45 protein-coding genes (1 of these 45 running past the window's edge) are annotated in these 45,963 nt (G+C 71.7%); 16 read left to right on the top strand and 29 right to left on the bottom strand.

Annotation, left to right across the window (positions count from 1 at the left end):
* Positions 1–177: 177 nt before the first annotated feature.
* The 12 genes from tyrS to AB0K15_RS35550 all read right to left on the bottom strand — a co-directional run bounded on the left by tyrS (position 178) and on the right by AB0K15_RS35550 (position 12,850).
* A complete protein-coding gene (gene tyrS, locus AB0K15_RS35605; RefSeq protein ID WP_364060754.1) occupies positions 178–1,446 on the bottom strand; it encodes a tyrosine--tRNA ligase in 1,269 nt (422 codons plus the stop codon).
* A 32-nt stretch (positions 1,447–1,478) separates the two neighbouring features.
* Complete coding sequence (locus tag AB0K15_RS35600) at positions 1,479–2,108, bottom strand: DNA-3-methyladenine glycosylase (protein WP_364060751.1); 630 nt, start codon at positions 2,106–2,108, stop codon at positions 1,479–1,481.
* A 91-nt stretch (positions 2,109–2,199) separates the two neighbouring features.
* Positions 2,200–3,615 (bottom strand): argininosuccinate lyase, encoded by a 1,416-nt coding sequence (argH, locus tag AB0K15_RS35595; RefSeq protein WP_364060748.1) that lies wholly within the window; start codon positions 3,613–3,615, stop codon positions 2,200–2,202.
* Positions 3,616–3,640: 25 nt separating this feature from the next.
* Positions 3,641–4,573 (bottom strand): argininosuccinate synthase domain-containing protein, encoded by a 933-nt coding sequence (locus tag AB0K15_RS35590; protein WP_364060745.1) that lies wholly within the window; start codon positions 4,571–4,573, stop codon positions 3,641–3,643.
* Positions 4,570–5,067, bottom strand: coding sequence for an arginine repressor (locus AB0K15_RS35585; RefSeq protein WP_364060742.1), 498 nt, complete (start codon positions 5,065–5,067; stop codon positions 4,570–4,572). Before AB0K15_RS35585 ends, AB0K15_RS35590 begins: the two co-directional genes overlap by 4 nt.
* Entirely contained in the window at positions 5,064–5,990 is a 927-nt protein-coding gene (argF, locus tag AB0K15_RS35580; protein ID WP_364060739.1) for an ornithine carbamoyltransferase, read from the bottom strand. Before argF ends, AB0K15_RS35585 begins: the two co-directional genes overlap by 4 nt.
* On the bottom strand, positions 5,990–7,195 hold the full coding sequence (locus AB0K15_RS35575) for an acetylornithine transaminase (RefSeq protein WP_364060736.1): 1,206 nt from the start codon (positions 7,193–7,195) through the stop codon (positions 5,990–5,992). The genes argF and AB0K15_RS35575 overlap by 1 nt, the downstream gene beginning before the upstream one ends.
* The gene (gene argB / locus AB0K15_RS35570) at positions 7,192–8,169 is read right to left on the bottom strand and encodes an acetylglutamate kinase (RefSeq protein ID WP_364060733.1); all 978 of its coding nucleotides are present in this window, start codon (positions 8,167–8,169) and stop codon (positions 7,192–7,194) included. Before argB ends, AB0K15_RS35575 begins: the two co-directional genes overlap by 4 nt.
* Positions 8,166–9,326, bottom strand: a complete 1,161-nt coding sequence (argJ, locus tag AB0K15_RS35565; protein WP_364060730.1) for a bifunctional glutamate N-acetyltransferase/amino-acid acetyltransferase ArgJ — start codon at positions 9,324–9,326, stop codon at positions 8,166–8,168. Before argJ ends, argB begins: the two co-directional genes overlap by 4 nt.
* Positions 9,323–10,351 carry an N-acetyl-gamma-glutamyl-phosphate reductase gene (argC, locus tag AB0K15_RS35560; protein ID WP_364060727.1) on the bottom strand — a complete coding sequence of 343 codons (1,029 nt, stop codon included), beginning with the start codon at positions 10,349–10,351 and terminating at the stop codon, positions 9,323–9,325. Before argC ends, argJ begins: the two co-directional genes overlap by 4 nt.
* Positions 10,352–10,572: 221 nt before the next feature.
* Positions 10,573–11,049, bottom strand: coding sequence for a helix-turn-helix domain containing protein (locus tag AB0K15_RS35555; protein ID WP_364060724.1), 477 nt, complete (start codon positions 11,047–11,049; stop codon positions 10,573–10,575).
* Positions 11,050–11,263: 214 nt separating this feature from the next.
* Complete coding sequence (locus AB0K15_RS35550) at positions 11,264–12,850, bottom strand: alpha/beta hydrolase (protein WP_364060721.1); 1,587 nt, start codon at positions 12,848–12,850, stop codon at positions 11,264–11,266.
* A gap of 130 nt (positions 12,851–12,980) precedes the next feature.
* Here AB0K15_RS35550 and AB0K15_RS35545 point away from each other — a divergent pair, with 130 nt between their 5' ends.
* Entirely contained in the window at positions 12,981–13,670 is a 690-nt protein-coding gene (locus tag AB0K15_RS35545; RefSeq protein ID WP_364060718.1) for a DNA alkylation repair protein, read from the top strand.
* 995 nt (positions 13,671–14,665) lie between these two features.
* Here AB0K15_RS35545 and pheT read toward each other — a convergent pair.
* From pheT to infC, 6 genes are all read right to left on the bottom strand, one after another.
* Positions 14,666–17,236 carry a phenylalanine--tRNA ligase subunit beta gene (pheT, locus tag AB0K15_RS35540; RefSeq protein ID WP_364060715.1) on the bottom strand — a complete coding sequence of 857 codons (2,571 nt, stop codon included), beginning with the start codon at positions 17,234–17,236 and terminating at the stop codon, positions 14,666–14,668.
* A complete protein-coding gene (gene pheS, locus AB0K15_RS35535) occupies positions 17,236–18,291 on the bottom strand; it encodes a phenylalanine--tRNA ligase subunit alpha (protein ID WP_364060712.1) in 1,056 nt (351 codons plus the stop codon). Before pheS ends, pheT begins: the two co-directional genes overlap by 1 nt.
* Positions 18,292–18,462: 171 nt before the next feature.
* Positions 18,463–19,275 carry an RNA methyltransferase gene (locus AB0K15_RS35530; protein WP_364060768.1) on the bottom strand — a complete coding sequence of 271 codons (813 nt, stop codon included), beginning with the start codon at positions 19,273–19,275 and terminating at the stop codon, positions 18,463–18,465.
* Positions 19,272–19,649, bottom strand: coding sequence for a 50S ribosomal protein L20 (rplT, locus tag AB0K15_RS35525; RefSeq protein WP_360606056.1), 378 nt, complete (start codon positions 19,647–19,649; stop codon positions 19,272–19,274). The genes AB0K15_RS35530 and rplT overlap by 4 nt, the downstream gene beginning before the upstream one ends.
* A 74-nt stretch (positions 19,650–19,723) precedes the next feature.
* Positions 19,724–19,918 (bottom strand): 50S ribosomal protein L35, encoded by a 195-nt coding sequence (gene rpmI / locus AB0K15_RS35520; protein WP_086672342.1) that lies wholly within the window; start codon positions 19,916–19,918, stop codon positions 19,724–19,726.
* Positions 19,919–19,997: 79 nt separating this feature from the next.
* Positions 19,998–20,627, bottom strand: coding sequence for a translation initiation factor IF-3 (gene infC, locus AB0K15_RS35515; RefSeq protein ID WP_360606058.1), 630 nt, complete (start codon positions 20,625–20,627; stop codon positions 19,998–20,000).
* A gap of 205 nt (positions 20,628–20,832) precedes the next feature.
* Between infC and AB0K15_RS35510 the strand changes: the two genes are divergently transcribed.
* From AB0K15_RS35510 to AB0K15_RS35500, 3 genes are all read left to right on the top strand, one after another.
* Entirely contained in the window at positions 20,833–21,192 is a 360-nt protein-coding gene (locus AB0K15_RS35510; protein WP_364060707.1) for a DUF1844 domain-containing protein, read from the top strand.
* A gap of 119 nt (positions 21,193–21,311) precedes the next feature.
* Positions 21,312–21,977, top strand: coding sequence for a GntR family transcriptional regulator (locus tag AB0K15_RS35505; protein ID WP_364060704.1), 666 nt, complete (start codon positions 21,312–21,314; stop codon positions 21,975–21,977).
* A complete protein-coding gene (locus tag AB0K15_RS35500) occupies positions 21,974–22,972 on the top strand; it encodes a 1-aminocyclopropane-1-carboxylate deaminase (protein WP_364060701.1) in 999 nt (332 codons plus the stop codon). The genes AB0K15_RS35505 and AB0K15_RS35500 overlap by 4 nt, the downstream gene beginning before the upstream one ends.
* A gap of 46 nt (positions 22,973–23,018) precedes the next feature.
* Here the strand turns inward: AB0K15_RS35500 and AB0K15_RS35495 are convergent, their stop codons facing one another.
* Genes AB0K15_RS35495 through AB0K15_RS35485 form a run of 3 tightly spaced genes read right to left on the bottom strand, consistent with a single transcriptional unit; the run spans position 23,019 to position 25,131 of the window.
* On the bottom strand, positions 23,019–23,402 hold the full coding sequence (locus AB0K15_RS35495) for a RidA family protein (protein ID WP_364060698.1): 384 nt from the start codon (positions 23,400–23,402) through the stop codon (positions 23,019–23,021).
* Between the two features lie 2 nt (positions 23,403–23,404).
* On the bottom strand, positions 23,405–24,160 hold the full coding sequence (locus AB0K15_RS35490; protein ID WP_364060695.1) for an IclR family transcriptional regulator: 756 nt from the start codon (positions 24,158–24,160) through the stop codon (positions 23,405–23,407).
* Positions 24,157–25,131 (bottom strand): sugar kinase, encoded by a 975-nt coding sequence (locus tag AB0K15_RS35485; protein ID WP_364060692.1) that lies wholly within the window; start codon positions 25,129–25,131, stop codon positions 24,157–24,159. Before AB0K15_RS35485 ends, AB0K15_RS35490 begins: the two co-directional genes overlap by 4 nt.
* Before the next feature lie 126 nt (positions 25,132–25,257).
* Between AB0K15_RS35485 and AB0K15_RS35480 the strand changes: the two genes are divergently transcribed.
* From AB0K15_RS35480 to AB0K15_RS35445, 8 genes are all read left to right on the top strand, one after another.
* Positions 25,258–26,562, top strand: coding sequence for an amino acid deaminase (locus AB0K15_RS35480; RefSeq protein WP_364060689.1), 1,305 nt, complete (start codon positions 25,258–25,260; stop codon positions 26,560–26,562).
* A 13-nt stretch (positions 26,563–26,575) separates the two neighbouring features.
* On the top strand, positions 26,576–28,171 hold the full coding sequence (locus tag AB0K15_RS35475; RefSeq protein ID WP_364060686.1) for a D-aminoacylase: 1,596 nt from the start codon (positions 26,576–26,578) through the stop codon (positions 28,169–28,171).
* Positions 28,168–29,559 (top strand): gluconate:H+ symporter, encoded by a 1,392-nt coding sequence (locus AB0K15_RS35470; protein WP_364060683.1) that lies wholly within the window; start codon positions 28,168–28,170, stop codon positions 29,557–29,559. The genes AB0K15_RS35475 and AB0K15_RS35470 overlap by 4 nt, the downstream gene beginning before the upstream one ends.
* A gap of 38 nt (positions 29,560–29,597) precedes the next feature.
* A complete protein-coding gene (locus AB0K15_RS35465) occupies positions 29,598–30,740 on the top strand; it encodes a lactonase family protein (protein WP_364060680.1) in 1,143 nt (380 codons plus the stop codon).
* Between the two features lie 73 nt (positions 30,741–30,813).
* A complete protein-coding gene (locus AB0K15_RS35460) occupies positions 30,814–32,106 on the top strand; it encodes an extracellular solute-binding protein (protein ID WP_364060677.1) in 1,293 nt (430 codons plus the stop codon).
* Positions 32,106–33,062 (top strand): sugar ABC transporter permease, encoded by a 957-nt coding sequence (locus AB0K15_RS35455; RefSeq protein ID WP_364060674.1) that lies wholly within the window; start codon positions 32,106–32,108, stop codon positions 33,060–33,062. Before AB0K15_RS35460 ends, AB0K15_RS35455 begins: the two co-directional genes overlap by 1 nt.
* Positions 33,053–33,946 carry a carbohydrate ABC transporter permease gene (locus AB0K15_RS35450; protein ID WP_364060671.1) on the top strand — a complete coding sequence of 298 codons (894 nt, stop codon included), beginning with the start codon at positions 33,053–33,055 and terminating at the stop codon, positions 33,944–33,946. Before AB0K15_RS35455 ends, AB0K15_RS35450 begins: the two co-directional genes overlap by 10 nt.
* Positions 33,947–33,948: 2 nt before the next feature.
* Positions 33,949–35,337, top strand: a complete 1,389-nt coding sequence (locus AB0K15_RS35445; RefSeq protein ID WP_364060668.1) for a beta-N-acetylhexosaminidase — start codon at positions 33,949–33,951, stop codon at positions 35,335–35,337.
* Between the two features lie 3 nt (positions 35,338–35,340).
* Here the strand turns inward: AB0K15_RS35445 and AB0K15_RS35440 are convergent, their stop codons facing one another.
* On the bottom strand, positions 35,341–35,769 hold the full coding sequence (locus AB0K15_RS35440; protein WP_364060665.1) for a hypothetical protein: 429 nt from the start codon (positions 35,767–35,769) through the stop codon (positions 35,341–35,343).
* A gap of 128 nt (positions 35,770–35,897) precedes the next feature.
* Between AB0K15_RS35440 and AB0K15_RS35435 the strand changes: the two genes are divergently transcribed.
* Positions 35,898–36,140, top strand: a complete 243-nt coding sequence (locus AB0K15_RS35435; protein ID WP_364060662.1) for a hypothetical protein — start codon at positions 35,898–35,900, stop codon at positions 36,138–36,140.
* Positions 36,141–36,152: 12 nt separating this feature from the next.
* Here AB0K15_RS35435 and AB0K15_RS35430 read toward each other — a convergent pair whose 3' ends face one another.
* Together AB0K15_RS35430 and AB0K15_RS35425 are read right to left on the bottom strand one after the other, a co-directional pair.
* Positions 36,153–36,821, bottom strand: coding sequence for a response regulator (locus AB0K15_RS35430; protein ID WP_364060659.1), 669 nt, complete (start codon positions 36,819–36,821; stop codon positions 36,153–36,155).
* The gene (locus tag AB0K15_RS35425) at positions 36,818–38,422 is read right to left on the bottom strand and encodes a sensor histidine kinase (protein WP_364060656.1); all 1,605 of its coding nucleotides are present in this window, start codon (positions 38,420–38,422) and stop codon (positions 36,818–36,820) included. The genes AB0K15_RS35430 and AB0K15_RS35425 overlap by 4 nt, the downstream gene beginning before the upstream one ends.
* Before the next feature lie 180 nt (positions 38,423–38,602).
* Here AB0K15_RS35425 and AB0K15_RS35420 point away from each other — a divergent pair, with 180 nt between their 5' ends.
* Entirely contained in the window at positions 38,603–39,988 is a 1,386-nt protein-coding gene (locus AB0K15_RS35420; RefSeq protein ID WP_364060653.1) for a cation:dicarboxylase symporter family transporter, read from the top strand.
* Positions 39,989–40,102: 114 nt separating this feature from the next.
* Here the strand turns inward: AB0K15_RS35420 and AB0K15_RS35415 are convergent, their stop codons facing one another.
* The gene (locus tag AB0K15_RS35415; RefSeq protein ID WP_364060650.1) at positions 40,103–40,495 is read right to left on the bottom strand and encodes a helix-turn-helix domain-containing protein; all 393 of its coding nucleotides are present in this window, start codon (positions 40,493–40,495) and stop codon (positions 40,103–40,105) included.
* Positions 40,496–40,608: 113 nt separating this feature from the next.
* Between AB0K15_RS35415 and AB0K15_RS35410 the strand changes: the two genes are divergently transcribed.
* The gene (locus tag AB0K15_RS35410; RefSeq protein ID WP_364060648.1) at positions 40,609–42,021 is read left to right on the top strand and encodes an MFS transporter; all 1,413 of its coding nucleotides are present in this window, start codon (positions 40,609–40,611) and stop codon (positions 42,019–42,021) included.
* On the opposite strand, the gene AB0K15_RS35405 is transcribed toward AB0K15_RS35410, so the two are convergent.
* The 3 genes from AB0K15_RS35405 to AB0K15_RS35395 are packed head-to-tail and all read right to left on the bottom strand — an operon-like array spanning position 42,009 to position 43,718.
* On the bottom strand, positions 42,009–42,452 hold the full coding sequence (locus AB0K15_RS35405; protein WP_364060645.1) for an SRPBCC family protein: 444 nt from the start codon (positions 42,450–42,452) through the stop codon (positions 42,009–42,011). The two genes, AB0K15_RS35410 and AB0K15_RS35405, sit on opposite strands and share 13 nt — an antisense overlap.
* A gap of 4 nt (positions 42,453–42,456) precedes the next feature.
* Complete coding sequence (locus AB0K15_RS35400) at positions 42,457–43,173, bottom strand: zf-HC2 domain-containing protein (RefSeq protein ID WP_364060642.1); 717 nt, start codon at positions 43,171–43,173, stop codon at positions 42,457–42,459.
* Positions 43,170–43,718: a sigma-70 family RNA polymerase sigma factor gene (locus AB0K15_RS35395; protein WP_364060639.1), complete on the bottom strand. Its 549-nt coding sequence runs from the start codon at positions 43,716–43,718 to the stop codon at positions 43,170–43,172. Before AB0K15_RS35395 ends, AB0K15_RS35400 begins: the two co-directional genes overlap by 4 nt.
* 349 nt (positions 43,719–44,067) lie before the next feature.
* Here AB0K15_RS35395 and AB0K15_RS35390 point away from each other — a divergent pair, with 349 nt between their 5' ends.
* Positions 44,068–44,754, top strand: coding sequence for a fibronectin type III domain-containing protein (locus tag AB0K15_RS35390; protein ID WP_364060636.1), 687 nt, complete (start codon positions 44,068–44,070; stop codon positions 44,752–44,754).
* A 49-nt stretch (positions 44,755–44,803) separates the two neighbouring features.
* On the opposite strand, the gene uvrA is transcribed toward AB0K15_RS35390, so the two are convergent.
* Positions 44,804–45,963: the final stretch of an excinuclease ABC subunit UvrA gene (uvrA, locus tag AB0K15_RS35385; RefSeq protein ID WP_364060633.1), read on the bottom strand. It continues 1,702 nt past the right edge of the window; only the last 1,160 of its 2,862 coding nucleotides appear in the window; its start codon lies off the right edge, out of view — the gene reads right to left on this strand; the stop codon is at positions 44,804–44,806.

The raw sequence follows: 45,963 nt of genomic DNA, 5'->3' as shown, positions 1-45,963 counted from the left end.
TGTTGTTTGGGCCACCCACTCAATCGCCTGAGGCGAGAGCTTGGTTCGTGTCCCGGTGGCCGCCCGGTTTCCCTGGCGACTTGGAGAACTTTACACGCCCCGAAAGGGCCCGAAACAGGGGGGTACCTTAACCGCGTTCCCGCAGGTCAGAGCCCTGTTTCGGGCCGTCGGCCGCGATCAGTCGCCGAGGCTCACGCCGGCGATGTTCCGCTTGCCCTTCCGCACCACGAGCCAGCGCCCGTGGAGCGCGTCGGACGCGGCCGGCTTCCACTCCTCGTCGGCGATCTTCACGTTGTTCACGTACGCCCCGCCCTCCTTCACGGTGCGGCGCGCGGCGCCCTTGCTGTCCACCAGTCCCCCGGCGAGCAGCAGGTCGACGATCGTCGACTCGTCCGGCGCCTTGCCGGTCGGGACCTCGGCCATCGCCGCGTCGAGCGTCTTCGCGTCGAGCTCGGCCAGCTCACCGCGCCCGAACAGCGCCTGGCTGGCCGCGATGACCTGCTTCGTCTGGTCCTCGCCGTGCACCAGGTCCGTGAACTCCTGCGCGAGCCGCTTCTGCGCCGAGCGCAGGTGGGGCCGCTGTTCGGTGTCCTCGGCCAGCGCGTCGATCTCCTCGCGGGTGAGGAAGGTGAACATGCGCAGGTAGCGGATGACGTCGGCGTCCCCGACGTTCACGAAGTACTGGTACCAGGCGTACGGCGAGGTCATCTCCGGGTCGAGCCACAGGTTCCCGCCGCCGGTGGACTTGCCGAACTTGCGGCCTTCGGCGTCGGTGACCAGGGGCGCCGTCAACGCGTGCGCGCTGCCGCCCTCGACCCGCCGGATGAGGTCGACCCCGCCGACGAGGTTGCCCCACTGGTCCGAGCCGCCGACCTGCAGCGTGCAGCCGTACTGCCGGTAGAGCTGCAGGTAGTCCTGCGACTGCAGCAGCAGGTAGCTGAACTCGGTGTAGGACATGCCGTCGGATTCGAGCCGGCGCTTCACCGTCTCCCGGTTGAGCATCACGTTCACCGAGAAGTGCTTGCCGACGTCGCGCAGGAACTCCAGCACGTTCTGCTGGCCGGTCCAGTTCAGGTTGTTCTCGACCACGGCGCCCGTCGGCGACTCGTCGAACTCGACGAACCGCTCCAGTTGCCCGCGGATGCGCCCGGCCCACTCCGCGACCACGTCGAGGGTGTTGAGCGTGCGCTCCCCTGTCTCGCGCGGGTCGCCGATCATGCCCGTCGCGCCGCCGGCCAGCACGATCGGCCGGTGCCCGGCGCGCTGGAAGCGCTTGAGCATCAGCAGCGGGACGAGGTTGCCGGCGTGCAGGCTGGGCGCGGTCGGGTCGAAGCCGCAATAGAGGGTGAGGGGTCCCTGGTCGAGGTCTCGCCGCAAGGCGTCGATGTCGGTGGACTGCGCGATCAGGCCGCGCCAGGACAGCTCGTCAAGGATGTGCTCACTCACACCTGTAGATCCTCCCGCACCAGGTCAAGCGACTAACCCGCGGGGCGCACCTGCCGCCGTTTGCCGCCGCGCCGGTAGGTGGACACGGCGGGTGAGCCGTCGACCCAGAACCGCCACGGCGTGTCGATTCCCGTGGCGACTCCGACCCGAGGACCGCTGCGGATCCGCTCGGGCGGTACGCGCTCCCCCACGCGCAACCGGACCGGCGAAGACGGGTCGGTGAGGTCCACGCCGTTCTGCGTGAGGTCGACGCGCAGCACGGACGTGAGGATGGCGGGTCCCTTGGCGATGTCACCGTTCCCACGGGCGTTGGGACGCCGGGCGCGCACGAGGTCGACGCCCTGGACCACTTCGCCGGCACGCAGGAGCACCCCGCCGGGCTCGTCCTCTTCCCCGCTGATGACGTTGGCACAGAAGTGCATGCCGTAGACGAAGTACACGTACAGGTACCCCGCCGGCCCCCACATCAGGGCGTTGCGCGGGGTCTTGCCGCGGAAGCTGTGCGACGCCGGATCGTCGAAGCCGCGGTAGGCCTCGACCTCCACGAGCCGCACGCCGACGGTGCCATCGGGTGCGTCGGCCTCGAGGACCGCGCCAAGCAGCAGGTGCCCCAGCTCGACCGGGTCCAGTGCCAGTTCCTCGCGCCGGAACAACCGGTCCACGCGTGCTCCCCTCGTCCCGCCCCAGCCTAACCGGCGGCTCCCGGGTGATCGGTCCGGCCGGGAAGCTCAGCTCCCCGGCCGGACCGGCGCGCTACTTCAGCCACTGCCGCACGGTCGTCACCCGGTCCACGAGGCGCTCGAGCTGCTCGGCGACGCGCTCTGGCGCCGTGCCGCCGCGGGCGTTGCGCGAACGCACCGAACCCTCGACCGTGAGCACCTCGCGCACCGCCGGCGTGAGGGCCGGGTTGATGGCCTGGAACTCCTCGTCGGTCAGTTCGTCGAGCCCGACGCCACGGCTCTCGGCCACGCGCACGCTCTCCCCCGCCGCCTCGTGGGCCACGCGGAACGGCACGCCCTGGCGCACCAGCCACTCGGCGATGTCCGTGGCGAGCGTGAAGCCCGCCGGCGCCAGCTCGGCGAGCCGGTCGGTGTGGAACGTCAGCGTGGCGAGCATGCCCGCGATCGCCGGGAACAGGAGCTCCAGCTGCTCGACCGAGTCGAACACCGGTTCCTTGTCCTCCTGCAGGTCGCGGTTGTACGCGAGCGGCTGCGCCTTCAGCGTCGCCAGCAGGCCCGTCAGGTTGCCGATGAGCCGGCCCGCCTTGCCGCGCGTGAGCTCCGCGACGTCGGGGTTCTTCTTCTGCGGCATGATCGAGCTGCCGGTCGCCCACGCGTCGTCGAGGGTCACGTAGCCGAACTCGGCGGTGTTCCAGATGATCACCTCTTCGGCGATCCGCGACAGGTTCACCGCGAGCATCGCGACGGCGAAGGCGAACTCCGCCACGAAGTCGCGTGAAGCGGTGCCGTCGATGGAGTTCTCCACGCTCGTGTCGAAACCCAGCTCCGTGGCCACGGCCTCCGGGTCGAGGCCGAGCGACGAGCCGGCCAGCGCGCCCGAGCCGTAGGGGGACTCGGCGGTGCGGGCGTCCCAGTCGCGCAGGCGGGAGACGTCGCGCAGCAGCGCCTGGCCGTGGGCCAGCAGGTGGTGGGCCAGCAGGACCGGCTGCGCGTGCTGCAGGTGGGTGCGGCCGGGCAGGATGACCTCGGGGTGGCGCTGCGCCTGCGAAACGAGGGCGTCGACCACGTCGAGGGTGCCCGCGACCACGCGGCGCGCGGCGTCGCGCAGCCACATCCGGAACAGCGTGGCCACCTGGTCGTTGCGCGAGCGGCCCGCGCGCAGCTTGCCGCCCAGCTCCGTGCCCGCGCGCTCCAGCAGCCCGCGTTCGAGGGCGGTGTGCACGTCTTCGTCGGCCACGGTCGGCGTGAACGCGCCCGAGGCCACGTCCTGCGCGAGCGTGTCGAGCGCCTCGAGCATGCCCGCCAGCTCCGCGTCGGTGAGCAGCCCCGCCTTGCGCAGCACACGGGCGTGGGCCCGCGAGCCGGCGATGTCGTAGGGCGCCAGGCGCCAGTCGAAGTGGGTGGAGGCGCTCAGCGCCGCCATCGCCTCGGCCGGTCCGCTGGCGAACCGGCCGCCCCACAGGGCCACCGGCTGGTCTTTCGCGCTCACGTTCTGCCTTTCTGCCTCGGGCGTCTCACGACGCCCGGTGGGTCGGGTGGTCCGGGTGCTCCTGCCCGGTCAGGGGACGGTACCGCCGTCCGACGGGACGCAGGTGCCTGCCGCGGGTGAGGTCCTCACCGCGCCGCCCGGTCACGACCGCGGTGCCACCGTGGAGCAGCAATCGGACGTCGCCGCTCACGTACTCCTGGGTGTGCCGCACGAACGCGTCGAGTGGTTCGCGCAGCGGCGAGGACCACAGCCCGTCGTACACGAGCTCGGCCCACCGCCGGTCGACGTTCTCCTTGAACCGGGCCAGCTCACGGTCGAGCGTCACCCTCTCCAGCTCCTGGTGCGCCGTGACCAGCACGGTGGCACCCGGGGCCTCGTGGAGCTCCCGGCAGCCGGTCATCCGGTCGATCCGGCCGATGCCGTGCGCACCGGCGCGGTGGTTCAGCAGCTGCACGGCTTCGCGCACGCTCACCGTCTCCCCGTCCACCGCGACGGGAACACCGCGGTCGAAGGTGATCACGACCTCGTCCGGCGCCTCGCGGTTCACGGCAGGGTCCTCGGTGTAGGTGAACACGTCGCCCGGTGCGCACCACGGGTCCGCCGGAGCCTCCGCCGGGTGGCTCCAGAGCGTGCGGCCGGGCCGGGCTGCGGCGAACACGGGCTCGGCATGCTGCGCTTCGGCCACCGCGACGAGGTGGCGCTCCAGCACCGGCCGGGTCAGCGAGGCGTCGACGAGCAGCGCGTTGGACTGGACGGCCGGAAGGCAGAACCCGGCCGCGAACTCGTCTCGCGCGTCGACCGCGATCACCTTCGCCGCCCCGCACGCCAACGCCCGCCTCCGAATCGCCGCGGCGTCACCGCCCCCGAGATCGACCAGAACGGCGAGCACGTCGCCGGCCGCCGCGAGCCGGGAGATCACGGACCCGTTCGTGGCGGCGAGCACGGCCCGGGTGGTCACGGTTCCTCCTCGGCTGAACGCCGGGCGAGCGCGGTGAACCGTTCCGCGAGATCCCGGCCGCTCAACGGTTCGCGGGCGATGACGGCGACCGTGTCGTCGCCGGCGATGGAGCCGACGACCTCTTCGAGCGCGGCACGGTCGATGGCGCTCGCGAGGAACTGCGCGGCGCCGGGCGGCGTGCGCAGCACGGTGAGGTTGCCGGACGCGTCGGCCGAGACGAGCAGTTCCGCGAGCAGCCGGGACAACCGCGACGTACCGCCCTGCACCCCGCGCACCGGGCTGCCGTCCTCGGGGATGACGTAGACCGGCGCGCCCGAGTCGGCGCCGCGCAGCTTCACGGCGCCGAGCTCGTCGAGGTCGCGCGACAGCGTCGCCTGCGTGACCTCGATGCCCTCGGCCGCGAGCAGCTTGGCGAGCTCGGTCTGGCTGCGGATGGCCATCGTGGACACCAGCTCCGTGATGCGAGCCTGGCGCCCGACCCGGCTGCCGGTCATCGCCCGCTCTGCTCGAACAACCAGACCAGCAGTGCCTTCTGGGCGTGCAGACGGTTCTCGGCCTCGTCCCACACCGCGCTGGCCGGGCCGTCGAGCACCTCGTCGGTGATCTCCCAGCCCCGGTGCGCGGGCAGGCAGTGCAGCACGATGGCCTCGTCGGCCGCGCGCTTGAGCAGTTCGGTGTTGACCTGCAGTGCCCGGAACGGGCCGACGCGGTCGAGGCCGTCGTTCTCCTGGCCCATGGACGTCCAGGTGTCGGTGACCAGCACGTCGGCGCCGGCGACGGCGTCGTGCGGGTCGGTGAACACGGCCGCGCTGCCGCCGGTCTCGGTGCCGCGGTGCTTCGCGTCGAGCATCACCTGCTGGTCGGGCTGGAAGCCCTCGGGCGAGACGACCCGCACGTGCATGCCCGCGGTCACGCCGCCGAGCAGCAGCGAATGGGCCATGTTGTTGGCGCCGTCGCCGAGGTACACCATCGTCAGCCCGGCGAGCTTGCCCTTGCGCTCGCGGATGGTCATGAGGTCGGTGAGGACCTGGCACGGGTGGAACTCGTCGGTGAGCGCGTTGACGACCGGCACCGACGCGACCGACGCCATGGAGTCGATGCGCTTCTGCGCGAAGGTACGCCACACGATGCCGTCGACGTAGCGCGACAGCACGCGCGAGGTGTCCTCGATCGTCTCCTCGCGGCCCAGCTGCATCGACCGGCCGTCCACGATCACGGGGTGACCGCCGAGCTGGCTGATGCCGACCTCGAACGAGAAGCGCGTGCGGGTGGAGTTCTTCTCGAAGATCGCCGTGACCGTCTTGCCGGCCAGCGACTTGTTGCCGAGCGGGTCGGCCTTGAGCGCGTCGGCGAGGTCCAGGAGCGCGGCCTGCTCGGCGGGGCTGACGTCGTCGTCGCGGAGGAAGTGGCGAGGCATCAGTTCGGGTCCTTCGGGGTGGTGGAGTCGAGCGCGTCCGGGAGTGCGGTCAGGAAGCCCTGGGCCTGATCGGTCTCGAGCACGAGCGGCGGGGCGAGCCGGATGGTGTCCGGCGCGACGGGATTGACGAGGTAACCGGCGTTCTGCGCGGCCTTGGCCACCGCGGCGGACACCGGCTCGCGCAGCGTGATGCCGAGCAGCAGACCGGCGCCGCGCACGCCGGAGACGAGCGGGTGCCCGAGCGCCTCGACGCCGGTCGCGATGTCCTTGCCCAGCGAAGAGACGTGGTCGAGCAGGTTGTCGCGCGCGATGGTGCGCAGCACGGCCAGCCCGGCCGCGCAGCAGACCGGGTTCCCGCCGAACGTGGTGCCGTGCTGGCCCGGCTTCAGCAGCTCGCCCGCCGCGCCGATGCCGATCACGGCGCCGATCGGCAGCCCGCCGCCGAGGCCCTTCGCGAGCGTGATGACGTCGGGGACGATGCCCGCCTGCTGGAAGGCGAACCAGGTGCCGAGCCGGCCGATGCCGGTCTGCACCTCGTCGAGCACGAGCAGCGTGCCGGTGGCCTTGGTGATCTCGCGAGCCGCCTGCAGGTAGCCGTCGGGCGCGGGGATCACGCCCGCTTCGCCGAGCATCGGCTCGAGGAACACGGCCGCGGTGTCGGTGTCGACGGCCGCGCGCAGCGCTTCGACGTCGCCGAACGGCACGTGCGTGACGCCGGGGACCAGCGGCGCGAACGGTTCGCGCTTGGCCGGCTGGCCGGTGAGCGACAGCGACCCCATCGTGCGGCCGTGGAACGCGCCCTCGGCCGCGACGACCTTGGTGCGGCCGGTGAGGCGGCTGATCTTCAGCGCGGCCTCGTTGGCCTCGGCGCCCGAGTTCACGAACAGGACCTTGCCCTGGCCGGTCAGCCCCGCGACGTCGAGCAGCGCCTCGGCGAGCTCGACGGCGACCGGGTTCACGTACAGGTTCGACGTGTGGCCCAGCGTCGCGATCTGCTCGGAGACGGCGCGCACCACCTCGGGGTGGGCGTGGCCGAGCGCGTTGACGGCGATGCCGCCGACGAGGTCGAGGTACTCGGTGCCGTCGGCGTCCCACACCTTCGCGCCCTCACCGCGGACAAGCGTCAGCCCGGGGGTGCCGTAGTTGTCCATCAGGGCCGACTGCCAGTGCTGCCGGCTCGCCTCGTTCGAGGTCGGGGTGGTCACGGGAGCTCCGTTCCTGGGGCTGGTTGGTGGGGTTCCGGGACTGGGGTGGGCTCGGAGCCTGGGGTGGGTTCGGGGAAAACCATCGTTCCGATGCCGCGCGAGGTGAACACCTCGAGCAGCACGGAGTGGGCGAGGCGGCCGTCGATCACGTGGGCGCTGCCCACGCCGCCGCGGACCGCGCGCACGCAGGCCTCCATCTTCGGGATCATGCCGCTGGCCAGCTCGGGCAGCATTTTCTCCAGCCGGTCGACCTGGATGCGGTCGATGAGCGACGAGCGGTCCGGCCAGTTGGCGTAGAGGCCTTCGACGTCGGTGAGCACCACGAGCTTCTCCGCGCCCAGCGCCGCGGCCAGCGCGCCCGCGGCGGTGTCGGCGTTGACGTTGTGCACCACGCCGTCGATGTCGGGCGCGACCGTGGACACCACGGGGATGCGCCCGGCGTTGACGATGTCGAGCACCGCGTCGGGGTTCACCGCGGCGACCTCGCCGACGAGGCCGATGTCGACCTGTTCACCGTCCACAGTGGCCTGTTTGCGTTCGGCGGTGAACAGGCGCGCGTCCTCGCCGGAGATGCCCACGGCGTACGGGCCGTGGGCGTTGATCAGGCCGACCAGCTCGCGGCTGACCTGCCCGACCAGCACCATGCGGACGATGTCCATCGTCTCGGGTGTGGTCACGCGCAGGCCGCCCTTGAACTCGCCCTCGACGCCGAGCCGGGTGAGCATCGCGGTGATCTGCGGTCCCCCGCCGTGCACGACCACGGGGTGCAGGCCGGCGAGACGCAGGAACACCATGTCCTGCGCGAAGGCCGCCTTGAGGGTGTCGTCGATCATGGCGTTGCCGCCGTACTTCACCACCACGGTGGCGCCGTGGAACCGCTGCAGCCACGGCAGCGCCTCGATGAGCACCCCGGCCTTCTCGGCCGCCGCCTCGAGCCTTTCGTCCGCGGAAATCAGGTCCTCCGTGCCGGTCATGAGGAGTAGGCGCTGTTCTCTTCGACGTAGCCGTGGGACAGATCGGTGGTGTAGATCGTGGCCTCGGCCGAGCCGACGCCCAGGTCGACGACGACCTCGATGGCCCGCCCCGACAGGGCGGCCGCCGAGCGGTCCGCCGCGGTGGTGCCCGAGGCGAACAGCGTGACGCCGTTGATCGTGATCGACACCGTCTCCGGGTCGATGCGCGCGGGCGCGCGGCCGAGCGCCATGGCGATACGGCCCCAGTTGGGGTCGGAGCCGAACAGCGCCGTCTTCACGAGGTTGTCCTCGGCGATCGTGCGGGCGACCACCACGGCGTCGTCCTCGGACGCGGCACCGCGCACCGTGACGTCGACGTCCTTGGTCGCGCCTTCGGAGTCGGCGCGCAGTTGCAGCACGAGGTCGTGGGCGACGGTGGTGAGCTGCTCGGTGAGCTCGGCCTCCGTCGGCTCCACCCCGCTCGCGCCGGACGCGAGCACCAGCACCGTGTCGTTGGTGGACGTGCCGCCGTCGACGTCGAGCCGGTCGTAGGTGACGCGGGTCGCGGCGCGCAGCGCGCGGTCGAGAACTTCCTTGTCCGCCACGGCATCCGTGGTGAGGACCGACAGCATCGTGGCGAGGTTCGGCGCGAGCATGCCGGCACCCTTGGCGAAGCCGCCGACGCTCCAGCCCGCGGCGTGCTCGGCGAACGCCTGCTTCGGCTTGGTGTCGGTGGTCATCACGCCGGAAGCGGCGTTCAGGCTCGCCTCGGCGCTCGCATCGAGCGCCTTGACCGCACTGTCCACACCGGACAGCACCGCGGCCATCGGGAGCCGCTCGCCGATGAGGCCGGTGGAGCACACCGCGACCTCGATCGCGCCGATGTCGAGGACCTCGGCGACCTTCTCCGCGGTGGCGTGCGTGTCCTGGAACCCGCCCGGGCCGGTCGCCGCGTTGGCGCCGCCTGAGTTGAGCACGACCGCCTTGAGCTTCTGCTGCTTCAGGACTTCCTGCGACCACAGCACGGGCGCGGCCTTGATCACGTTGCGCGTGAACACGCCCGCGGCGACGTCGAGCGGGCCGTCGTTCACGACGAGCGTGAGGTCGAGCGCGCCGGAGGCCTTGATGCCGGCGGCGACGCCGGCGGCGCGGAAACCCTTCGGTCCGGTGACGGTCACGGTGCCACTCCCACGGTGGAAAGTCCGGTGGCCTCAGGGAATCCGAGTGCCAGGTTCATCGACTGGACGGCGCCGCCCGCGGTGCCCTTGGTGAGGTTGTCGAGCGAGCAGATCACGACGAGCCTGCCCGCGTCGGCGTCCACGCCCACCTGGAGCTGGACGTTGTTCGACCCGAGCGTCGACGCGGTCGCGGGCCACATCCCGGCGGGCAGCAGCTGCACGAACGGCTCGGCGTCGTAGGCCTTCTCGTACACCTCGCGCACGGCGTTCTCGTCGACGTCGCCGATCAGCGGCGCGGTCGCCGTGGTGAGGATGCCGCGCGGCATCGGGGCGAGCACGGGCGTGAAGGACACCGTCACCGGCTTTCCCGCCACGCCGGAGAGGTTCTGCGCGAACTCGGGGGTGTGCCGGTGCTTGCCCGCCACGCCGTACGCGCTGGCGGACCCCATGACCTCGGACCCGAGCAGGTTCGGCTTGAGGCTCTTGCCCGCGCCGGAGGTGCCGGTGACCGCCACGACCGTGACCTCCGGCTCGACCAGGCCCGCGGCCAGGGCCGGGGCGAGGGCGAGCGAGCCGCCGGTCGGGAAGCAGCCGGGGACGGCCACGCGCTTGGTGCCCACGAGCTTCTCGCGCGCGCCGGGGAGCTCGGGCAGGCCGTAGGGCCACTGCCCGGCGTGCTCGCCGCCGTACCAACGCTGCCAGTCGGCCGCGTTCGCCAACCGGTGGTCGGCGGCGAGGTCGACCACGAGCACGTCGGGTCCGAGCTGCGCCGCGACCTCGGCCGAGTGGCCGTGGGGCAGCGCGAGGAACACGACGTCGTGGCCGGCCAGCGTCTCCGCCGACGTCTCCGCCAGCACGCGCCCGGCCAGGGGCGCGAGGTGCGGCTGGTGCGTGCCCAGCGGCGTCCCCGCGCTGCTCGCCGCTGTCAGCGCACCGATCTCGACTTCCGGATGGGTCAGCAACAGGCGCAACAGTTCGCCGCCCGCGTAGCCGCTCGCGCCGGCCACCGCGATCTTCACTGTCATACGCATGATTATGCACGACCATGCAATCTCAAACAAACAGGATTCCGCTGGGCCAGGTGTGTTTCCTGCCATGCCGAGCCCGAGCCAGGCCTCCCATGGTGGACGTCGGCGGCGTTGTCGCAGCTCCCGGGGTCGCGGCGACCAGACTGGCCGGACTTCACCCGATCGAGTGCTGTCGCCGGGACCGTGCCCGCGGCCACGAGGGCCGCGGGCATGGCCGCTCACTCCTCCCCCTCGGCGGAGCCGCGCAGGCTCGGCGGCGCCGGCAGGTGGTGCCCCGGCCGTTCCGGGTCGCAGCCGACGCGCGGCAGGCGGGCGCGGATGCCACCGGCCGAACGCTCGAACCGGCGGGCCAGCTCGGCGACCGTGTCGCCCGCGAGCCACGCGGACTCCAGCTGCGCGTCGAGCTCGGCGCTCCACGGTTTCCCTTGCTGCGCGGGCCGTTCGCCCGATCTTCGGCGCGGCCCGCCCGCAAAGGCGTGGAGGCTGCCGGCCAGGAGGTCGGCCACCGCCGGGACCACCGCGGTGTCGAGGTCAAGCCTGCCGTGGGCGACGGACTCCCCGCCGGGCCCTTCGCCGCCCACGGTGACCGTGACGCGGCTCTGCTCGGCCGTCTCGCCCGGACGGGTGACGACGGCGATCTGGTACTGGACGTTTCCGGCCCGGACCTCGGTCCGGTGCTCTTCGATGATCGTCATGGCGGCGAAGGTAGCGCCCACCCCCGACAGAATCCGCTCACGGCGCGTGTCCGGGCGGATGCGCTCCGAAATTGTCGTACCCCTGTCGTAGCGTCCTCGAGCGATCACGAACAGCGACCGAGGGGGATCGGTGGAAGGGCACGGAGCAGTACCGGAGCACAGACAGAAGGTGCCGCGGTCCGGCGGACCGGACCGGGGCACCGGGAGGAAGGGATCAGTAGCGCGACATTGCGCCCGTGTTGGCCTGGGCCTGGGCTGGAGCTGGTGCCTCGCTCTTCTGGTGCGTCCCGACGGCCGCCGGGACCGGCGGTGGCACCGGGTCGCACTGCGCGTCGGAGTCGTTGCCCGAGGTGCGCTTCGGCAGCGCGCCGGTCGCGAGGTAGTCGGCGACCTTGTCGTCCACGCAGGCGACGCCGGACAGCGAGCCGGCGTGCGTGGTGCCGCCGGGGGCGCTGATCAGGCTCGACTTCGGGAACAGCTTGCGCACCGCGAGGCTGCCCGCGTACGGCGTCGCCGCGTCGAGCTCCTCGCTGATGAGCAGCACCCCGCCGACCTTGCCGCCGTCGACCTCGACCGGCTTGCCGGCTTTGGCGGGCCAGTCACGGCAAGGCGCGTTGAACCACGCGTTGCCCCAGGTCTCGAACGGAGCGCGGAAGTAGGTCGTCCAGTTGTCGAGGCGCCAGCGGTTCCAGCCGGCCGGCCACCGCACGTCGGTGCACTGGACGGCGCTGTAGACGGCGTACCCGTTGTCGTCACCGGGCGGGTTGGCGGCGTCGTAGAGCTTCTTGAGCGTCTGCCAGTCGCCGCGGTGCACCCAGCCGTCGAACGCTTTGGCCAGGTCCGCCCAGCCGAACACGTAGTAGCCGGCCTGCAGGAAGACGTCGGTCCACTCGTCGCCGCCGATCACGCCCCCGGCGGCGGAGCGGTCGAGCTTGCTCTGCTGGTCGTACCAGAGCTTCTCCACGGCGGCCTCGGTCTTGCCGAGGTGGTAGACGTCGTCGTACTTGGCGAGCCAGGCGAAGTAGATCTTGATGTTGCGGTCGAAGGCCACGTCCTGGTCGAGGTTGGCCTGGTACCAGACCTTGCCCGGGTCGACGTTGCCGTCGAGCACCATGCGGCGCACGTTTTCCGGGTACAGCGTGCTGTAGACCTGGCCGAGGTAGGTGCCGTAGGAGAAGCCGTAGTAGTTGATCTGCTTCTCCCCCAGCGCCGCGCGGAGGCTGTCCATGTCCTGCGCGACGTCGGTGGTCTTGATGTGGTCGAGGATGGCGCCGTTCTTCGCGCACGCCTCCGCGTAGCCCTTGGCCTTGGCGAGCCAGGTGCGCTCGAGCTGCGCCGTCGAAGGCACGTACGGCGGGCGGTCGTAGGAGAAGTAGCCGCCATCGCACCTCACGGCCGGTTTGCTGGAGCCGACGCCGCGCGGGTCGAAGCCGATCCAGTCGTAGCTCTCGCCGGCGCCGTCCGGCACGTACTGGCCGAGCACCGAGAGCCCGAGCCCGGAACCGCCGGGGCCGCCCGGGTTGACCAGCATCACGCCCTGGTACTGCGCGGACTTGTGCTTGATCCGCGACACGGCGACCTGCACCTTCGTGCCGGAGGGCTTCGCGTAGTCCATCGGGACCACGAGGAACCCGCACTCGGCGCCGGCGTTCTTCAGGTTCGTGGTCTGGCACGGCCCCCAGCTGATCGGCGGCGACGTGTAGCCCGGCTTCGCCCCCCGCTCTGCAGTGGCGGCCGGCGCGGCGGCCATCGTCCCGACCGCGACACCCGCGGCGGCCAGGACGGCAAGGATCTTCTTCACGGTGGCCCTCTTCGCTCGCGGGGTACCCGAATTGGTCGAAACTACCGACAACCCGGAACAATCTCCTCGCACGACACGAGTTGCGCCAGCCGTCGCCCGCCGGTGGCCGGCGCGGTGGAGGTGAGCGCGGATGGGCGTGGACAAGGCGTTGATCTCGGCTGTCCGAACCGGACTCGCCGCCCGCGCGGACCCGGAGAAAGCGCCCGCCATGCAGGCCTACATGAAGTCGGCGATGCCGTACCGCGGGGTGGCCAAACCCGGGCGCGCCGCGCTCATGAAAGAGGTCCTCGCCGCGCACGTTCTGCCCGATCGGGTGAGTTTTTCAACGACCGTGCTGGCCCTGTGGCGCGACGCGGAGTTCCGCGAGGAGCGCTACGCGGCGATCGACCTGTCGGGCCACCGCGCGTACCGGCGGTGGCAGGACCCGGATCTGCTCGGCCTCTACGAGGAGCTCATCGTAGACGGTGCGTGGTGGGACTTCGTCGACGAGGTCGCGATCCGCCGCGTCGGGCCGATCCTGCGGGAGTACCGCGCGGAGGTCACACCGGTACTGCTGCGGTGGGCCACCGCCCCCGACCGCTGGCGGCGCCGCACCGCGGTCATCTGCCAGGTGTCGGCGAAGACGGACGTCGACCGCGTCCTCCTGACGACCGCGATCGAAGCCAACAAGGACGACCCGGATTTCTTTCTGCGGAAAGGCATCGGCTGGGCGCTGCGCGACCACGCCAAAACGGACCCGGACTGGGTGCGTTCCTTTGTGCGCGATCACCCGGGGCTGTCATCACTGTCCACACGGGAGGCCCTGAAGAACCTGACCTGACCGCGAGGCACGACCTGACGAAGGGAGAAAACACGCACGGAGCCGAAGCCGCCAGGCGCGGCATCAGCAGCCGATGACGGTGCGGCGAGAACGCAGCCGAACCCGCGACCGGATCAGCCCGGAGGTGGGAGGGGTCGCAGCAGCCGTTTGTCGCCGAGCGAAGCGCAGGCCTGGATCAGGCGGGCGAGCCGGTGACGGAGGCCGGGAGGACGGCCACGAACCGAGCCGCTGGGGCCGGTTCCGGGGTCGGCACTGGGGCACGCGGACGGTCGCCACCCACGGCGGACGCCGGGCGCAGCCACCCGGGCAGGCAACCGAAGCCGGCCTGGGTAGGGACGCCGGACGCAGCCGCCCGGGCCAGGCACCCGAAGCCGGCCTGGGCCCGGGCCAGGCACCCGAAGCCGGCACCTGGGTGGGGCACCCACGGCAGGCGCGCGGGACGGGCCCAGGCGAGCGGCCGCAGCAAACGCCCGAGGCCGATACTCGGAGAACGCAGGTCACCACCCGCGGCAGACGCCCGGAGCAGCCACCCGGGCAGGCAACCGAAGCCAGTACCTGGGCGGGCACCCGCGGCAATCAGCCGCAGCCGCCGCCGGGGCAAGCACCAGCGGCGGACCGGAGCGGGCACACGGAGCGGACCCCCTCTCCGGTACTGGGGTGGGCACACGCGCCAGGCGCCGGGCAGGCACCCGCGGCGGCCACCGGGCGGTCAGTCGTGGCGAGCAGCCGCGGCAGGCATCGCGGCAGGCACCGGTCGGCCACTCGTGGCGAGCAGGCGCGACAGGCACCGCCGCAGGCACCGGGCGGCCACTCGTGGCGAGCAGCCGCGGCAGGCGCCTAAGGCCGGCGGCCGGGGCGGGCATCAGCGGCCGACCCCCGGAGCAGGCACCGGGTGGAGAGCCGGAAGTGGAGAGAAGGCAGTGGGCCGGAAACTCCGCGGTGAGGCGGTGTCTCCGGCCCACTGGACCGAGGTCGGTCAGGCGGCGCCGCGGAGGTCAGGCCCGCAGGGTCGCGCCGAAGCGGTCGCCGGCGGCGGAGACGGCGGCGTCGCGGGCCTTGGTGGCTTCGTCGACCGTCAGGGTGCGGTCCGGGGCGCGGAAGCGGAGCTTGTAGGCCAGGGACTGCTTGCCTTCGCCGATTTGGGTGCCGGTGTAGACGTCGAAGAGGGTGATGTCTTCGAGGAGCTCGCCGGCGCCCGAGCGGAGGACCTCGGCGAGGTCGGCGGACGGGACGTCGGAGCCGACGACCAGGGCGACGTCGAGCAGCACGGGCGGGTAGGCCGAGACGCTCGGCGCCGGGCGGGAGTCCGGCAGCGGGATGGCGTCGAGGTCGAGTTCCATGGCGACCGTGCGCGGCGGCAGGCCCAGGGCTTCGACGACCTTGGGGTGCAGCTCGCCCGCGTGGCCGACCGGCCAGTCGCCCACGCGCAGCTGGGCGCAGCGGCCCGGGTGCCACGGCGGGAGGTGGGCCGCCTGCACCGTGAGCTCCACGCCGGCGGCCTGGGCCACCAGGCGGGCGGCCTCGACGGCGTCGGCCCAGCCGGCCGGCTCGCCCTTGCCCCACCAGCCGGCGCGGCGGCGCAGGCCGGTGAGCACGACGGCGACGTGCACCGGCTGGGCGGGCACGGCGGCCTCCAGCACGGCGAGCTCCTCGTCGCTCGGCCGGTGCTCGACGCCGAGATCCGGCACCTTCAGCTGGTGCGGCTTCGGCAGCACGACCTGGCCGATGTGGAAGAGCGACACGTCCTTCATGCCGCGGGACACGTTGCGCTGCAGCGTGTCGAGCAGGCCGGGCAGGAGGGTCGTCGCCATGCGGTCGTGGTCGGCTTCGAGCGGGTTGCGCACGCGGACGGTCTTGCGGCGCACGTCGTCCTCGGGCAGGCCGAAGGCGTCCCACACCGAGTCGCCGACGAACGGGAAGGGCAGGACCTCGACGTAACCCGCCTCGGCCAGGGCGCGGGCGACACTGCGGCGGCGCTTCTGCTCTTCGGTGAGGCCACGGCCCGCGGGCGCCGCCGGCAGGACCGACGGGATGCTCTCGTAGCCCTCGAGCCGCAGCACCTCCTCGACGAGGTCGGCGGGCTGCACGAGATCGGCGCGCCAGCTCGGCGGGGTCGCGGTGACCGAAGAGATGCCCGCGTCGCTGGTGCTCACCTGGACCTTGCAGCCGATCTGGGTGAGCCGCCGGACGGTGACACCGCGCTCGTAGCGCACGCCCGCCACCTGGTCGGGCAGGTTGATCGGCATGGTGACCGGCGCGAGCGGGGCAACGCCGCCCTCGTCGGTGCGGCCGGGCTGGATGGCGCCCTCGCCGTACTGGCGCAGCAGCCGGGCGGCCAGCTCGACCGCGGCCGCGCACAGGCCCGGGTCGGTGAAGCGCTCGAAGCGCTTTGCCGCCTCGGAGAACAGCTTGTGGCGGCGCGCCGTGCGGCTGATCGACGCGGGGTTCCAGTGCGCCGCTTCGAGGAGCACGTCGGTGCTCTCGGGGGTGATCTCCGTGCTGGCACCACCCATGGTGCCCGCGAGCGAGATCACGCCCGAGTCGTCGGCGATCACGATGTCGTCGGCGTCGAGCGTGCGGACGACGTCGTCCAAAGTGGTCAGCTTCTCCCCCGCCTTCGCGCGCCGCACCACCAGGTCGCCCTGGATGGCGGTGGTCGCGAACGCGTGGAGCGGGTGGCCGAGCTCGAGCATCACGTAGTTGGTGACGTCGACGGCCAGCGAGATCGACCGGATCCCGGCCAGCATCAGCCGGCGGCGCATCCACCACGGCGACGGGGCCGTGGCGTCGAGGCCCTTCACGCGGCGCAGCACGAACCTCGGGCAGCCTTCGGGGTCCTCGACCCGCACCGGCCACGCGTCGCCCTCGGCCTCGGGGATGTCGAGCATCGCCGGGTCGCCGAAGGGCACGTCGAGCGCGTTGGACAGCTCGCGCGCGAGGCCGCGGATCGACAGCGCGTAGCCGCGGTCCGGGGTCGGCGTGACCTCGATGACGGTGTCGGTGAGCCCCAGCAACGCGATCGCGTCGTCGCCCGGGCTCGCGGTGCCCGGCGGCAGCACGAGGATGCCGCTGTGGTCCTCGCCGAGGCCCAGCTCCTTGGCGGAGCAGATCATGCCGTCGCTGACCTTGCCGTACGTCTTGCGCGCGGCGATCTCGAAGTCGCCCGGCAGCACGACGCCCGGCAGCGCCACCACGACGAGGTCGCCCTCGGCGAAGTTGCTCGCGCCGCAGACGATGCCGCGGGTCTTGATGCCGTGGGGGCCCTCGTTCTCGATCGGGCCTTCGTCGTCGTCCTCGTCGTCGTCCTCATCGGACGCGGCGGTGTCCTCTTCGGACTCCGGCTCCTCGCCGACCTCGACGCGGCAGAACCGCACCGGCTTCTTGAAGCCCGTCAGCTCCTCGATCTCGGCGACGCGCCCGACCACGAGCGGGCCGGTCACCGGGCCGAGCTCGCTCAGCTCGTCGACCTCGATCCCGATCCGCACGAAGGCGTCGGCCAGGTCCTGGGGCGTGACCTCGTCACCCACGTCGAGGTGCTCGGTCAGCCAGCTCACCGGGACTCGCACTACGCCTCCGTTCCGAAGGGAAGGGTGAACCGGACGTCGCCTTCGACCATGTCACGCATGTCCGGGATGCCGTTGCGGAACTGCAGGGTCCGCTCGATGCCCATGCCGAACGCGAAGCCCGAGTACACCTCGGGGTTGACGCCGCACGCACGCAGCACGTTGGGGTTGACCATGCCGCAGCCGCCCCACTCGACCCAGCCGGGGCCGCCCTTCTTCTCCTCGAACCACACATCCACCTCGGCGGACGGCTCGGTGAAGGGGAAGAAGTGCGGGCGCAGCCGCGTCTTGGAGCTCTCGCCGAACATCGCGCGCGCGAACGCGTCGAGCGTGCCCTTGAGATGGGCCATGGTGATGCCCTTGTCCACGGCCAGGCCCTCGACCTGCGTGAACACCGGCGTGTGCGTGGAGTCGAGCTCGTCGGTGCGGTAGGTGCGGCCCGGGCACACGACGTAGACCGGCAGGTCGCGGTGCAGGAGGCTGCGGGCCTGCACGGGCGAGGTGTGCGTGCGCAGCACTAGCCCGGAGTCCTCTTCGCCCACGTAGAACGTGTCCTGCAGCTGGCGCGCCGGGTGGTCCTTGCCGAAGTTCAGCGCGTCGAAGTTGAACCACTCGGCCTCGAGCTCGGGGCCTTCGGCGACCTCGTAGCCCATCGCGATGAACGCGTCGGCCACGCGCTCGGACACGGTGCTGATCGGGTGCCGGGCACCGCGCGGGATCTGGTCCCACGGCAGCGTGACGTCGACGGCCTCTTCGCGCAGCACGTGCTCGTCCCGCTCGGCCTGCAGCACCGCGCGGCGCTCGTCGAACGCGGCCTGGGCGGCCTGGCGGGCCTCGTTGACCCGCTTGCCGGCGTCGGCCTTCTCCTGCTTGGACAGCGCGCCGATAGCCCGGCGCGCGAGCAGCAGCGGCGCCTGGTCCCCGAGGTGCGCCGGCTTGACGGCGGCGAGCGCCTCCAGGTCGGTAGCACCCGCGAAGGCCTCTTCGGCCGCCTTGATCGCCGCACGCAGGGTTTCCGGTGCGAGCACGTCGACCGGCTTGTCTGTGGCTCCGGACATGACTCCTCGGCGTCCGCTGGGACGGGTTGAGCGGCAGCGCACGGGCAGGAAGCCGCACGTGCACATCGGGCAGCCCAGTCTAGGGGATCGGCCGACGGCCCCGGCCGCTCACCCTCCGCTAAGGAGCGCGCCTCCGCACCGGCCGCCATCGGCCGTGTGCGACGGCGCCGGTCAGCGGTGCGCGGCCATCGCGGCCGTGTACACGCAGACGGCGGCGGCCGTGGCCAGGTTGAGGCTTTCGGCTTTGCCGTACAACGGGATGCGGACGGCGGTGTCGGCCGCCGACAGGACCGCCGGGGACAGACCGTGGGCCTCGTTGCCGAAGATCCACGCGACCGGGTCACCGAACGTGATCTCTTCGAGCGAACGGTCGGCGTAGCCGTGGGCGGCCAGGGTGCGCAGACCGGCGGCGCTCAGCGACGACAGCACCGACGGGATGTCGCGCTCGCGGGCCAGGGGGACGTGGAAGGTGCTGCCGGCGGCGGCGCGGACGCTCTTGCCGTTGTGGGGGTCGACGGTGTCGCCCGCGAGGATCACGGCGTCGGCACCCGCGGCGTCGGCGACGCGGATCACGGTGCCGGCGTTGCCGGGCTCGGCGACGTCCACGAGGACGACCACCAGGCGAGCACCCGTCAGCACCGTCGGGAGTGGACGGTCGACCAGGGCGCACACGGCCACGAGGCCTTGGGGGGTCACGGTTTCCGACAGGCCGTCGGCGGCACGGTCGGTGATGAGCGAGACCGCCACCCCCGCCGAAGCAGCCGCGGCGATCAGCTTGGGGTGCGCCGAAGCCGCGCGTTCCGTGGCGAACAGCTCGAAAACGGTGCCGTACTCCAGCGCCGCCTCGACGGCGTTGACGCCTTCGGCCAGGAAGCGGCCGGTCTTTTCGCGTTCCGCGCGGCGCGTCAGCTTGCGCGCAGCAACGACCCGGGGGGTCCGTTCGGTGAACGGGACCGCCCCGGGTCGCGGAAAACTGCCGGTCAGGCCGACTTCGCTTCGCCGGTGTTGACGTTCGCCTTGGCGAGCTCGGCGAGCGCCGTGAAGGCGGCGGCGTCGTTGACCGCGAGGTCCGCGAGGATCTTGCGGTCGACCTCGACGCCGGCGACCTTGAGGCCCTGGATGAACCGGTTGTAGGTCACGCCGTTGGCACGAGCGGCCGCGTTGATGCGGGTGATCCACAGCTGGCGGAAGTCACCCTTGCGCGCGCGGCGGTCGCGGTAGGCGTAGTTGAGCGAGTGAAGCGTCTGCTCCTTGGCCTTGCGGTACAGCCGCGAGCGCTGGCCGCGGTAGCCGCTGGCCAGTTCGAGAGTTGACCGACGCTTCTTCTGGGCGTTGACCGCCCGCTTGACGCGTGCCACTGGTCCATCCTGTCGATTCGGGGGGCGCGGTGGCGCCCGGGGTGATCAGTACGTGTGCGGAGGGTGGCTCAGGCTCAGATGCCGAGCAGGCGCTTGACGCGGCCGGCCTCGGTCTTGGCGAGCTCCGTGGTGCCCTCGAGGCGCCGGGTGAGGCGGTTGGACTTCTTCTCCATCAGGTGGCGGCGGCCGGCCTTCTGGCGGCGCAGCTTGCCCGTGCCCGTGACGCGGATCCGCTTGGACGTACCGCTGTGCGTCTTCATCTTCGGCATGGTTGTTGTGTCCTCTTCCGTGCGGCGGCACACCGGTGCCCCGGTGTGCCGCTGACTGTGCTGGGCGCTGCGGGAGGCGTTACGCCTCGGAAACCGGCTCGGCCTTCGCGACCTTCGGCTTCACGTTCTTGTGCGGGGCCAGCACCATGATCATGTTGCGACCGTCCTGCTTGGGCGACGATTCGACGAAGCCCAGCTCGGTCACGTCATCGGCCAGCTTCTGCAGCAGCCGGAAACCGAGCTCCGGCCGGGACTGCTCGCGACCGCGGAACATGATCGTGACCTTGACCTTGTTGCCGGCCGCCAGGAACCGCGACACGTGACCCTTCTTGGTCTCGTAGTCGTGCTGGTCGATCTTCGGACGCAGCTTCTGTTCCTTGATGACGGTCAACTGCTGGTTGCGGCGGGACTCGCGGGCCTTCTGCGCGCTCTCGTACTTGAACTTGCCGAAGTCCATGAGCTTGCATACGGGCGGGCGGGCCTGAGGCGCGACCTCGACGAGGTCGAGATCGTTCTCCTGTGCCAGCCGCAGCGCATCTTCGATCCGGACGATGCCGACCTGCTCGCCGTTGGGTCCGACGAGCCGGACTTCCGGCACCCGGATACGTTCGTTGATGCGTGTCTCGGAGCTGATGGGGCCTCCTTGGTCCGAGTGACTACTTCTCTTCTCGACCTGGTGCCCACATGACTCAGGCCCCGTCTCCGGCATCCAACCGGTTCACGGGGCCCGCTCTGTCTCCGATCGCGCCCGATCACCAGGATCGAACGCTTCGCCGAGGTGACGGATGTACCGACATCCACCACTTCGGCGAGACCGGACCCGGACACCTGAAGCGGTGACACGGGTGGGAGCGGGGCTCCACTTGCCGCCCCCGATTCCTCGGGGGCTGGTCGCTCGTGGAAGGGTACCAGACGTGTCAGAACAACCTTCGCAACAGCCCCCCTATTCCCCGGACGTCCGCGACCTGGAGGACATCCCGAGCGTCGAGGTGATCAGCCGCGCGGCCGTGATGCTGATGTCGGCCGCGGCCGAGCGCCTGGGCCTGGCCGACGCCGACCCGGACACCTCGCCCCACCGCGACCTTGACGAGGCGCGCCGGCTCATCACGGCGCTGGCCGGGCTCGTCACGTCGTCCGTAGAGTACCTGGGCCTGCACGCCGGCCCGCTGCGCGACGGGTTGCAGTCGCTGCAGAAGGCGTTCCGCGAAGCCTCCGCCGTCCCCGACGCGCCGGGCCAGGGCCCGGGCGAGAAGTACACCGGCCCGGTCTACTGACCGTCGTCGCCGAGGCCCGTCCGCCACCTCGCGGACGGGCCTTCGTCGTCCCCGGGGTCTCGGCGGCCTCGCCCACACGACCTTGCCGCGCGGCCCGAAAGACATCTAACATGTTAGATGTGAGCCCGCTTCCCAAGGTCACCCGGCCGCTGCTGCGCGACGAGGCCTACGACCGCATCCGCCAGGCCATCATCGACGGCAGCCTCGCCCCCGGCACCCCGCTGCGCGACGCCGACCTGGCCGAAGAGCTCGGCCTGTCCCGCGCTCCCGTGCGCCAGGCCCTGCTGCGCCTGGCCGGCGACGGGCTCGTGGAGTCCAAGCCGCAGAGCTACACGCGCGTGGCGGCCATCGCGGGCGACGAGGTGCGCGACGCCGTTCAGCTCGTCCGCGCACTGCACGAGTTCGCCGTCCGCCAGGCCCTCCCCCGGCTCGGCGCCGAGCAGGTCGCCGCGATGCGCGCGGCCAACGAACGCTTCGCCGCCGCGGTCGGTTCGGGTGACGTGGCCGCGGCGATCGCCGCCGACGACGAGCTGCACGACGTACCCGTACGCGCGTGCGGTAACCGCGCCGTCGCCGCCACGCTGGAGCGCTACACCCCGTTGCTGCGCCGGCTCGAGTACGCGCGCTTCAGCTCCCTGCCCGCGCACCGCTCGATCCGGCGGCACACCCAGCTCGTCGACGCGATCGAAGCCGGTGACGCCGAAACCGCCGCCGCGGTCACCTCGACCATCTGGTCCGACCTCGAAGCCAGCCTGGAACCCGCCGAAACCCTGGAGACCCCGTGAGCCTCGCCGACTTCCCGCGTTTCCCCCTGATGATCGGCCCGTCGCCGATCCACCGGCTCGACCGGCTCACCGAGCACCTCGGCGGCGCGGCCGTGTGGGCCAAGCGCGAAGACCTCAACTCCGGTCTCGCCTACGGCGGCAACAAGACCCGCAAGCTCGAGTACCTCGTGGCCGACGCGCTCGCCCAGGGCGCCGACACGCTCGTCTCCATCGGCGGCGTGCAGTCCAACCACACCCGCCAGGTCGCCGCGGCCGCCGCCCGCGCGGGTCTGAAAGCCGTGCTGGTGCAGGAAAGCTGGGTCGACTGGCACGACCCGCTGCACGACAAGGTGGGCAACATCCAGCTGTCGCGGATCCTGGGCGCCGACGTGCGGCTCGTCGAGGCCGGCTTCGGCATCGGCTTCAAGGAGAGCTGGGAACAGGTCCTCGCGGAGGTCCAGGACGCCGGTGGCAAGCCGTACGCGATCCCGGCCGGCGCGTCCGACCACCGGCTCGGCGGGCTCGGCTTCGCGGGCTGGGTCGCGGAGCTGGAAGAACAGGAGCGCGAGCTCGGTGTCTTCTTCGACACCGTGGTGGTCTGCTCGGTCACCGGCAGCACCCAGGCCGGGATGGTCGCGGGTACCGCGCTGAGCGGACGTCCCCGCCGGATCGTCGGCATCGACGCGTCGGCCAAGCCCGCCGAGACGCGCGACCAGATCACCCGCATCGCGAAGAACACCGCCGAGCTCCTCGGCGCACCGGCCGTCGACGACGTGCTGCTCGACGAGCGTTACCACGCGGGTGTCTACGGCATCCCCGACGAGTCCACTCTGGACGCCATCCGCACGGCGGCGCGGCTCGAGGGCATGGTCACCGACCCCGTGTACGAGGGGAAGTCCATGGCCGGGCTCATCGATCTCGTGCGCACCGGCGAAATCCCCCGGGAGTCCAACGTGCTCTACGCGCACCTCGGCGGCCAGCCGGCGATCAACGCCTACACGAGCGTGCTCGGCTGACCCGGGCGCCTGGGCCCGCCACCCCGGCGAGCCCAGGCGAAGAACGTCAGTCGAGCACGCACATCACGTCGATCTCCACGAGGAGACCGGCGGGCAGGCCGACGTAGACAGTGGTACGAGCCGAGTGCGGGCCCTCACCGATCAGCTCGTTGTAGACCTCGTTGAACGGCGCGAAGTGGCTCGTGTCGGTGAGGTACACGCGCACCATCACCGCATCGGCCCAGCCCGAACCGGCCTCGGCGAGCAGGGCCTCGATGTTCTTGAACACCTGCCGCGTCTGCGTCGCGATGTCGTCGCCGACGATCGCGCCGGTCGCGGGGTCGAACGCGACCGTGCCTGCGACCTGCAGGATGTTGCCCTTGCGGACGGCCTGCGAGAACTTCGCCGGCGGCTTCGGCGCGTTCTCGGTCGTGATCGCCGTCTTGCCCATCATTACCCCTTTCCGTTCCCCGTCCATCCACTGTGGACGGAAGCTTCCTCGGTGGCGGCCCGCAGCTCGGGCACGAGCGCGAGCAGGCCGTCGTAGTCCAGCAGCACCTTGGGCACCGACATCGACGCCGCGGCCAGTACCTCGCCGCCCGCGCCGCGCACCGGCGCCGCGATGCAGTGGATGAAGTCCTCGTGCTCGGCGTTGTCCACGGCGTAGCCGCGTTCGGCGACCTTCTCCAGTTCCGCCAGGTACGCCCCGGGCGAGGTGATCGTGTTCGGCGTGAGCACCACGTAGTCGAGCGATCGCGCGATCTCCTCGCGCCGGGCCTGCGGCATCGCGGCCACGAGCACCTTCCCGACGGCCGTGCAGTGCAGGGGCGCGCGTTTGCCGATGCGCGAGTACATCCGCACGGAGTGGTGGCCCTCGAACTTGTCGATGTAGACGACTTCGCCGTCTTCGTAGGACGCGAGGTGCACGGTGTGGCCGGTGCGGATGTTGAGCGCCGCGAGCGAGTCGTGGGAGCTGCGGCGCACGTCGTGGTCTTCCAGCGCCTGGTTGGCGAGGTCGAACAGCGCGCTGCCGAGGCGGTAGTGGCGGGTCCCCTCGCGGCGCACGAAGTGGTGCGACTCCAGCGTGCGCAACAACCGCAGCACGGTCGTCTTGTGCACGCCGATCTCCTCGGCGAGCTCGTCCAGCGTCTTCGCGCCGCGGGCGAGCCCGGACAGCACGGTCAGCGCCCGGTCCAGGCTCTGGCTCACCTCACCACCACGCCCTCTCCCGTCAGGCGGGCCGCGCCCCACGCTTCGGCGTCCGCGCGCAGCAGCGTATCCACCACGGACGCGGGCAGGGGCACGCCGACGTCGTCGTGGGTCAGCAGGGTCGCGGCGGCCTGGAGGTGCCCGCGGCGCAGCCGGGTCGACGGGTCGGCTCCGCGCAGCGTGGCGGCGAGGAACCCGGCCGCGAAGGCGTCGCCCGCCCCGACCGGCTCGACCACGTCCACACGCAGCGCGGGTTCGAACACCGGCGCCGCATCGCCTTCGACGAGCGTCGCGCCGCGCTCGCCGTGCTTGACCACGAGGGTGCGCGGCCCGGGCAGCAGCTCGCGCAACCGTGCGGGGTCGCCGGTCCCCCACACGCGTCCGGCCTCGTCGTCGCCGGTGAGGACCAGGTCGGCGCGCCCGGCCAGCTCCGCGAGCACGGAGAGGTCCTGCCCCAGCGCGGGCCGGTGGTTGACGTCGAACGACACCAGCAGGTCCCCGCGCGGGGCCTCCAGCAGGGCGCGCACGAGCGCGAGGCAACTGGCCGACAGCGCGGGCGTGATCCCGGACAGGTGCAGCACGCGCACGCCGTCGAGGTGCAGCCGGCTCACGAGGTCCGGTCCGAGCGCCGAGGCGGCCGATCCGGTGCGGTAATAACGCACCGGACTGCCCTGAGCGCCGCTTTCCTTGACGTACAAGCCCGTGGGACGCGCGGGATCGATCTCGACGCCGCTCACGTCGACGCCGGCCGACGCGATGTCCTGCACCAGCGCCCGGCCGAACGGGTCGTCGCCGACCGCGCTCACCCACGCGCTCGCGACCCCGAGCGCGGGCAGGTGGCACGCGACGTTCGACTCGGCGCCGCCGAAGGAGCGCAGCCAGCTGCGCACCCGTTCGGGCGGGCCGGGTTCGGCCGGCACGAACAGGGCCATCGACTCGCCGATGCAGAGCACCTCGGGCGGGCTGGTCACTGACTTTCTCCCTGTTCCGTCACCCCGTTGACCTGTGGCGAACCGGATGCTACACCTATGTCGCGCATTTTGCGCAACGCCCATTGCATATTACGCAACCACGTTCGGATCCCGAGGTCTGAATCGATGAACAGTTCCGAGCACGCCGCACTCACCGCCGCCGTCCGCGCGGGCCGGGAAGAGAAAATCGACTGGCGCTTCCGCTCGATCGCCCCGGCCCTCGCCGGCCTCACCCTCGACGAGGCCGCGGCCCGGCGCGCGAACCTGTTCGGCGACGGCTTCTTCGGCCCGTTCGTGGTGCTCGACGCCGCGGCGCTGGAACACAACCTCGCCACCATGGCCGCGTGGTGCGCCGGGCACGGGATCGCGCTCGCGCCGCACGGCAAGACCACGATGGCGCCCGAGCTGTTCGCGCGCCAGCTCGAGCACGGCGCGTGGGGCGTCACCGCCGCCAACGCCGGGCACCTGCGTGTCTACCGGGCGTTCGGCGTCTCGCGGATCCTGCTCGCCAACCAGCTCGTGGACCCGGCGGGCCTGCGCTGGCTCGCGGGCGAGCTGGCCGCGGACCCGGCGTTCGAGTTCGTGTGCTGGGTCGACTCCGTGCGCGGGGTCGAGCTGATGACCGAGGCGCTGGCCGGGTCCGCGCGTCCGGTCGACGTGCTCGTGGAGCTGGGCGGCGCCGGTGGCCGGACCGGTGTGCGCGACCCGGAGACGGCGCTGGCCGTGGCCGAGGCGGTCGCGAAGAGTCCCGCGCTTCGGCTGCGCGGCACCGGCGGCTACGAGGGCGCGCTGTCGCACGACACCGACGACGCCGCGCTGACCAAGATCAGTTCCTATGTGGACACCCTGCGCGACTCGGCGATCGCGTTCGCGGACCACGGTCTCCTCACCGAAGGCCAGGTCTACGTGACGGCCGGCGGCAGCGCGTACTTCGACCGCGTGGCCCAGGAGCTCGCGAAACCGTGGCCGGACGACATGGACGTGCTGCCGATCCTGCGCAGCGGCGCCTACCTCACGCACGACGACGGCTTCTACCGCGAGATCTCGCCGCTCGGCGTGCACCCGCGGCTGACCGGCGTCGAGCCGTTCCACGCCGCGCTGCACGCGTGGGCCCAGGTCACCTCGAAACCCACTCCCGAGCTGGCGCTGCTCACCGCCGGCAAGCGCGATCTGCCCTACGACGAAGGCATGCCGGAGCCGCAGCTGCTGCGCAAGAACGGCGTCAATGCCGAGCTGACCGGCCACGCCGTGACGAAGCTCAACGACCAGCACGCGTTCCTGGCGCTGCCCGCAGGCTCCCCCGTCGAGGTCGGCGACTGGGTGCGGCTCGGGCTTTCGCACCCGTGCACGACGTTCGACAAGTGGCCGCTGCTGCCGGTGGTGGACACCGACGGCGAGACCGTCGTCGACTTCGTGCGGACGTGGTTCTGATGGGCGGTTGCTGATGGACACAGTGGTCCGTGGTGCCCAGGTCGCGGACGGCACCGGTGCCCCGCTGACCCGCCGGGACGTCGGCGTAACGGGTGACCGCATCACCGAGGTCGCCGAACCGGGCTCGCTCACGGGCAAGCGCGTGCTCGACGCCGACGGCCTCGTGCTCGCACCGGGGTTCATCGACATGCACTCGCACTCCGACCTGCAGCTGCTCACGAACCCGGACCACCTCGCGAAGGTCTCCCAGGGCGTGACCACCGAGGTGCTCGGGCAGGACGGTCTCTCGTACGCGCCGGTGGACGACACCGTGCTCGAGGCCCTGCGCCAGCAGCTCGCGGGCTGGAACGACGACCCGGCCGGCTTCGACTGGAACTGGCGCTCGGTCGGCGAGTACCTCGACCGGCTCGACCGCGGCGTGGCCGTGAACGCCGCCTACCTCGTGCCGCAGGGCACCGTCCGGATGCTCGCGGTCGGCTGGGAGAACCGGCCGGCGACCGCGACCGAACTCGACCGGATGAAGGAACTCATCGCGACCGGGCTCGAAGAAGGCGCTTTCGGGCTGTCCTCGGGGCTCACCTACACGCCGGGCATGTACGCGGACACGGCCGAGCTCGTCGAGCTGTGCCGGGTGGTCGGTGAGCGCGGTGGCTACTACAGCCCCCACCACCGCAGCTACGGCAAGGGTGCGCTGGAGGCGTTCGCCGAGATGGTCGACGTCTCGCGCCGCGCGGACTGCCCGCTGCACCTCGCGCACGCCACGATGAACTTCTCCGTGAACAAGGGCAAAGCCCCGGAGCTGCTGAAGCTGCTGGACGACGCCCTCGACGCCGGCGGCGACATCACGCTCGACACCTACCCGTACCTCCCGGGCGCCACCTACCTGTCGGCCCTGCTGCCGAGCTGGGCCACCGAGGGCGGGCTCGACGCGACGCTCGCGCGGCTGTCCGATGCGGACACCCGCGAGCGGATCCGCGTCGAGATCGAGGAGACCGGCTCGGACGGCGCGCACGGCGTGCCCATCGACTGGTCCGGCATCGAGATCAACGGCGTGCGCCGCGAGAGCAACGCCGGCCTCGTGGGCCACAGCGTCGCGGAATCCGCCCGTGCCCAAGGGAAACCGCCCGCCGAGCTGTACTTCGCCACGCTGGTCGACGAGCGGCTCGGCACCTCGTGCCTGATGCACATCGGGCACGAGGAGAACGTACGGGCCATCATGCGCCACCGGACGCACACCGGCGGGTCCGACGGCCTGCTCGTCGGCGACCGGCCGCACCCGCGGGCCTGGGGCACGTTCCCCCGTTACCTCGCCCGCTACGTCCGCGAACTGGGCGTGCTCGGGCTGGCCGACTGCGTCGCGCACCTCACCGGACGCGCGGCGCGGCGGCTGCGGCTCGCCGACCGAGGCCTCGTGCGCCCCGGGTACGCGGCCGACCTGGTGTTGTTCGATCCCGCCACGATCACCGACACCGCGACGTTCGAAAACCCGAGGCAGCCCGCCGAGGGGATCTCCCACGTCTTCGTGAACGGCGTCGCCGCGATCGAGGACACCCACCCCACCGGCGCCCTCGCCGGCCATTCCCTTCGTCACCCCGGGAGGGGCCGATGATCCACTGGCTGCAGACCACGACCGGCGGTCTGCTCACGCTCGCCGCGGTTTCGATCGCCGTCCTGCTCGTGCTCATCATCAAGGTCAAGGTCGAACCGTTCATCGCGCTGATCGTGGTGGGCGTGCTCACCGCGCTGGCCGCCGGGCTGCCCGTGGGCACGCTGGTCGGCACCGCGCAGAAAACGTCGGACTCCTTGCTGGAAAAGGGGTTCGGCAGCATCCTCGGGCACATCACGGCGATCATCGGCCTCGGCACCCTGCTCGGATCGATCCTCGAACGCTCCGGTGGCGCCCGCGTGCTGACCTCGGCACTGCTGCGGGCGTTCGGCGAGAAACGCGCACCGCTCGCGATGGGCCTGTCCGGCCTGATCTTCGGCATCCCGGTGTTCTTCGACATCGGCATCTTCGTGCTGGCGCCGCTGGTCTACGCGGCGGCCAAGCAGGGCGGGCGCTCGATCGTGCTCTACGCGATGCCGCTGCTGGCGGGCCTGTCGATCACGCACGCGTTCATCCCGCCGCACCCCGGGCCGGTCGCGGCCGCCGGCCTGCTGCACGTGGACCTCGGCTGGCTCATCCTGATGGGCGCGCTCTGCGGCATCCCCGCGTGGTTCGTCGGCGGCATCCTCTACTCGACGTGGATCGGCAAGCGCGTGAACGTGCCGCTCGCCGAGGAGTTCGCGAAGCTCGCCGGTGACGACGACGAAGAGAACCCGAACCCGCCGTCGCTGAGCCTGGTCAGCGGCATCATCGCGATCCCGCTCGTGCTGATCCTCGTGGGCACCTTCGGCAGCATCGTGCTGCCCAAGAACTCCGGCGCCGCCGGGGTCGCGGCGTTCCTGGGCACCCCGGCCATCGCGCTGACGATCGCGACACTGCTCGCCTCGTGGCTGCTGGGCCACCGCCGCGGCATGACGGGCGCGGACCTGGCACAGCTGTCGGCGAACGCGCTGCGCCCGGTCGCGATGATCCTGCTGGTGGTGGGCGCGGGCTCGTTCTTCGGGGCGGTGCTCTCGGCGACCGGCATCGGCAAGGCCGTGGCCGGGTCACTCGGCGACGCGGGTCTGCCGGTGATCCTCGCGGCCTACATCATCAGCTGCGGCATGCGCATCGCGCAGGGCTCGGCGACCGTCGCGATCGTGACCACCAGCGGCATCGTCGCGCCGACGGTGGTGGAGCTGCACTACTCGCAGCCGCAGCTGGCCCTGATCGTGATCGCGATCTCCGCGGGCTCGATCATCGCCTCCCACGTGAACGACGGCGGGTTCTGGATCGTGTCGCGTTACTTCGGCCTTTCGGTGCCGCAGACGCTGAAAACGTGGACCGCCCTCGAAACAGTCCTTTCCCTCAGCGGTTTCGCCGTGGCAGCATTGATCATGGCAGTGGTCTGAACCACATTCTGGTCCCCTCACCGTTGGGAGAAACCTCGATGGCCGGACTTTCCCGTCGCACGTTCCTCGGCGCCGCCGGCGCCGCCGGACTCGGCACCGTGCTCGGCACCCAGCTCGCGAGCGCCGCACCCGCCGGGTGCCCGCGAGACGCGGGGGCGGTCGCGTACGTCGGCAGCTACACCAGCACGCCACCGGCCGGACACGGCCTCGACGTGGTGGGCCGCACGGGCACCGCGCCCGCGCTCACCCCGGTGCGCACCGTCGCCGGTGTGCCCGACGCGTCGTGGTTCGACCGCAGCCGCGACGGCCGCACCCTCTACGTGACCGACGAGGGCGACCCGAACGGCGCGATCTCCGCCCTCGACGTCACCACGGCGACCAGCCCGAAGCTGCTCAACTCCGTGTCGTCGAAGGGCAGCGCGCCCACGCACCTGTCGGTGCACAGCAGCCAGAAGTACGTGCTGGCCGCCAACTACGGTTCGGGCAGTGTGGTCGTGCTGCCGATCCTGGCGGGCGGCAAGCTCGGCCCGGCCACCGACCTGCAACAGCACCGGGGCGCCGAGCGGGACGCACACGCGCACCAGGTGGTGAACGACCCGACCGGCCAGTGGGTGCTGTCGGTGGACCTCGGCGCCGACTCGGTCTACGTGTACTCGCTCGACACCGGCAGCGGGAAGCTCGCGCTGCACCAGCAGGTCACGCTCCCCTCCGGCGCGGGGCCGCGGCACCTGGCGTTCCACCCGGACGGCCGCTTCGCCTACCTCGCGCAGGAGCTGCGGCCGGAGATCACCGTGCTGTCCTGGGACGCGGCGGCGGGCAAGCTCACGCCGCTCGCGGTCGTCCCGGCGGTGCCGGCCGGCAGCACCGGCGACCTGTTCCCCGGCGAGATCGCCGTGTCGAAGGACGCGAAGTTCGTCTACGCGACCGTGCGCGGCCCGAACACGATCGCCACGTTCTCCGTGTCCGGCGGTGGCAGCACGCTGCAGCTCGTGTCCGGTGTGGACACCGGGGGCAACTGGCCGCGCCATGTCGCGCTCTCGCCCGACGAACGCTGGTTCTACGTGTCCAACCAGCGTTCGGGCACCGTCACCTGGCTGCCGCGCGACCCGGCCACGGGCCTGCCCGGCGCGGTCGCCGGCTCGCTCGCCGTGCCTTCGGTCAACTCCGTTTTCTTCGCCTGACCCGGCGTTGCCCGGGCGGCGGCGGACCGACCGGTCCGTCGTCTCCCGAGCCCTACCCTCTGGGAGCTCAACGATGAGAGTGCGTCGTACGTTCACCGCCATCAGTGTCTCCGCGGCGCTGGCCCTGCTGGCCGGCTGCGCGCCCACCCAGTCGGCCCCGGCGGCCTCGGGCGGGGACGACCAGACCGGCACGCTGCGAGTGTGGCTGTTCGACGAGGCCAGCCGCGCGCCGAAGGAAGCGGCGGTGAAGGAGGCCATCACCGAGTTCAAGGCCGCCCACGCCGGCGTGGACGTCGACGTGCAGTGGGTGCCGGTCGAGGGCCGCGCCGACAAGTTCTCCGGCGCGTTCAACGACCCGGCGAACGCGCCCGACGTCGCCGAGTTCGGCAACACCGACGTGGCGAGCTATGCCCAGACCGGCGCGCTCAGCGACCTCACCGGCGACATCTCGTCGTGGAGCGAGGGCAAGGACCTGCTGCCCTCGGTGCTCGACACCGCGAAGTCGGGCGGCAAGACCTACGGCCTGCCCTGGTACACCGGCATCCGCGCTCTGTACTACCGCACCGACGTGTTCACCGAGCTGGGCCTCAAGCCGCCGGCCACCCTCGCCGAGCTGACCGACGACGCCCGCAAGATCCACGCCGCCAAGCCCGACCTCTACGGCATCTCGACCGGCGGCAAGTACACCTACGCACTCCTGCCGTTCGTCTGGGCCAACGGTGGCGACGTGGCCAAGCAGGACGGCGGCAAGTGGACGTCCACTGTGGAGTCCGCGCAGGCGAAGGCCGGCATCACCGCGTACGCGAACCTGCTCAAGGACGACATCTGCCCGCCCGCCGCGTGCGCGAACCTCACCGGCACGCAGAGCGTGACCGCGTTCGCCGGCGGCAAGGCCGGGATGACCATCGGCGGTGACTTCAACCGCAAGGCCGTGGAGCAGGGCGCGGTGAAGGGGAAGTACGCCGTGGTCCCGCTGCCCGGTACCACGCCGGGGTCGGTCGCGCCCGCGTTCGCCGGCGGCAACCTGCTCGGGGTGTTCGGCGCGAGCAAGCGCCACGGGCTCGCCGTGCAGTTCGCGGAGCTGCTGGCCGGGGCGAAGTACCAGGAGAAGATGTACAACGCCATGGGCAACCTGCCGACGCTGGAGAGCGTGCAGAAGAAGCTCGCGGCGAGCGACCCCACGCTCAAGCCGTTCGTGGACACCCTCGCGGCCGGCACGAAGTTCGTGCCGAGCACACCCGGCTGGTCGAAGATCGACAGCCAGAACGTGCTGCCCACCGCCGTGCAGCAGATCGCGACCGGCGGCAAGGACGTCGACGGGGCGCTCGCCGACGCCACGGCGGCGATGAACAAGAACTTCGGCTGATGGTCACCCAGCAGCTGCCCGTCGCCGTCCCGGCCCCGCCCGCGCCCCGTCGCGCGCGCCGGCGCCGGGACGGCCGGGCGGCGCTCCTCTACCTGCTGCCCGCGGGCATCCTGCTCGCGGCGCTGCTGGTGTACCCGATCTACCAGCTGGTGCTGATCTCGTTCTACGACTACGGGCAGCCCCAGGCCGCGGGCGCGGCGCCGCTGGTGTTCCTAGGGTTCGACAACTACGCCGCGCTGCTGCAGGACGTGCAGTTCTGGACCGTGCTCGCGAAGACCGTCGGGTTCGCCGCCGCGTGCGTGGTCGGCAGCCTCGTGGTCGGCACGGCGCTGGCGGTGCTGGCGTCGAGGGTGCGCGCGGTGCCGCGCACGCTGCTGTTCCTCGCCGCGCTCGGCGCGTGGTCGACGCCCGCGATCGCCGGCTCGTACGTGTGGCTGTTCCTCTTCGACACCGACTTCGGCCTGGTGAACGAAGTGCTCTCGGGCATCGGCTTCACGGGCATGGCGCACCACTCCTGGACGTTCGGCACCTTCGGCGCGTTCGGCCTCGTGGCGGCCGAGGTGATCTGGTGCTCGTTCCCGTTCGTGCTGGTCACGATGTACGCGGGGATCAAGGCGATCCCGGCGGAGGTCCTCGAGGCCGCGTCGCTGGACGGCGCGTCGATGTGGCGCAGCACGTGGGCGGTCGTGTTGCCGATGGTGCGGCCGCTGCTGATGATCGCGACGATCCAGTCGATCATCTGGGACTTCAAGGTGTTCACCCAGATCTACGTGATGACCAACGGCGGCGGCGTGGCCGGGCGCAACCTCGTGCTCAACGTCTACGCCTACCAGCAGGCCTTCGCCGGTCAGGAGTACGGCCTCGGCTCGGCGATCGGAGTCGTGATGACACTGCTGCTGCTGTCGATCACCGGGCTGTACGTCCGGTCCCAGCGCCGGAGCACGGCATGGCTGTGATCAGTGCACGGTCCACGGCGAAAAGCACGGGCCGCCGGCGAGTGCGCCGCCCCGGCCGGCTCGTCGCGGAGATCATCACGGTCGTGGTGGCCGGGATCGTCGCGTTCCCGCTGTACTGGATGGTGCTCTCGGCGTTCAAGCCGGCGGGCGAGATCCAGACGGCGAACCCGAAACCGTGGACGCTGGCCCCTTCGCTCGACAGCTTCCAGCGCGTGCTCACCGTGTCGGGCTTCGGCCGGTTCTTCGTGAACAGCCTGGTGGTCGCGCTGGCCGTGGTGGTGCTGTCGCTGCTGCTGTCGTTCCTGTCGGCCGTGGCGCTCACGCGGTTCCGCTTCCGCGGCCGCACGGTGCTGCTGGTGATGATCCTCGTGGCGCAGATGGTGCCGGTGGAAGCGCTGACCATCCCGCTGTTCTTCCTGATGCGCCAGATCGGCGCGGTCGCGCCGGCGTTCGGGCTCAACGAGCTGGGCTCCCTCGTGCTGGTGCACCTGGCGTTCAGCCTGCCGTTCGCGATCTGGATGCTGCGCGGGTTCGTCGCAGCCGTACCGGTGGAGCTGGAGGAAGCGGCGAAGCTCGACGGCGCGTCGCGGATGCGCTTCACGTGGCAGATCCTGTTCCCGCTGGTGGCGCCGGGCTTGGTCGCCGTGAGCGTGCTGGCGTTCATCCACGCGTGGAACGACTTCCTGTTCGCGAAGACGTTCATCATCTCGAAGACCGAGAACCAGACGCTGCCGCAGGCGATCCTGGTGTTCTTCAAGCCGGAGGAGACCGACTGGGGCGCGGTGATGGCGTCGTCCACCCTCATGACGATCCCGGTGCTGGTGTTCTTCGTGCTGGTGCAACGCCGGCTCGTCTCCGGGATGTCCGGCGCGGTGAAAGGCTGATCATGCCCGGGTTCGACACCCTGCTCCCCCGGCCCGTCTCCGTCGCCGAGGTGCCAGGCGCGTGCCCGTGGCCGGCGCCCGTCACCGTGCGGCCGGCGCCGGACCTGCCCGCCGAGGGCTACCGGCTGGCGATCACGCCGCGCGGCGTCACGCTGTCGGTCGCCGACGCGGCGGGCGAGGTGTACGGCCGGCAGACGCTGCGCCAGCTCGCCGGGCCGGACGCGTTCCGGGCGGCGGCGATCCGCTCGGGGCTGACGCTGCCGTGCGGCGTGGTGGAGGACCACCCGCGGTTCGGCTGGCGCGGCTGCCTGCTCGACGTGGCGCGGCACTTCCGCACGAAGGCCGAGGTGCTGCGGTTCGTCGACCTGCTGGCGGCGCACAAGCTCAACGTGCTGAACCTGCACCTCACCGACGACCAGGGCTGGCGGATCGAGGTGCCGCGGTTCCCCCGCCTGACCTCGGTCGGCGGCTGGCGGCGTTCGTCGATGGTCGGACGCCACGACGGCCCCGAGCGCGACGGCCGCCCGCACGGCGGTTTCTACTCCACCGACGACCTGCGGGAGATCGTCGCGTACGCCGCTTCGCAGGCCGTGACGGTGGTGCCGGAGATCGACGTGCCGGGCCACGCCCGCGCGGCCATCGCCGCGTACCCGAAGCTCGGCCCCGATCCCGACGCGGACTGGGATGTGTGGACCTCCTGGGGCATCAGCACTTCACTGCTGGACCCGTCGGAGTCCACTTTGGACTTCTTCCGCACGGTGTTCGACCACGTTCTCGACGTCTTCCCCTCGCCGGTCATCGGCCTCGGCGGCGACGAGGTGCCGGGCGCGACCGAGGCCCACGGCCGGTTCGTCCGCGAGATCGCCGCGCACCTGGCCTCGCGCGGCCGCCAGGCCCTCGGCTGGGACGAGGTCCTCGACATCGACGACCTCCCGCCCATGGTGATCGGCGCCTGGCAGGACGAGGCGCGCGGCGAGCTGGCCGCGTCGCGGGGTCACGACGTGGTGCTGTGCCCGGAAGACCGCGTGTACCTCGACCACCGCCAGTCCGACCACCCGGACGAGCCCATTCCCGTCGGCTACCTGCGCACGCTCGAGGACGTCTACACGTACGAGCCGGCGTTCACCGGCTCGCACCTGCGCGGCGCCCAGGCCCAGGTCTGGACCGAGCACCTCGACACCGCGCGGCGCGTGGACTACGCGGCTTTCCCCCGGCTGAGCGCGTTCGCGGAGCTCGCGTGGAGTACCGGGCCCCGCGACTTCGCCGAGTTCCTGCCGCGGCTGCGCGACCACCACCTGCCGCGGCTGGACGCGCTGGGCGTGGAGTACCGGCCGCTCGACGGGCCGCACCCGTGGCAGACCCGGCCCGACGCACCGGGCCGCCCGCGCTGAGTTCTAGCGCTGCCCGCGGTCCGGCCTGACCACGTGCGGCCCGGGCTTCCCCTCCGGCAGCGCGCGCACCGGACGGACGCCCGTGGCCCACCACCAGAACGCCGCGCCGACCACCGCCACCAGCAACCCGCCCACCATCAGGACCACGGCGAGCCACACGACCGACGCCGACAGCGCGGCCATGCCCCCGACCACGGCCAGCACTCCGGCGAAGTACACCAGCGCCCAGCCCAGCAGCGACTGCCGCACTTTCCGGGCGGCCGCGACGCGCAGCCGGAGCTCGGCGCCGCACCAGCCGCAGACGGCCGTCACCGAGCCGTAGCCGGCCTCGGGGCGCCGGACGGTGAGCGGCGAGGTGCGTCCGCCGCCTTCGGCACTCCGCTCGTGCGCGAGATGCCGCAGCAGCAGCCGTGGGCGGGGGTCTCGCTCCACCGGTTTCCCTTCGTCGCGCGGGGTCGCCGGTGACCGTAACGTCTCCCCGACGCGGGGTATAGACCGTTATACGGAAACAGTGTGCGAACGACCGTCCGGGTGAAACCGGGCGATTCGCCCGGCTCGCCGTGGCCGCGCTCGAAGCCGGGACCGGGAAGAAGCTTCAGGACCTGCCCTCGGCCGCCCCGGCGACCACCATCGCGTTCAGCTACGACAACGGTGCCACCTGGACCGCGCTGCACCGCTTCTGCACCAGCCGGCCCACCGACTGCACCAACAACTGCCGATCCGGCTGGGGCTGCGAAATCGGCTGGGCGTACCCCCACGGCACGGACAGGAGGCTCCGGACGATCCCGGGGCGGCTCGCCTGACGGCGGCGAACCTCAGGCCGGGCCGTGGCGGTACCAGACCTCGGGCCGGCCGACCTGGCCGTAGCGGGGTTCGCGGTGAGCCAGCCCGTTGTCCGCCAGGTACTCCAGGTAGCGGCGGGCCGTGACGCGCGAAGCGCCGATCGCGCTCGCCGCGCCGGCGGCGGAGAGGCCTTCGGAAGCGGCGGCGAGGGCGGCGGTGACGGCTTCGAGCGTCTCGGCGCTCATGCCCTTCGGCAGGGCGTGCTGCTCGCTTGTGCGCAGCGTGGCGAGGGCGCGGTCGATCTCGGCCTGGCCGGTGACCTCACCCGAAGCCCGGTGGAACTCGGCGTAGCGCTCGAGCTTTTCCCGCAGCGAAGCGAAAGTGAACGGTTTCAGCAGGTACTGCACCACCCCCACCGACACCGCCGCCTTCACCAGCGCGAGGTCGCGCGCCGAGGTCACCGCGATCACGTCGATGGGCAGGCCGGCCGCGCGCAGCGAGCGGCACACGGCGAGGCCGTGGGTGTCGGGCAGGTAGAAGTCGAGCAAGACCAGGTCGACGGGTTCGCGTTCACAGAAGCGCAGCGCGTCGCCGCCGGAGTGGACCACGCCGGCGACGCTGAAGCCGCCCACGCGCTCCACGTAGAGCCGATGGGCCTCGGCGGCCACGGGCTCGTCCTCCACCACCAGCACGCGGATCACCGCAGCGCCTCCTGCCTCGGCAACCGGACCGTGAACACCGCGCCGCCGTCCCGGCCGACGTCCACGCTGCCGCCGTAGCGCCGGACGGCCTGGACCACCAGCGCGAGCCCGAGCCCGTGGCCCTCGGCCGCCTTCGTGGACCAGCCGCGGCGGAACATGTCCTCCACAGCTTCCTCCGGTACGCCCGGGCCGTTGTCGGCGACCCGCAGCAGCAGCCCGTCCTCGTCGGTCCGTGCGGTGACGACCACGCCGGGCCGCCCGCCCGCCCCGTGCGCGGCGGCGTCGATGCCGTTGTCGACGAGGTTGCCGAGGATCGTCACGAGGTCCCGGCCGGCGATCTCGCCGCCGAGGTCCTCGATCACCGTGTCGGGCGTGATCGTGAACTCGACGCCGCGTTCGCTCGCCTCCGCGGCCTTGCCGAGCAGCAGGGCGGCGAGCACGGGCTCGGACACGGCGCTCATCACGCGGTCGGTGAGCTCCTGGGCCAGCGCGAGCTCGGCCGTCGCGAACTCCACCGCGTCCTCGGGCCGGCCCAGCTCCACCAGGGAAACGACGGTGTGCAGCCGGTTCGCCGCCTCGTGCGCCTGCGACCGCAGCGCCTCCGCGAGGCTGCGGGCGGTGGTGAGCTCACCCGTCAGCGTCTGCAGCTCGGTGTGGTCGCGCAGGATCACCACGGTGCCCTGCGCGCGTCCGCCGGAGCGCACGACCGTGGTGCTGACCACCAGCACACGCGTGTCGGTCAGGTGCAGCTCCTCGGTGCGCGTCTCCGCGGCCACGAACGCGGCCACCAGCTCCAGCGGCAGCCCCAGCTCGACCAGCGGCTGCCCCACGGGATCCGCGGTGAGGCCCAAAAGCGTGCGCGCACCGTCGTTGCACAGGCCGACGCGGCCGTCGCGGCCGACCAGCAGCACGCCTTCGCGGACGGAGTGCAGCACGGCTTCGTGGTACTCGAACAGGTTGCTGAGCTCACCGGGCGCGATCCCGCGCGTCTGCCGCTTGAGCCGGGCGCTCACGAGCCAGCCGCCGCACGCGCCGACTAGCAGCACCGCGGCCGCGACGCCGGCGAGCGGCCACACGCGGTCGCGCAGCTCGGCGGAGATCGCGGCGATCGTGATGCCCACCGCCACGAGCGCGACGACGCGGTGGTTCGCGTCGAACACCGGCACCACGGCGCGGACGGAAGGTCCGAGCGAACCGGTGTAGGTCTCGGTGACCACGCCCCCGCGCTGCGCGGCGGCGATGTGGCCGAGGAACGGCTGCCCGATCAACGCCGGGTTCGGATGGGTGTAGCGGATCCCCAGCGGGGACATGATCGTGACGAAGTCGACGTCGGCGTCGGTCTGCACCCGCACCGCGTAGGGCTGCAGCACGGCCGCGGGGTCCGGTGTGGACACCGCCCGGGCCACGCTCGGCGAGTCGGCGATCGCGTAGGCGACCGCCAGCGACTGGTCCCGCGCCCGGTCGGTCGTCGTGCGGCCGGCGTCGAGGTACGCGATGGTGATCCCGCCGCCCACGAGAACGAGAAGCACCGCCAGCTGGAGGACCAGCAGCTGGCGGGCGAGGCTCCAGCGGCTCGTCCGGGTCCGGGTGGGGGCAGGCACGTGCTCATACCAGCACACGCGAGCGCGGGGCAACACCCGGGTGGTGCGAGGACCCTCGCGTACCACCGTCCGAACCGGACTGGACCTCTCGTGCGAACTCAATGAACACAACGGTGACGCTGGTCATATCCTCCCCGCATAGTGACCGGCGTTCCGCCCATTCCCCCACTGGAGGCAACGGTGCCGACACCGACCCCCGAAGCGGCCGCGCCCAAGCGCGACCGCACGCGTTATCTTTACCTGGCCGTGATCGTCGCCGTGGTGCTCGGAGCCGCGCTCGGCTTGATCTGGCCTTCGGTCGGCAAGGAACTCGCGCCGCTGGGCACCGGTTTCGTCAACCTGATCAAGATGATGATCGCGCCGATCATCTTCTGCACCATCGTGCTGGGCATCGGCTCGGTCGCGAAGGCGGCGAAGGTCGGCAAGGTCGGCATCACCGCCCTGGTCTACTTCGTCGTGATGTCCACGTTCGCGCTCGCGATCGGCCTCATCGTCGGCAACATCCTGCACCCGGGCAGTGGTCTGCACCTCAACCCGGCCGATGTCACCAAGGTCCACGACCAGGCCAAGGGCGCCGAGGGCGGCGTCGACTTCGTGCTCGGGATCATCCCGACCTCGTTCGTCTCGGCGTTCACCGAGGGCCAGACCCTGCAGGCGTTGCTCATCGCGCTGCTCACCGGGTTCGCGCTGCAGAAGCTCGGCAAGCGCGGCGAGCCGATCCTGCGCGGCATCGAACACGTGCAGCGGCTGGTGTTCCGCATCCTGTCGATGATCATGTGGGCCGCCCCGGTCGGCGCGTTCGGCGCGATCGCGGCCGTGGTCGGCGCCACCGGCTGGGGCGCGCTGCGCAGCCTGCTGGTGATCATGCTCGGCTTCTACGTCACCTGCCTGATCTTCGTCTTCGGCGTCCTCGGCGCGGTGCTGTGGGTGGGCGCGCGGGTCAACATCTTCCAGCTGCTCAGGTACCTGGGCCGCGAGTTCCTGCTGATCCTGTCCACCTCGTCATCGGAATCGGCGCTGCCGCGGCTGATCGCGAAGATGGAGCACCTCGGTGTGAGCAAGCCGGTCGTCGGCATCACGGTGCCCACGGGCTACTCGTTCAACCTCGACGGCACGGCGATCTACCTGACCATGGCGACGCTGTTCATCGCCTCGGCGCAGGACGAGCCGCTGGCGCTGGGCGAGCAGATCGGGTTGCTGCTGTTCATGATCCTGGCCTCGAAGGGCGCGGCGGGCGTCAGCGGCGCCGGCATCGCGACCCTGGCGAGCGGCCTGCAGTCGCACCGGCCCGAGCTGGTCGACGGCGTCGGGTTCATCCTCGGCATCGACCGGTTCATGTCCGAGGCCCGCGCGCTGACGAACTTCGCCGGCAACGCCGTGGCGACCGTCCTCATCGGATCGTGGATGAAGGAGTTCGACCGCGACAAGTCCCGCCAGGTCTTCGCGGGGTCCGCGCCGTTCGACGAAGCCACACTGCTCGACGAAGCCCCCGCCGCGGCGGAACCGCCCGCCACCGAGCCGCCCACCGACCGGGGCGAACGCGTGGGAGCCTCCGCGGGCAACTGAGACCGTTCGCACCCCAGGGCTCCTTCCGGCCCACACTCCCCCGCCAGGGTGCGAACACCCCGTGTGCCGTGGTCGTGAGCGTCCCCCGTGCTCACGACCACGGCACACGCGTTTCTACTGCGAGTCGTAGGCCTCGCGCGCCACGGCGATCGCCTCGCGGTGGCGCTGCGCCCAGTCGACGAGCCCCGACAACGTGCCGTAGAGCTCACGCGCCATCGGCGTCGCCTCGTACTCCACGCGCGGCGGCACGGTCGGGTAGACGGTGCGCTCCAGCAGCCCGTCGCGTTCGAGGTTGCGCAGGGTCAGCGTGAGCATCCGGCGGCTGATGCCCGCCACCGAGCGTTCCAGCTCCGTGAACCGCACCGGGCCCTGCGACGCCTCCAGCAGGATGCCGATCGCCCACTTGCCACTGATCCGGTTGAGCACCTCGAGCAGCGTGCACGCCTCGAGCTTCTCCGGGTCGATCGCGCTGACCTGCTCGGTCACAGCCGTGTTCCCCTGGGACATGAAAGTGCCTCCTTCCGCGCCTCTCGATGGTCACACAAGATGGTCGCTGTAACAAGAGATGCCCTGGGCGCGACCTGGGGATTCTCTTCGGTGATCGTTCTGGAGGGACCGAAATGCCGGAAGTCCGTCGCCGGGCCGTCGCACTCGTGGTGCTGTGCGCGGCCTCGCTCATGGTGGTGCTCGACGGGAGCATCGTCGCCGTGGCGCTGCCCTCGATCCAGGCCGAGCTGGGCTTCACCTCCGCCGGGCTGGCCTGGGTCGTCAACGCCTACCTCGTCGCGTTCGGCGGGCTGCTCCTGCTCTCCGGCCGGCTCGGTGACCTGCTGGGCCGGCGACGGGTGTTCCTCGCCGGGCTCGTGGTCTTCACCGCCTCCTCGCTCGTGGCCGGGCTCTCGACCGACGCGGCGGTACTGGTGGCCGCCCGGTTCGTGCAAGGGGTCGGCGGCGCGCTCGCGTCGGCCGTGGTGCTGGGCATGATCGTGACGATGTACCCCGAGCCCCCGGCGCAGGCGCGGGCGATCGGCGTCTTCAGCTTCACGCAGGCCTCGGGCGCGTCGATCGGGCTCATCGCCGGCGGCGCGCTCACGCAGGCGCTCGACTGGCACTGGACCTTCTACGTCAACCTGCCGATCGGCGCCGCCGCGCTGGTGCTCGCTCCGCTGGTCGTGGCCGCGGACCGCGGACGCGGGTTGCTGACGGGGATCGACGCGCTGGGCGCGGTGCTCGTGACGGGCGGCGTGATGCTGCTGGTGTACGGGATCGTCGAGACCGGCGCCGCTTGTCCGTTGGCGGGCGCGGCTTTGCTGCTCGGCGCGTTCGTGGTCCGGCAGGCTCGCGCGCGGACTCCGTTGCTGCCACTGCGGCTGTTCCGCGTGCGCGCGGTCAGCGGCGCGAACGTCACGATGGTCTTCATGGTAGCCGGCATGATGGGCTTCCAGTTCGTGACGGCGCTGTACCTGCAGAAGGTGCTCGGCCTCGACGCGCTCGCCACCGGGCTCGCGTTCCTGCCGGCGCCGGTGATGATCGCGGTGTTCTCACTGGGAATCTCGGCGAGGCTCAGCGCGCGCTTCACTCCGGGCACGGTGCTCCTGGGCGGGCTCGTGGTGGTCGTGATCGCGTTCGCGTTGCTCACCACCGTGCCCACGGACGGCAGCTACTTCCTGCACGTGTTCCCGGCGCTGGTACTCATGGGTTCCGGTGCGGGCGCGGCCATCCCGGCCGTGATGGGGCTGGCGATGTCCGGGACGGACCCGGCCCACGCCGGGGTGGCGTCGGGCCTGATCACCACCACGCAGCAGGTCGGCGCGGCCATCGGCACCGCGGTGCTCGCCACGGCCGCGGCGGCGCGCACGGCGGGGCTGGCGTCGGAGGGGGCTCGCGACGCACTCGCTTCGGGCTACCGGCTCGCGTACGGGCTGAGTGCGGGCTTCGTGCTCCTCGCCGCGGTGGCGGCGGCGCTCGTGCTGGTGCGCCGCCCGCGCCCGGTGTCGAAGCCGGAGCTGTGCGTGGCGGGTCAGGCCAGGTAGGCGGACAGGCCGCGGTGGCCCCGGCGCATCATCCACGCGTGGTTGGCGCGGAAGAACGGCCGGGCCACCGTGTCCAGCTTGCGCAGCAACGGTTTGCGGGCCCGCACGTGCTGCGTGATCTCCAGCCGCGTGCTTTCGCCGACCGCGTGCAGCACACCGGCGAGGAACCCTTCGAGATCACCGCTCAGGCCGACGCGGACGTGGCCTCTGACGGCGTCCTGTTCCTCGCGGTGCATCGCGATCACCAGGCGGTAGGGCAGGCTCGAGCGGCAGACGACCTCGGCGGTGTCGTCGTCGAGTTGGCAGACCGAGCGCACGTCGGGCCACCAGCGCGGGTACGCCTCGAGGTCCACGACGGCGTCGAAGACCCGGCGGGCCGGGGCGGCGGGGAGCCACCAGGTGCTCCGAAACCGGTACTCCGCCCCCGCCACGGCCTTACACCTGGGCCGAGACCAGGTCCCGGCCGTCGAGGGTGACGATGCCGACCGAGGCCACGTCCGCCGGTGCGACCAGCGCGGAGCCGTCGAGGCCGAAGCCCTGCGTGCTCCACTTCTCCGACACGAGCCAGCTGCCGGCGTCCCACTTCGCGCCGGTCTTGTCCGTGACCACGAGCTTGCACTTCTCGCCAGCGGGGATCCCCTTCACGGCCACGTGGACCTTGACCCAGCCGGCCGCGGGGATCACCGACGCGGTGAGGCTCGCGCCCGTCGCCGCGTTGGTGGCGGCCACGTCCCGGGTGCCGGGCACGGCCACCTGCTGAGCGGGCTCGGGCGCCGTCTGGCGGCCGATGAAGACCCCGCCGCCGAGCGCCACCGCGGCGACGACCGCGGCGGCCGCGATCGCGAGCCCCCGGCGGGAACCGGTGCGGCTCGGTGCCACGGGGGATGCGGCAGGGGCGGCCTGCTCCTCCTCGGCCCGGATCCGGCGCAGGGTGCGCTGCAGCAACAGGTCGCCGCCCTCCGGCGGGCCGTCGAGGAACGCTTCGGGCGGCACCTCGTCGAGCGCGTCCCGCAGGGCGCCGAAGTCCTTGAGCTCGAAGCGGCACTGCGCGCACGTGGCCAGGTGGCGCTCGAACTCGACCGCCTCGGCCCGGTCCAGCGCGCCGAGGACGTAGGCGCCGAGCTGAGTGTGCTCCTGCTCGACCGCGCTCATCTCACTGCCTCCGTTCCGCCGCTCACCATCGCCGCGCGCAAGGCGCGCAGCGCGTAGTAGGACCGGGATTTCACGGTGCCGGGAGCGACCCCCAGCATCTCGGCTGCCTCCGCCACCGATCTCCCTCGATAGTAGATCTCCACGAGCACGTCGCGATGCTCTTGCGACAACCCTTCGAGGGCGCCCAGCACCGTCATCGAGTCGACCACTCCCTGGGCGTGGTCGCGTTGCACCGGTGCCGCGAGCGTCTCCGGGCCCTCGGCGACCTCCGGCGGCCGCGAAGCGCGAGCCCGCGCCCGGTCCGTGACGAGGTTGCGCACCACGGTGAGCAGCCAGCCGCGCACGGACCCCGGGCGGTCGCCGCTCAGGTCGTCCGCGTGTTTCCAGGCGCGCACCAGCGCCTCCTGGACCACGTCCTCCGCGGCCGCGCGGTCGCCCGTGAGCCTGGTCGCGTAAGCCAGCAGGCTCCGGCCGTGTTCCGCGTAGAGCTGCTCCACGAGCCGCTCGGCGGCGGCCCGTTTCGGCCGCCCGCGTCCGATCGCCACCCTCGACCTCCCGACGGTGTTCTGAGTAGGCGAGGACAGTACTGCAAACCGCAGCGTGAACGCCGGTCGTCGCCGTACGCCCAGCACCGTCGCCGTGTCCACCGGGAGATCACCCCCTTCCGAGGTGAGAGTGGGTCGTGCCGTCGCCGGTCAGAGCCCCCGACACCCCTCACACGGATGCCGGCGCGATGCGGTTCACCGGAAATTCAGAAAGTTCGCCGGAGGAATTCGGCACCGGCAGCCGGGCGGATGGGTGGTGCCGGTGAGCGGGACGTGGTTGTCGATCACCGGCGCGGGTTCCTAAGCTGACGCGGCACCGCCGCCGCCTGGACGTCCCGGAGGCTTCGCCGTGCCCGTGAAAACCCGCCTCACGCTGGCGGCGCTGGCCGTCCTGGTCACCGCGGGCTGCTCCGCGGCCCCGGCCGCCGCTCCGGCGCCACCGCCCCAGGGCCTCACCGCGACGCTCACGACGCCGACGGACATCGACCTGCGCTGGCCCACGGGCGACCCCGCCGCGGCCGGGCACCTGCTCGAATACGCGAACTCCGCCGACGGCCCGTGGACGGCGCTGCAGTACTTCCCGCGCTCGCAGACCACCTACCGGCACCCGGACCTGATTCCGGAGACACCGTTCTTCTACCGCGTGCGGGACTTCCTCGGTCCCGTGTCGGCGGTCGTGCAACCGGGCTCCGCCGACCGACCCGGCTCCGCGGGGCACGCCGCTCCCCCGGCCGCAGCCGTGCCGGTGCGGACGCCGGGGGACGCCGCTGCTCCGGCCGACGTGACCGTGGTGCCGGCCGAGGCCGCGTCCGTGCACTTCACCTGGGCGGACCGCTCGAGCGACGAGGCCGGGTTCCTGGTGGAGATCCGCAAGCCGGGCGCGGCGGGCTTCGTCCCGGTCGAGATCACCGACCCGAACACCACGACCTGCGCGCTCTCGCTCCTGCCGGACGAGCAGGGCTCCGCGTTCCGCGTGCGCGCGCTCTACTACGGACCGCTCTCGCCGGTGGTCGGCCGCACGACCGGCAAGGACTGACGCCCGTCGGTGCGGTGACCCGCTTTCGGGCCACCGCACCGGGACGGGGTCAGGCCGGGTTGAGGACCTGGCCGAGGAACTCGCCGGTGTAGCTCTCCGGCACCGACGCGATGTGCTCGGGCGTGCCTTCCGCGACGACCATGCCGCCGCCGGAACCACCCTCCGGACCCATGTCGATGATCCAGTCGGACGTCTTGATCACGTCGAGGTTGTGCTCGATCACGATCACCGTGTTGCCCTTGTCCACCAGCCCGTTGATCACGCCGATCAGCTTGCTGATGTCCTCGAAGTGCAGGCCCGTGGTCGGCTCGTCGAGGATGTAGACCGTCTTGCCCGTGGAGCGCTTCTGCAGCTCGCTCGCGAGCTTCACGCGCTGCGCCTCGCCACCCGAGAGGGTCGGCGCGGGCTGGCCGAGGCGCACGTAGCCGAGGCCGACGTCGACGAGCGTCTGCAGGTGCCGGTGGATCGCCTTGATCGGCTCGAAGAACTCGGCCGCCTCCTCGATCGGCATGTCCAGCACGTCGGACACCGTCTTGCCCTTGTAGTGCACCTCGAGCGTCTCGCGGTTGTAGCGGGCGCCCTTGCAGACCTCGCACGGCACGTAGACGTCGGGCAGGAAGTTCATCTCGATCTTGATCGTGCCGTCGCCGGCGCACGCCTCGCAGCGGCCGCCCTTGACGTTGAACGAGAACCGGCCCTGCTGGTAGCCGCGCACCTTGGCCTCGGTGGTGGCCGCGAACAGCTTGCGCACGTGGTCCCACACGCCGGTGTAGGTCGCCGGGTTGGACCGCGGGGTGCGGCCGATCGGCGACTGGTCGACGCGGACCAGCTTGTCGACCGTGTTCAACCCGTTGACCCGCGTGTGGCGGCCCGGCACCTGGCGCGCGCCGTTGAGCTTGTTGGCCAGCACCTGGGCGAGGATGTCGTTGACCAGCGTGGACTTGCCCGAGCCGGACACGCCGGTGACGGACACGAGGCAGCCCAGCGGGAACGACACGTCGATGCCGCGCAGGTTGTGCTCGCGCGCGCCCACGACCGTGAGCTGCCGCTTCTTGTCGACCGGGCGCCGGATCGCCGGCACCTCGATCGACCGGCGGCCCGACAGGTACGCGCCGGTGAGCGATTCCTTGCTCTTCAGCATCTTCTTGTACGGTCCACTGTGGACGATGTGCCCACCGTGCTCGCCCGCGCCCGGGCCGATGTCCACGA

Origin of the sequence: Amycolatopsis sp. NPDC049253 (assembly GCF_040678995.1) — a bacterium.
GTDB lineage: Bacteria > Actinomycetota > Actinomycetes > Mycobacteriales > Pseudonocardiaceae > Amycolatopsis.
The sequence above is the reverse complement of the archived record's forward strand: the minus strand, read 5'-3'. Positions and strand labels throughout refer to the sequence as shown.

What these genes read in the sequence shown, in the direction of transcription:
- AB0K15_RS35585 (WP_364060742.1), bottom strand. Translation starts at nt 5,067, where the DNA reads ATGACCGGCAGCCGGGTCGGGCGCCAGGCTCGCATCACGGAGCTGGTG.
- argF (WP_364060739.1), bottom strand. Translation starts at nt 5,990, where the DNA reads ATGCCTCGCCACTTCCTCCGCGACGACGACGTCAGCCCCGCCGAGCAG.
- argB (WP_364060733.1), bottom strand. Translation starts at nt 8,169, where the DNA reads ATGACCGGCACGGAGGACCTGATTTCCGCGGACGAAAGGCTCGAGGCG.
- argC (WP_364060727.1), bottom strand. Translation starts at nt 10,351, where the DNA reads ATGACAGTGAAGATCGCGGTGGCCGGCGCGAGCGGCTACGCGGGCGGC.
- AB0K15_RS35555 (WP_364060724.1), bottom strand. Translation starts at nt 11,049, where the DNA reads ATGACGATCATCGAAGAGCACCGGACCGAGGTCCGGGCCGGAAACGTC.
- AB0K15_RS35545 (WP_364060718.1), top strand. Translation starts at nt 12,981, where the DNA reads ATGGGCGTGGACAAGGCGTTGATCTCGGCTGTCCGAACCGGACTCGCC.
- pheS (WP_364060712.1), bottom strand. Translation starts at nt 18,291, where the DNA reads ATGTCCGGAGCCACAGACAAGCCGGTCGACGTGCTCGCACCGGAAACC.
- rpmI (WP_086672342.1), bottom strand. Translation starts at nt 19,918, where the DNA reads ATGCCGAAGATGAAGACGCACAGCGGTACGTCCAAGCGGATCCGCGTC.
- infC (WP_360606058.1), bottom strand. Translation starts at nt 20,627, where the DNA reads ATGCCGGAGACGGGGCCTGAGTCATGTGGGCACCAGGTCGAGAAGAGA.
- AB0K15_RS35495 (WP_364060698.1), bottom strand. Translation starts at nt 23,402, where the DNA reads ATGGGCAAGACGGCGATCACGACCGAGAACGCGCCGAAGCCGCCGGCG.
- AB0K15_RS35480 (WP_364060689.1), top strand. Translation starts at nt 25,258, where the DNA reads ATGAACAGTTCCGAGCACGCCGCACTCACCGCCGCCGTCCGCGCGGGC.
- AB0K15_RS35475 (WP_364060686.1), top strand. Translation starts at nt 26,576, where the DNA reads ATGGACACAGTGGTCCGTGGTGCCCAGGTCGCGGACGGCACCGGTGCC.
- AB0K15_RS35470 (WP_364060683.1), top strand. Translation starts at nt 28,168, where the DNA reads ATGATCCACTGGCTGCAGACCACGACCGGCGGTCTGCTCACGCTCGCC.
- AB0K15_RS35465 (WP_364060680.1), top strand. Translation starts at nt 29,598, where the DNA reads ATGGCCGGACTTTCCCGTCGCACGTTCCTCGGCGCCGCCGGCGCCGCC.
- AB0K15_RS35460 (WP_364060677.1), top strand. Translation starts at nt 30,814, where the DNA reads ATGAGAGTGCGTCGTACGTTCACCGCCATCAGTGTCTCCGCGGCGCTG.
- AB0K15_RS35455 (WP_364060674.1), top strand. Translation starts at nt 32,106, where the DNA reads ATGGTCACCCAGCAGCTGCCCGTCGCCGTCCCGGCCCCGCCCGCGCCC.
- AB0K15_RS35450 (WP_364060671.1), top strand. Translation starts at nt 33,053, where the DNA reads ATGGCTGTGATCAGTGCACGGTCCACGGCGAAAAGCACGGGCCGCCGG.
- AB0K15_RS35445 (WP_364060668.1), top strand. Translation starts at nt 33,949, where the DNA reads ATGCCCGGGTTCGACACCCTGCTCCCCCGGCCCGTCTCCGTCGCCGAG.
- AB0K15_RS35415 (WP_364060650.1), bottom strand. Translation starts at nt 40,495, where the DNA reads ATGTCCCAGGGGAACACGGCTGTGACCGAGCAGGTCAGCGCGATCGAC.
- AB0K15_RS35410 (WP_364060648.1), top strand. Translation starts at nt 40,609, where the DNA reads ATGCCGGAAGTCCGTCGCCGGGCCGTCGCACTCGTGGTGCTGTGCGCG.
- AB0K15_RS35400 (WP_364060642.1), bottom strand. Translation starts at nt 43,173, where the DNA reads ATGAGCGCGGTCGAGCAGGAGCACACTCAGCTCGGCGCCTACGTCCTC.